The organism is Microbaculum mangrovi (genome assembly GCF_051390635.1).
Classification (GTDB): Bacteria; Pseudomonadota; Alphaproteobacteria; order Rhizobiales; family Tepidamorphaceae; genus Microbaculum.
On sequence record NZ_JBPODT010000006.1, the window covers coordinates 1 to 57,344 of the forward strand.

Here is a 57,344-nt window from a genome sequence, read left to right on the forward strand (position 1 = left end):
GTGGTTCTGCCTCGCACCACCGAGGAGGTAGCGGCGGCGATGAGAATTTGCCACAATCTGCGGGTTCCGGTTATCCCGCGCGGTGCGGAGACATCGTTGGCAGGCGGCGCACTTCCGACGGCCGATAGCGTGGTGCGGGATGTTCGCGAGATTGATACCGCAAACCGATTCATCAGGGTTCAGACCGGCGTCACGAACCTTTCCGTCAGCGCAGAGCTGGAAGTGGAAGGGTTTTTCTATGCACCGAACCCGCGAAACGATACGCGCCTGTGGGGGCGCCATAACGGAGCTTTGGACATGGCAAATCGAATCGAAGTCGGCGGGTTGCAGGTCGATCGCGGGCTCTACGATTTCGTCAACAAGCGCGCGATGCCGGGCACCGGCATCAAGCTCGCAGAGTTCTGGGCCGGCTTCGCCAAGATCGTTCGCGACCTCGCTCCGAAGAACCGGGCGCTGCTCGAAAAGCGCGACGAGATTCAGGAGAAGATCGACGCCTGGCATCGCGAAAATGGCGCGCCGTCCGACATGGCGGCCTACAAGGCTTTCCTCAAGGAGATCGGCTACCTGCTGGACGAAGGTCCGGATTTCAAGGTCACCACCGAAAACGTCGATCCGGAGATCGCCACCGTCGCCGGTCCGCAACTCGTCGTGCCGGTGATGAATGCCCGTTATGCGCTGAATGCCGCCAACGCGCGCTGGGGTTCGCTCTATGATGCACTCTACGGCACCGATGCCATTCCCGAGACCGACGGCGCCGAAAAGGGCAATGGCTACAATCCCAAGCGCGGCGAGAAAGTCATCGCGTGGGCGCGAGCATTCTTAGATGACAGCGTGCCGTTGAAGACAGACAGCTGGTCAAACATGACCAGTTCTCAAATTAAAGATGGTCAGTTTCGACTGATGACGGGCTCCTCGGAGGGTGGGTTGCGCGATCCCTCACAATTCGCGGGGTACCTAGGTGACGTCGACAATCCGTCTTCGTTGCTCTTATCGAGAAACGGCCTTCACATCGAAATCATCCTTGATGATCAACACGTCATCGGAAGCCAAGACGAGGCTGGAATTTCAGACGTTATTCTGGAATCGGCCATTACCACCATCCAGGACTGCGAGGACTCGGTCGCCGCGGTCGACGCCGAGGATAAGGTCGCCGTCTACCGCAACTGGCTCGGCCTGATGAAGGGCGATTTAGAGGAAGAGGTCTCGAAGAGCGGCAAGACGTTCACGCGCAAGCTCAATCCTGACCGCGACTATACGGCACCCGACGGAAGCAAACTGACTCTGCCCGGCCGCTCGCTGATGCTGGTGCGCAATGTCGGCCACCTGATGACCAACCCGGCGATCCTCGACCGCGACGGCAATGAGGTTCCGGAAGGCATCATGGACGCGATGATCACCAGCCTGATCGCGCTGCACGATGTCGGCCCTAATGGCCGCCGCGCCAATTCGCGGACAGGCTCGGTCTATATCGTCAAGCCGAAGATGCACGGGCCGGAGGAGGTGTCGTTCGCTGTCGAGCTTTTCGGCCGCGTCGAACAGGCGCTCGGCATGCAGCCCAACACGCTGAAGATGGGCATCATGGATGAGGAACGCCGCACCACGGTCAACCTCAAGGAATGCATCCGTGCAGCCCGCGAACGCGTCGTCTTCATCAACACCGGCTTCCTCGACCGCACCGGCGACGAGATCCACACCTCGATGGAAGCCGGCCCGATGATCCGCAAGGGCGACATGAAGCAGGCGGCGTGGATTTCCGCCTATGAAGCGTGGAATGTCGACACCGGCCTGGAGTGCGGGCTTGCCGGTCATGCCCAGATCGGCAAGGGCATGTGGGCGATGCCCGACCTGATGGCGGCGATGCTGGTTGAGAAGATCGCTCACCCGAAGGCCGGCGCCAACACCGCCTGGGTGCCGTCGCCGACAGCCGCGACGCTGCATGCGACGCACTACCACAAGGTCGATGTGCACGCCGTGCAGGAAGGTTTCAAAAACCGCCCGAAGGCCAAGCTCGACGACATCCTGTCGATCCCCGTCGCCCTGCGGCCGAACTGGACGCCCGAAGAGATCCAGAAGGAACTCGACAACAACGCCCAGGGCATCCTGGGTTATGTCGTGCGCTGGATCGACCAGGGTGTCGGCTGCTCGAAAGTGCCGGACATCAACGATGTCGGCCTGATGGAGGATCGCGCCACGCTGCGCATCTCCTCGCAGCACATCGCCAATTGGCTGCATCATGGCGTTTGTACGCGCGATCAGGTGATGGAGACGATGAAGCGCATGGCGGCGGTCGTCGACCGGCAGAACGAGGGCGACCCGCTTTATCGGCCGATGGCCCCGGATTTCGAGAATTCGATCGCCTTCCAGGCCGCGTGTGATCTGGTGCTGCAGGGCCGCGCCCAGCCGAACGGCTATACCGAGCCGGTTCTGCACGCCCGCCGGTTGGAGCTGAAGGCCAGTGGGGCAGGCGAGAACGTTCTCGGAACGGGATAAAACAATGAATACCATCACGTTGAATGTCGCCAATCGCATCATCGAATCCGCGCTGGATCGGGGGCGGGAGCTCAACCTGAAGCCGCTCTCGGTCGCGGTGCTCGATGCAGGCGGCCACCTCATCGCATTCCAGAAGCAGGATGGTTCTTCCATGCTCCGCTTCGAGATCGCCTTTGGCAAAGCCTATGGCGCGCTGGCGGTCGGCTCGGGCTCCCGCTGGCTGAACGCGGCCGCCGCCGAGCGTGTTCATTTTGTCCAAGCCCTGTCCGGCGTTTCCGGCGGGAAGATCGTGCCGGTTCCCGGTGGTGTCCTGATACGCGGGGAAGCGGGCGAAACCCTCGGTGCTGTCGGAATCTCCGGCGATACATCGGACAACGACGAAATCTGCGCGGCGCACGCTGTCGAACAGGTAGGCCTGGCCGCGGACAAGGGCTAACCCCATTTCCAAGCAAAAGCGTGAAACGGCTTTTGCGTGCGGAATGTGCTTGGAAGCGGGTTTTGCCGATGAACTTTGCGGCAGGCTGGCCTCAAGTCGGTGAGCGGGCTGCACCTTCGCTCTACTCTTCGCAGGTGAGGAGAGAGACGCATGTTCACCCTCACTATAGACACCGCCGACATGTCATCGACATCGGCAAGGCCCCGCAGAACATGGTCATGGCAATGATCGACGCGGCGCTGGTCCCGGCGGGTATCCGCACGACCGAACTTTGACCCCTACTTCGAAGATAGATGGAGTTAATGATGCAGGCTTCGGGTGCTTTCTGGAACCGTTCGCCAGCGCCGGTCTACTTCACCGGTTCATAGAGCGCATCCAGATTTTGGCTGAAGCGCGCTTGACGAGAGCAAAGTAGTTGTCGCATGAATGGCAATGACACGTTCCTGATCGTGGACCTGTTCGGCACCGGTTAGCTGGTCATGGCGAGCACGACGCCGATCCCGGACAACGGCCAAGCCTGACGCACCGAAGCCCTTACGCTCCAACGATTTCGCTGATCTGCACGATGGGTGCGATGTCCGTATAGTTGGCGACGTCCGCGACGATCTCCGCGCGGTGTGGGCCGAACGCCTCCCGGAATGTCCCCAGGCTCGGTGAGTAGATGTGGCACGCTGCGACGAACTCCGGCGCGCTTCCAGGTTCGCGGCCCGTTAGGCCCTTCTCGATCTCGTAGCGCAGGCAGGCATCGCCCATTCGTTCTCTGATCAGTGGCAGGTGGCTGGCACAGTAGTAATCGTGGTCGAACTTCGAGCCGCCATGGGCCGGATAGTAGACGCTCATCTTGATCATGGTCGGGCTCCTACCTGAACGCCTCTCCGAGCGTTCCGGGGGCATTTATAGGTCACCGACCCATGAATTGCATCTAGATTTTAGCTGAAATGAGTTTGACGAGAGCAAGGTAGTTTCGACCTGCGTCTCGAGGGTGCGGTGGCGATAGAGGAAGGCCCTGAACGGCGGACGGCGTTTACGGCTAGGCCATCGGCTTGGTGTTGGCCGGGCGCCGCGCTTGGCCATCTCTACGCGCAAGGCATGCCGTGGGGAGTTTAATGAACGGGTGGCTTAACCATCGGGCATATGGCAGCTTCAGCGCGGAGCCGGATTAACCAATTTGGTAGACCGGCTAGGGTTTCACTGGTACTTTGGGTTCGAGTTGCCAAGCAACGCGTATGATTTATGACCCTTCCGTATCGGGATGGACCTGGTTGGGATGGACTGACGGCTGGAAAAAAGACCGAAAAATGCTTGAGAAGACGGAAAGCGATAGGATTGCCGGTGTCCCGAACGTTGTAGGGAAAATACTCTCATTCATTGATGAGCGTCGCTATGAGCCGAACGAACGATTGCCGTCGGAACGTGACTTTGCCGACAGGTTCAATGTCAGTCGCGGGGCGGTTCGCGAGGCTTTGGCCGCTCTCGAGTCGATGCGTGTGATTGAGCGAAGGCCTAACTCTGGGATCTATCTTAGAAATTCTGAGGAAAGTAGCATCGAGGCCCTCGTTCTTCGTGCGTCTTCTGGCCTGCCGTTTCAGCCTGAAGAGACTAAGGACGTGTTTGAAGTGCGAAGTATTCTGGAGCTGCAGGGCGTACGGATTTCCTGCGATAGAAGGCGGGATCAGGACGTAGATCGGCTGAGGGAAATCCTCTACAAAACGAAGCTTGCAATTGATAGCAAAAAGACAATTGAGGCTGAGGATGAAGCGTTCCATCTTGGAATCGTCGCTTCAACACAGAATAGAGTACTGCTTCGCACGGTGAAATTATTTTATGAATTCTCAAAACAGCGTCGCATAATATACTTTTCAGATTACTCACGGGGCACGCAAGCTTACGACGATCATTGTGAGATACTTGAAGCCATTGAGGCTCGTCGAACCGATTTGGCAGTGGGAATGATGGACCGACACTTGTCCCGAGCCCTGGCCACATGGCAGACTCTCCACGCGGCGCCGGAACAAACTACCAAATAGTGCAATCGACCCCAAGGTGCCGAAGCGTAATGAACCGAGGGACGATACCTCGATGCCGACCAGACCGACTGACTCAGTGCGCCTTCGAGCGCGTGAATCTGATTAGGCGATCGGCTGCGAAAATGCGCCGGCCAGTGACCCTAGGTACTGGAACATTCAAGAGTTTGATACAGCTGCTCTTTGTGAGATTCGCAGGGTCACAATCGTGCCTTCTGAGATCCCTAGGACAACACTCATCTTCGCAATGAAATCAGCACGACAAATCCTGCTCGACGCGGGGTCACTGGCCGGCGCATTTTCACACTCGGAGATCTCCCCCGGCGCGCCAGAGACCAGAGTGACGACCCCCGGCGGTCACGCCGGCATCGACGAAGGCGCCAAGGAGCTCGGCAGGCGCCGCCGGCGGCGGTGCCGGCGCCTTCGATGATCGAGCAGCCGGCGGCGAGCGCCGCGGAGAGCTTGCGCACTGTTTGATTGACGGGAAGTTCCAGGGCGTGAACGCGGCCACCGGACCGACCGGCAGCTTTGAGCGTCATCTGCATGGCTCTTCGCGCGCGCGCCGGAATCACCTGGCCGCAAGTGCGGCGCGCCTCCTCAGCGAACCAATCGATGATGTCGGCGCCGCCATCACTTCGCCCTTGGCCTCTGCCAAAGGTTTGCCTTGCTCGCGCGTCAGGAGCCAGGCGATGCGATCTCCGCGCTCTCGCAGCAAGCCGGCGGCCTTGCACATCAGCTTAGACCGATCAAACGCCGAGGTTGAGCTTCAGAGTTTGAAGCCGCGATCGGCGGCGGCCAGCGCGGCGTCGAGATCCGGCGCGCGGTATGTGCAACCGAGCCGATCGTCTCCTCGGTCGCCGGATCAATAACCGGAATAGTCCGGCATTCGCGACCCTCACGCCATTCGCCATCAATAAAGAGCTTCGTATCGGGATATACCAGCGCCGCATTGGGCATCTTTGATTGCTTTCGTTGTAAGGATGCCCGCGCCGCCGAAGCAGACACGGGCTGTCCTGGGGGACAAACTTGAAAGGCGACTAGAATCCCCGTCCGCGTCTGGTGGAGCGATTGTCACGTGCGTGTCTTGCGTTCCCTTATCTGTTTTGACGGCCTGCAGAACCGGGTGCGCCGGTGACGATGCTGCTCGACAGCCTTGTGCCTCACGCTGCTCGTTCGCGAAGTTGATAGATCGCGATGTGCTGGCAGTGGGCGATCAACTTCCGGCCGTTCGCAACAACAACGGCATCTACTTCCACGAAACGGTTGCCCTTCTTTTCGTAGTTCGCGGTAACGCGTGCCCGCGCGACCAACTCTTCATCGCAAGCAGCTGTGGACAGCATCTGCATGCGGCTGCCGAGATGAATCCACGGCCCCAGTAAAGCGTTCTCCATCAAGACCCGGTTCATAACCCGCTGCACCATACCGGGATGCACCAACCCTTCGCGAGCATAGATTGGATCGGTTTCGCGTACTTCCGCCCGATAGTCCGCTCCAGATTGGCCCGGCCAGGAGCGCGGCGCCGTTCCGAGCCATTTGCCGACCTGGTAAGACCTGAGATCGACCGGCCCCCGCACCGCAACCGGCGCAGTCTCGGGATAATCGCCAACGGAGATCGGGGGTGGCGCGTCCGGCAGCGAGGCACTGCCGGCAGCTCGAACGTCGCTGCCGTTGAGCGCAATCGCTAGGCCTTCGTCTGAAGGCTCGGACGTAACCACCACGGTTTCGCCATCGTAAACCGGCTTCGCGAAGCGCACCTCCATCAGGCCGCGCTCGAGGAAGGCTCGTCCCCACTTCGCCACCGGAACGTGGACCATATACGCAAAGACATCGACGCCTGGCACCAGGCCGCCGCTGAAGCCATATTTTTGCGCCACCGCATCATCGTGCATCCTGTTTTCGGAGTGCGTGGCGCTGTTGAACGCCTGGACGCGATAGGGCGGCTCAGCCATTTGACTTCCTAGGGTTCGGACCCATAAAAGTGTTGGCGTCTTTCTTGGTATGTGATTCACGGCTCCTGAAAGGGAGACGTGATGAATCGCGACCAATTTTGGCTGACGGAAGAGCAGTTTCGCCGCATTGAACCTCATCTGCCGACCGACACGCGCGGCAAGGAGCGGGTCGACGACCGTCGCGTGATCAGCGGCATCGTTCATGTGCTGAAGTCTGGCGGGCGCTGGGTCGATGCGCCGCCGGACTACGGGCCGCGCAAGACGCTCTACAACCGGTATGTCCGCTGGGCGGCGAAAGGGGTGTGGAACGATCTCTTTCACGCGCTCGCCAGCGCCGGCGGCCCGCACGAGCAGGTGCTGATCGACTCTTCCGCCGTGAAGGCGCATCGCTCGGCTTCGGGTGGTAAAGGGGGGAACAAAATCAGGCCATCGGTCGCTCGCGCGGCGGCCGCACGACCAAAATCCATGCCCTGACCGACCGCTATTGCCGCCCCATCGCCTTCATGCTCACCGGCGGCCAGGTCGCTGACTGCACGGCGGGAGGCGAGCTTCTGAAACGTCTGCCGGACACCCGCATCCTGCACGCCGACAAGGGCTACGATTCAGATGCGATCCGCCGCCAGGTCGAGGCCAGCGGCACGATGCCGAACATTCCGCCAAAGGCCAACCGGCGCTGGAAGAACTGCTTCTCCCCCGCGCTCTACCGCGACCGCAATGCCATCGAACGCATGTTCTGCCGGCTCAAGGATTTCCGCAGGGTCGCCACACGATACGACCGCCTTGCGATCAACTTCCTCGCCGCAGTCTGTATCGCCGCCACCGTCAGCTATTGGTTATGAGTCCGGACCCTAACATAGCATTGCTGACGGACATCAATACGGCGCTAAAAGCGTCTGATTGCCGGATGATCCCGGATGAGATCGAGAGTCGTTTTTGATCCATTGCTTCATGTCGGTCCCAAACTGCTTCAGGCAAATTTCCGGCAATTTGATGGCACCATCAGTCTCGCCCAGCAGCGAATAGGTGCAAGCGACATTGTAGCGGACAAGGTTGTCATCGAGGTGGCGCGGCCTTCACCTTTATCAGTTTCGCATACACGTTGTGAAATCGCGCCGAACAGTAACCCCAAGCACCAGCATGCTCAAGTGTCTGATTCAGCTGCTCTTTCCCAGATTTTCGAAGGGTTGCGATTTGCGCCTTCTTAGATCCTTGGACAATTCTAATTTTCGCAATGAAATCAGGTCGATAAATCCTGCTCGACGCGGGGTTACTGTTCGGTGCGATTTCACACTCAATCACCACGACCGAGCATTCGATGCCAAAGCGGGCAGCCGAAATCCTCGAATTCCGTAAGGTCGCTCAGCAGTCCTGGCGATCACACCGACATCTACTGTTCGCTTTCAGTTTCTGACAATCGAGCAGGCCATCCTGTCGTGTCCGTTCGACACGGGCATTGCCCTCGTGCCGCTGCATCCGCCCGACAAAGCGGCATGCTTCGGTGCTGATTCAAACGCAGTCTGTAATGCTATTTTAACCATAATCAGCGAGATTGGGATTCGCGCCAGGTAACGAGTACGCAAATCAGGCAACACGGCGGGCGGCATCCCGCTCCTGGCCGCCCGCGCGTTGCCCCTGAATCGATGCTTTATGAAAACTTCTTCGAATCCGTGGGATACCGACAGCGCCCATATCGAGGCGCTGATCAAGGTCGTCGAAAAAGACGGGCTGTCCCACAGTATGGCGATGGGAGAATTGCTGAGGGCGCTGCACAGTCTCTCCCAGACCCTCAGCGATCACCAAACCGCTCCAAAGCGAACTGCCCCGCCAGACGACGCATCGGCATAGACCGGCCTTGTTCGCACGAGCAAATTCGCTTTCGTGCTGGTCGTCAGGAAGACACGGGACAGCATCAGAATCTTCCTGGAAGCCCGCCGACCAGGTCAAGCAGCAGGGTTTCGTGACATCCTGTTCTCGCCGCGACGCTATGCCGGCGGCACCAAGTTGGTGCTATTTCCGGCCAGCCTGCTTGACGGCAACGCCATGTAGGTTCACCGGTCATCGCCTGTCGCACGATCAGTCGTCATGGTCATGAGTTCTCATCGGCGGGCGCAGGAAAACCAGGATGATCCGTTCATCACATCGCGTCGTCGACGAGACCGACGCTCGGCTGCTCGTCCTCGCCATCATCTTCACCGCCCGCAATCCCCATCGGAATATCCCCTGCCAGCAGCTTCTCCTTCGACAGCAACCCGGCGTCTTCGAGCGCCTCGAAATCCGGCAGGTCGCGCAGCGTGTCGAGGCCGAACTCCAACAGGAATTCTTTGGTCGTCACGTAGGTGTAGGGCGCGCCGGGCGTCGGGCTGCGCGGGCCGGACGCAATCAGCTTCGCGCCGCGCAGATGACCAATAAAATCACGACTGATCTCCTTGCCGAAGAAAGACGACAACTCGGCGCGGGTGATCGGCTGGAAATACGCCACGCACATCAGCACCAGCACCTCGGATTGCGTGAGATCCATCGCCTTCTCACTGCCGCCCATAGCGGCGCGGATGGCGTCGGCATAGGTCGGCCGGGTCAAATGTTTCCAGCCGCCGGCGACGGCGACCAGGTCGTAAGGCCGCCCGCGCAGCTCCTCGCGAATGTCGTCGATCAAGAGATCGAGGTTGCAATCCGCGCCAACCACCCGCGCGAGGACACTACGTGTCACCGGCTCGCTGGCGGCAAAAATGGTTGCCTCAACGCGCTGCATCCATTCGCGCCAGCGCGCCTCCGGCGGCAGGTGATCCAGCTCCCGGTCAAGCAACGGTCGTTGCCCATCCCCATTGTCTCGCCGAGTTTTGGTCGAACGAGCCGCCATCGTCACAGTCCGTAGGTGCGGAAGGTCGGGCGACCGGACAGCTCACGCACGGCACCCAGGACAAGAAGCCGGTCGAACAGGCGGCGTAGCCCCCGGTCACTCATCTTTTTGTCCATTTTTTTGTCCCCGCGCGAGGCCATGAGCGCGTCTTCGTTCAACAACCGGTCGACGATCGCGTCCGCTCCCTTGGCCCTGAGTTTCGGCGCGACGGCCAGCAGTTTTTCGGCACGGCGGCCGAGCTCAGCAAAAAGATCGATGGCGCGCAGCGCCGCCCGCGCCTGTGCCGCCAGCAGTTTTTTGGCACGCTCCGGCTCTGTCTCAGGGCCCGCTGCCGCCATACCGGTCGCCGCCCGACGTGAATGCCCGGCACGCATGCCAAAAAAAGCAGCTTCGGTGCCCAGCAGCGGTATTGCATGCGGCCACGCCAGCCGCTGCGCCAGCAGACCGTCGGCGAGCCAGGCGCCGAAAGCCGGCCCAAAACCATAGCGTTCGGCGGCCACAAAAGCACCGGTCAGCATCCCGACCGTCTCTGCCCCGCCGCCGATCTGACCGAGTTCCCCCACCAGAGCGCTGACCACCTCTTCATCCGGGGCGTAGCCGAGTTCTTCCAACACCGCGCCGATGCTCCGCTCGGTCAGCAGTTTCTCGGCAGGCGTGTCGACCAACCGGCGCCAGGCGAGCAGCAAAAGCCCGGCCGGGCCAACGGACAAAAAATCGCCGGGGCGTGTCAGCAGCACGGCGTCGCGCAATGCCAAAGAATCCTCGACGCGGCCGGCCTGTCGTGCCGTCACCGCGGCCGCGACAAGCGCCAGGCGCTGCCGCCAGACCCCGGCCCACCGTTCCTGCCGGCGGACTACCGCATCGAGGGCGCCGATAGCAGCACCGGCAGCAAGCGCGACCTCCTCAACTTCCTTTCCCGCAACGCTTTGCGCATCCGGGATTGCCCGGCGCAGCCAGGCCGGGACCAGGGCCCACGGAGCGACGGCCACCGCGTCAAGAAGCTTGCCGGGGTGGCGCGAGAGGAGTTTGGGCCGCAGAATCATCGAAAAGCAGGATGAATCACGGCGGCGCTTTTGACAACGATAATATGCCTAAAGCGCCCTGCCTGTCGGCAAACAATAATGAATGATAATCTTGCATTATCGCTCGTTTTGTGAGACCCCTTAAAAAATGGCCTTGTGGCTCGCTTTTCACCGGCGGACAGTCTCCTTTAGGCGTCAGATCGACGAGAATTCGCGTTCATTGAGCGGACCGGGTTTGCGCTTAATCCCCGGACAGCGGCAGCGGGCAGCCTCTCTCGTCGAGCAGAATGCCGATATCGACGTCAATCGGGCTTGCGGACGAAATCTCGTGCATCCTTGTACGGCCGGATGAATCGAAATTCGTGAGACTACGCCCCGCAGCACGCAGTCTCAGCATTTCTGAATCGCCTGCTCGTCGCTCGATAGTTTGGGCGACAACCATGCCCCGGGTGACGCCGGATTCCCGGCAAGCGCAGCATCGATCAGCCGAGCCCGGACACGCTCTCGCTTTCGCGGGGGCAGCTCTTCCGCTGCGGTCCAGTTCGGATCAGCCAGAATTTGACGTGCCAGGCGCTCGTACTCGGCCGCCGAGCGCTTCAGCAGCTGGACGTGCGGCCGTCGGCTTGGCCTTGAGAGGCGGATCGGTCGTGGCGCGGCCCGCCGGGCGAGATGAGCGGCGACAGGCGGCATTGCACCGTCCACGCGCGGATCGGTACCGAAAACGTCGTCCAGAGCCAGCAGCGTCAGGAAGCGCCAGCGCACCGGCAACTGGCCGAGCGGAGTTTTGGCGCCGACGGCATGCCTGGCTTCATAGGGACAGCGCCAGCCGGCTTCGTTGAACCACAGCGCCAGCACCGGCCGCGCTGCTGCCGGATGGTCGAGCGGCGCCCAGAGCACTGAGAGCGCCTTCTCGAGCCTGTCGCCCTCGGGATTTTCACCGTTGACGCTTGCCGTGATCCGCTGCTGGGTGGCCAGCGCCGTCGCCAGGAGGGCGGGATCCTGTGGCTGACCGCCCTCCCTCCCCTATCGGTGAGAAGCCGCGCGCAATGGCTGCAGACAGGCCGCGCGCTTCCGTCGTGCAGGTGGAAAGCCACGGAAAGACGCCAGTGGCACGATACGCAGTGATCGTGCAGCAACTCGCCATGAGTTGGGCAGATACAGCGTTCGGCGAGCATCCAGCCGGCTCGAAGATGCGCGTCGTGGCCCGCAGCGCGATCGGCAGCGAAGCAAGCGAGACAGACTGGGATAGACCCGGACATCGCCGACGGCGTCCATTCCGGTCCCCTGCTTACGTACCAGGCTCGAGCGCGTCGCGGGTAGCGCCAGCTCAGGGACAGGCGATGCAACCGATCGGGGTCGACACTGCAGATCTGTGCCCAAACCCTCGTCTGCCCGGCCGCCGGAGCCCCGTCGTCTATCGGCAGGGGTGACGACAGGCCACTGAAATAGCCGGCTAGTTGCTGCGCCGTAAGGCCGTAGCGGCATGCCACCCGCGCCATCCAGGAGGACAGCAATTCGTCGCGAAAGGGCCGCGGCGCCACGGGCAGACGATCCGGCTCCATCACCCGGCCGCCGGCTGCGGCATCCGCCGGCGTGCCGATTGCGTCATCGACACAAGCGGAAGGACAAGATCATCGCCGAAGCTCATCAGGTCGAGCCGTTCCTTCCCCGACCGGATCGCCTCCTCGGCTGCCGTCTCGATCAGCTGGAAAATCCTGAACGTGACGCCGCTGGTGAGCGTGTGGATCCTTTCACGAACCGCGTCCGTTTCGAGATCGGACGGAGCGCGCAGCGGCAGGATGCCAGCGAGGCTTTTCAAGAGCCGCGCAAAGGCGTGATCGTTCTTCCAGAGCTTGAGATGAAACGCCTCGAAGCGCTCGGCAAGCTGCGCGTCGGTGAGCAAGGCCTGGCGCGCCAGGTCGGTACCGGCGCAGACAAGCGGCACTCTGAGGTCGTTTGCGAGAAACCGCAGCGCATTCAGGAAAATCCGTTGCTGCCGATAGGTCCCCGCCAGCATGCCGTTGACCTCGTCGAGCACGATCATTCTGGCGCCGACGGTGCGCAGCAGCGAGCGGCAGATGTCTTTCTCCCGGGCAAGCGCGCCGCCGACGAGCGCTGGAGCCTGCAGGCTGGCCAGCAGTTCCCGATAGAGGTCGCGCTCGACCGGCTCCGAGGGTACTTGGGCCACGACGACCGGCCTGTTGGTCACGCCCGTCGACTGACACAATGTGGGCGGATGCGCCCGCTCGAATTTGCGGACGATCTTGGTCTTGCCCATGCCGGTGTCGCCATAGATCAGCAGGCAGGGCATACGGTCACGTGGGGGATAGGCAAGCAACGCGTTCAGGCGGACAAGTGCGGCTTGCGCCTGGTCGAAGCCGATCCAGCGGTCGGCCTTGATCCAGGCAATGCGCTCTTCGTCGGGCAAAGCGGCATAGCGGCGGTAGCGGTCGTCGAGGTGCTCGAAAGTCCCCTCCCCTCTCACGACCATTCCTCGACGGGAAAGACGGGGACCTTGCTCCAGTCGATCGGCCGCTCATCCTCGATTTGCGCCGGCTCGGCCGCAACCAGCGCGTTTGACGCGGCAGCCTCCAGCGCTCGGTCGCGCCTCTCCGCCAGCTGACGCGCTGCCTTGGTGCGCCTGGTCGCGTCCTCGACTAGTGCGCGCTGGGACTCAATGGTCTCGAAGATCAGCTGCTCGTCGACCAGCGAAAGACCGCGTTCCCGCAGGGCGGTCCGAGCGCGGCGATGTTCGCCAAGTGTGATCGGCGCGCGCCGCAGATCGGCAAAGCGGATCGGCCAGCGCGTACCATCCGGAGCGCGCACGAAAACCCTCGAAAGATCGCGTGGATCGTAGGAAACGCGCAACGCACGATCGAGCCGACCGGCCCATATGCTCAGCACGTCATCCCAGTAGCGGAGACCGAACAGGTGAATGCCGTCACGCCGCACCAGCCGGTCGGCGCTGGGCAGGAAATCGATCGTGAAGCCGGCGAGATCGTGGGGCTGACGCACAGGCCGAACGCGGCGGGCCGCAGCCTCGTGCCATGCCGCAAGCGGCGGAATCCCCAGCGTTCCATGGCGATCGGCGTGGTAGCGCGTGATTTCGAGCGCCATCCACCGCTCCAGTTCATCCAGAGTCATCGTCGCATGGGCGGCGGAATCATAGCTGCCACGCTCGTCGATGTCGCTGAACGTCGTGCCCGGCAGAAGATGGACGGCGCCCATCATGGTGCCGATCAGCCGCTCGATATGGCCGCCATAGTGGGGAGTGGCGATCGGACGATGGATGAGCTCGATGCCATATTCCTCAGCGCCCCGCTGCAGGGCGCGCGACCGGAATTCCTTGGCGTTATCGAGGTGGATGGCATCAGGGAACCCGCAGGCCGGCCACTTCGCATCGATGCCCAGTCCGGCAAGCCACACCTCTTTCGGCTGCACGACATGCTGGATTACGAGTGCGACCGAAACCGTCGACGGCGCCTCGAGCGTCAGGTAGAAGCCCGCGACCATGCGGCTTGCGATGTCGATGGCGAGCGTCAGCAACGGCCGCTGCAGGGGCCGCCGACATCGGCGATCGACGACAATGACATCGACCAGCGTGTGGTCGATCTGGACTACGTTGAACGCGCACTCGGCGGCATATTCTCCCGGAACTGGGTGGAAGCGATCACGCGCTGCCTTCGAGCCTTCCCGTGCCTTGGTCAGTTCGGCGGGGTCTATGACCTCGATCCGCGCCTTCAGCGCATGCCAGGACGGTACGCGCACGCCACGCGAGCGGCAGAGCCCGCGGATCTCCTTGTGCAGTCGATTGATGCTCGGCTTCTGGCGTGTCTTGTAAAAGTCCCGGAGCGCTTCGGCGATTACCGCTTCGGTCTCATCCGGCAACCGGCGGCTGCCCTGTCTCGTGCCGCCCGGGCGCGGCAGCAGCGAACTCGTGACCGGATGCTCCCGATAAGCCCTGATCAGTTCGTAAAGCCGGGTTCGCTTGAGGCCGAGTTCACGGCAAGCCCGGAAGAAATCGGACCGGCCGGGGCAGTCGAGCGAGACCAGTCTGCGGATCACGGCCTCCCTTGCAACCGCCTCATTCCAGGCGGCATCATCAACCGTCTCCTTGTCGGGCCCATGAACCACAGCCACCCTCGCTGTAAAGTTCGTCCGCTCGAATGTTACGAAAAATCCGCTGATTCGGCTAGAATCCGCCAATGAACTCCGAAGATGATTCGCGCCAGATCAGTAACTTGCCGTCCGTTGACCAAACGCGAGCGACAGCCCGAATCGTCGAGCAGAAGCCCGAAAATCGCCTCGCGCGACCCTCCGCACCGCCCCACAGCACGGGGGCGCAGGACGATGCTTTAGGTCTGCGGTCGTCGGCCGGGCTGGAGGCGAAAGCTGCGGACGATTTGCCCGACATCATCGATGTCGTCATGGAGATGGGTCGCGCCCCGGAAGAACTGTCAGCCGAAGCCCCCTCCCCTCTTCCGGCCGTCGCCAATCCGCGCCTGCCGGCGCATCTCGACGCGTTGGCCGATCGCGCGCGCGATTATGTCGAGGCGGCGAGCTCGGCCAACACCCGCCGCGCCTACGCTGCGGACTGGAAGCATTTTTGCGCCTGGGCGCGCCGCCAAGGTCTGGACGTGTTCCCGCCCGATCCGCAGTTGGTCGGCCTCTACATCACCGCCTGCGCCTCAGGAAAGGCGACCGGCGACAAGAAGCCGAACTCCGTATCCACGATCGAGCGGCGCCTCTCCTCGCTGACGTGGAACTATGCACAGCGTGGCCAGCCGCTGGACAGGAAAGACCGGCACATCGCCACCGTCATGGCCGGCATTCGCAACAGCCACGCAAAACCGCCAGTACAGAAGGAAGCCATCCTGCCCGAGAATCTCATGGCCATGCTGGAAACCCTCGATCGGGGTACCCTGCGCGGCTTGCGCGACCGTGCCATGCTGCTTCTCGGCTTTGCCGGCGGGCTGCGTCGTTCCGAAATCGTCGGCCTGGACGTCGGCCGCGACCAAACCGAGGACGGCCGCGGCTGGATCGAGGTCTTCGAAAAAGGCCTGCTCGTCACGTTGCGCGGCAAGACCGGCTGGCGGGAGGTCGAGATCGGCCGGGGCTCGTCCGACACGACCTGCCCGGTCGTGGCGCTGGAGACCTGGCTCAAGCTCGCGCGCATTGCCCACGGGCCGCTGTTCCGAAGGGTGACGGGGCAAGGCAAAAAGGTGGGCAGCGAGCGGCTCAACGACCAGGAGGTGGCACGCCTGGTCAAGCGGGCAGCGCTGGCGGCCGGCGTACGCGGCGATCTTTCCGAGGGCGAACGAGAACAAAAGTTCGCGGGGCATTCGCTGCGCGCCGGGCTTGCCTCGTCGGCCGAGGTCGACGAGCGCTACGTGCAAAAGCAGCTCGGCCACGCCTCCGCCGAGATGACCCGTAGATATCAGCGGCGCCGCGATCGGTTTCGAGTCAATCTCACCAAGGCAAGCGGGCTGTAGGGACAAAAAACCCCCTCCCCTGCCCTTCTCGCACATCTGGTGGGCGAATTCGGCGTGGCGCGCCAGCGGTTCAATAACTAGATAACGCGAGCGCCTTTCACTCTGACGTGGCATTCTCATGAAAAAGATCGGTTTTCTGTCGTTCGGACACTGGACGCCCTCGCCCCAGTCGCAGACACGGTCTGCATCCGATGCACTCCTGCAGTCCATCGATCTGGCCGTTGCTACCGAAGAGCTGGGCGCGGATGGGGCATATTTCCGCGTGCATCACTTCGCCCGCCAGCTTGGCTCGCCGTTCCCGCTGCTGGCGGCGATTGGCGCCAAGACCAGCCGCATCGAGATCGGCACGGCGGTCATCGACATGCGCTACGAGAACCCGCTCTACATGGCCGAAGACGCCGGCGCCGCCGACCTGATCGCCGGAGGGCGTTTGCAACTGGGCATCAGCCGCGGCTCGCCAGAGCAGGTGATCGATGGCTGGCGCTACTTCGGCCACGTTCCGCAAGAGGGCGAGAGCGATGCCGACATGGCCCGGCAGCACACCGACGTGTTCCTCGACGTGCTGCGCGGCAAAGGCTTTGCACAACCCAACCCGCGCCCGATGTTTCCGAACCCGCCTGGCCTGCTGCGTGTCGAACCACATTCGGAGGGCTTGCGTGATCGCATCTGGTGGGGCGCCGCCACCAACGCAACTGCGGAATGGGCAGCAAAACTGGGAATGAACCTGCAGAGCTCCACACTCAAGTTCGACGAGAGCGGAAAACCCTTTCATCTCCAGCAGGCCGATCAGATTCGCGCCTTCCGCGAGGCGTGGAAGGCGGCCGGTCACACGCGCGAGCCGCGGGTCTCCGTCAGCCGCAGCATCTTCGCGTTGGTGGACGATCGCGACCGGGCGTATTTCGGCGGCAACGAGAGCGAAGATCATTTCGGTTACATCGAGCCTGAAAAGCTCGCCGTGTTCGGCCGCTCCTATGCCGCCGAGCCGGACGTCCTTATCGAGCAGTTGAAGGGCGACGAGGCCATCGCCGAGGCTGACACGCTGCTGCTCACCGTCCCCAACCAGCTCGGTGTCGACTACAATGCGCATGTCATCGAGGCGATCCTGACCCACGTCGCCCCGGCCTTGGGTTGGCGCTGACGCCTCCGTCCGAAAGCTCCCTCTGTCCTTCCGCAATTGCTTCATCGCCAGGACAACTGGTCCTTCGGCAGCCGGCCGCTCGGGTCGAATACAGTCACCTTGTGCGGAAGATCCGGACCCCAGTCCCAAAGCACTAGGTTGCGATCTTCTGTCTCGGCACCCGGAGCAAAACTCGGAACCAGAATACCGGCAATGCCTTGAAGCCGCAGTTGGTCATAGATGGACCAGGATGCAGGGCGCTCGCCGTCGCTGAGGACCGTTGCCCAAGCGCAGGCCATGTCCTCGAGCGCGACGGAAAATTCTCCCCTCCCCTGCTCGGTCGTCAGGTCTGCGATGCCCTCGCAATCGACCTCATAGGAGCACAGCACACAGGGGTCGATCCGATGCGCAAAGCCTTGATTGGCTTCTTTGACCGCCGTCATGATGGTGAGCCCCAGATATAGCGCTGGCACACCTTTGGGATTGAAGCGCGCACCCCTGATCGCGGCTCCCTCACCGGAAGTCGGCTTGAAGGCCCAACGCGGATCATGTGCCCTATAGCAGGTTCTGACGAACCTCACGCAAAGCCGCCGAGGGCCATATGATCCAGATAATCGCGAACGGCAGCGGCTTTGCCTTCCTTCACGAGGGCTTCGGCGGTGCGACCACCGAATGCCGGCAGCGGCTGGGCTCGGTACCAGGCCATCGCCTGTTCCTTTCCGCCCGCCCATTCCGTCACGCGACTGATGATCTCGAGCATTTCACGTAGACGCCCCTGGGTCTTTATCGTGCGGCTGCGCTCCAACCGATAGAGGGTTTCGCGGGCAAGGCCGGCCGTCTCGGCCAATTGGCCCTTGGACATTCCAAAGCCGTCCGCCACTTGGTTGATGGCAATTTTCCCGGCCCGGTCCATATAGGACAAAACCAAAGGTTCATTCTGCACGGGTATCTTGAGGGCCTGGCCCATAGGATTCCATCCTGTCATACACATAGTCGCATTTACTGTGCAAAAGATATGACACTCCTCGGCTATTTTCAAGTTCGGAAGCCGATGCGTCTCCAACCGATCGGTTATCTGTATCTTCTACGTTTGTAATTTCGTCTCCGATACGGTTCTCAGGCGCTCCAAATGGCCAAAACACCGCACAACCACTCCTCCCGTCGACCACAGAGCCGGCAAATCGGCTATGCGCGCGTCTCGACAGACGAGCAGGCTACAGAAGCCCAGGAGATGGAGTTGCGGTCCGCCGGATGTGAGACAATCGTCCGGGAGCACGGCTCCGGGGCCTCAAGAGCCCGCCCTGCCCTTGCCAAGATTGTCCGCGAGATCGACGCTGGCGACACGCTTGTCGTCGTTCGGCTCGACCGCCTGGCGCGCTCGGTAAGCCATCTGCTCGATGTCATCGAGGACCTGACGGCAAAAGGTGCGCATTTCCGGTCGCTCAGCGACCCGATCGACACCACGACGCCGCAAGGCATGTTTTCCCTGCAGGTTCTTGGCGCCGTGGCCCAGCTGGAGCGGGCTCTCAACTCCGAACGGACCAAGGCAGGCATCAAAGCCGCCAGAGCAAAAGGCCGGATGCCGGGCAATCCAGGGATCCGCGAACGTCGGCCGGACGCGCTGGCCAAGATGACGGCCGCGCAAAAGGCAGCCTATGGAGCGCGTCTCCAGTCATCCGCGAACCAGTGGCTTCCCATTGTGCGGCGCATGCGACCCGACCACACATGGGACGATATCTCCCGCGTTCTCAGGCAACGTGGTCTCGATTGGACTCCTGAGCGTTTACGGCGCGCGGTGAAATGGATTGTCAGCGAGGGAATGGCCGACAAGTCGCTTCTGAGGAAGTCGCCGCCTCGGCCAGCTGAGGATCGTCTGATGACCCTCGTGGCGGGCATCCATTCCTCCAATCCGGAGCTGACCTTGCGCGAAATCGCCAACCAGCTCGAGCGACTTCGTGAGCGTACGCCCCGTGGCGGTACGAAATGGGCGCCCTCGTCCGTCAAGAACCTCATCGACCGGGCAAAGCGTAGCGGCTTGCTCGAGGCGGCCTGAATACGCAACCGAGGACTGATTTTGTGGCGCCTACGCCGTATAATTCGCGGAGCTCGTTCGTAGCCAGAACAACCCAAACAGTCCGCAAACTCCGGAGCGCGCAGCAGTGGAAGCCATGACCGTCAACAGCCGCGACGATTTCGCCCAATGGGCCATCGAGCGAACCAAGTCGATCCTGACCGAGCAGGGTTCGGAGCTCGCTTCTGCGGCGCGGTGCGGAGACGATGCCCGGATGGGCGAAGCTGCAAATGCCCTTGGCCAATCGATCATCGATGCACTGCTCGAAACTTTTGACGGTCTGATCGACGACGACAGAGACTGACCGAGTTGCCGCCCGCGGAATTCAAATCTATCAATCATCACGATCTGGGCTTGTTCAGCGACCGCAGAAGGGCTTCCGAGACTTCGAGCCGCCCTTCCCCGCTTTCACCGCCGCTTCGCGGTTCGTGGCCGGTTTTCTCCGCCGATTTGTCGGCGTCCAGCTTGGCGCGCAGCAGTGCCATGATCATTGGCCAGGTCGAGAATTTGCCGTCCCTTGCCTTGTCGGTCAGGCTGCGCAGATAGCCGCCGGCGCTGTTGATCTGGTCTGATCGCTGGTAGATCGCGGCAAGGGTGATCGCCGCGTGCTGTTCGCCCATGACCTCGCAGGCGTCCCGCCACGCGCTGGGACTGATTGCCAGCATCGGCCGGGCCAGTTCCGCCGCGGCCAGAAAGTCGCGCCAGTGACGGATTTCCCCGCCTTGCGTCAATTCTCGCAGGTTGGGGCAGGCGTCCAGCACAATGCCCAAAGGCAATTCTCGCTTCGGCAAGCTCCGTACGTTGTCGGTTTCCGCGGCGCTGCCGCCCGCTTCATTCTTATTTCGAGAGCGGTCTTCAGATTCAAATATGGAGTCTGGGTTTGAATTCTGTATGTGGCGACCAGAATGGGACTCATTGGCGTCCGGATTCTGTGTTTTTGCAAATGATTCCAATACCTCGAGGATCTCCGTGTAGAGGCCGTGAAGATCGCAGCAGATATCCTCGATGAGTTGCCTCGGCGCTGAGCGCGGCAAGCGGCAGACGATGGCCTGATAGGTCTGGTAGACCCTGCCCCAATTGCCCGGAACGTTCTCCTCGATGCCAGTCTCGATGAGCTTGACGATATCGCGGCGCAGGAGCGTGAGACGCTCCTTGGCGATCCGAAGGGCGTTCTTCTCGGCCCGGACGGTGTCCGCCAGCTCCTTGAATTCCCCGGCCCGGGCAACGATCGGCGCCAGGTCGAACCCGTAGGCCTGTTCGACTTGACCTCCCCTGCCCTTGCGGGCGAAGCGCTTGCCGTTCGGACTATCTCTGCGGATGATCAGCCCGCAGTCGACCAGGACGGCCAGGTGGCGCCGTAGCGTCGTCGCCGGCATTCCGTTCGCACGGGCCATGAGTTGCTCGTTGGACGGCCAGACGATCAGTTCGCCGTCGCCTGTGAGCTCCGTTTCCGGATGAAACGAGAGCAGCGCGTTGAGAATGGCGAGTGCGCGGTCCGTAGCGCCGATCAGCTCGCGCGCTTCCCGGATCGTCTGGAACACTTTCCATTTCTGGACCTGGGCGCCAGCCGGTGCCGATTTTGCCACAGCCTGGCTTGCCATCATGCCAAGTGACATCGTTCGCCGCCCAAAGGGCGTCGTTGGGGTATGCGTCTGCATTGTCCTTCACCTATTGCTAGGCAAAAGAAACCTGCTCGCCGAATCGGCGCTCAAACCGACCTGAATGGTCTTGACTATGATTCGCGGAAGTGGGATTCTCTCAGTCGCCAAACTTAAAGAGAAGGTCTTCCGGAATTGCCGTTTCGGGGGCCTTTTTCTTTTGCGCTCAATCTCCGTTCGTGGTTGCTCGTTTTTCCCGACGGAAAGCCTCATACAACTCGCTGAGATTTTCCGAGAGGTAGTCACCGAACGCTGCTGCGTCGGTTCCCTTCGCCTTGAGGGCGATGGTGAATTTCTTGCCACTGGCCACCATCTCCGCGGCGATACGCCCATCAGACGGCGCCCAGTTGCGTTTGGATGGCGCCTGCGCGGCACGGCGGCGCGGCTTGGATGCCTTCAGCTTCGTGACGACCGCATCGAACCGCGCTTCGCTTGGCATCCCATGCCAATCGGAACTCAATGCCAGAGCCAGGGCAGTGTCGAGATTGCCCGGCTTGTCGAGGAGGAGCTTGAGCTCATACCAGCGATCACGACCGACAGCCTTCGCGCGGCCGATCGCCTCGAGAAGTTCCTTGGGCATCGAGGCGACAGAGAGCATCTTTGAAAGCGTCGGCCGATCGACACCGATTGCGGCGAGGGCTGTGGCGTTGTCCTCGTCGAATTTCCGCTCAACGATGTCGGCGGCAAACAGTGCTTTCTCGATGAAGGACGTGTTCGCTCGCGCGTTGTTTTCCTGTCCCTGGGCGATCACATGATCGCGCTCGGAGATATCCTTGATGACAGCGCGAAGCTTGAGACCAAGCTCTTTTGCGGCGCGCCAGCGGAGGCGACCGAAGACCAGCATGTAGCGGCCGGGCCGCTGCGGGTGAGGGCGAAGGAGCGCCGGGGAGTTCTGGCCGGAACCACGGATCGACTCCAACACCTGAGCGTAGTCGGCCTCGTAATCTTCCTGATCGACGTTGAGCCGGTCGTTGGCGAAAGATTGGTCCACCAGGTCGGGGTTAACCTCGATTATCGTCTCGCCCTCGAGCAGCTTGCCTGCCTGAGCCGCCATTTCGTCGATCGAGCTTATGAGCGAGCGTGATGCCCCCTTGAAGGTGTAGTCTTGCGCGACCGGGCGCTCGGCGGGAGCGTCGCCGTTGTCCATGATGCTGGCAAAGGGATTTTTCCGCGCCATTTGACTAGCACCCCCTTAAGCGGCTTATGCGCTTGAAACCGTGGGTTTTTTTGGTGGTTTTGACGGCAGTCAACATCACAACCGCCCCCATGCCTGGTGGATCAGTCCCTGAATCTCGAAGTTCACGGCATCCATGCTGTCGATCGCCCGATCATAGGTATCGCGATTGAAGTTCGATCGCTCGACCTCATAGAGCGTCTGCTTGGTGAGGCCGGCGTCAGAAATCGCCGTGGATTTGAGCATTGGGCTTTTCAGAATTTCCTCGGCAAGCATCGACTGCATGAAGCCGACCATCTGTGCCTGGGGAATGTCCGTGGGCTCGTATCGGGTGATGAGATAGCGCAGCCAGTCCAGCTGGACCTTCGCGCCAGCATTCTTGATGGACTTCATGATATTGCCCAGCATCAGCAGAAACTGACTCATAGACATCAGATCCAGCATCTGCGGGTGGACGGTAATCAGAACCGAGGTGGCGGCCGACAGTGCCGACAGCGTCAGATAGCCGAGCTGTGGAGGGCAATCGACGACCACGACGTCGTAGCGCTCACTGACCGAATCCAACGCCCGGGCGACCCTCGTGAAGAACCGCTTTCCTTCCTGAGACGGAGACTGCATGGCAAGCGGAGTCTCGTACTCATATTCCTGCAGCTCCAGGTTCGCCGGGATGATATCGAGCAAGGGGAAGTTCGTCTTGCGGATGACATCTTCGGCCGGGGCGGGGTTGTCGTACCGGATCGCGTCGTAGAGCGAGGGGTTCTTGTCGAGCTCCGGCTGGAAGCCATGGAGGGCTGAAAGCGAAGCCTGCGGATCGAGATCCACCGTCAGGACCCGGTGACCGGTGAGCGCCAAATGCTGCGCGAGGTGCGCCGTGGTGGTGGTCTTTCCCGATCCACCCTTGAAGTTGACGACCGCAATGACCTGCAGCTTCTCGCCAGGTTTGCGGTAGGGCACATACTTCTTGGAATCCGATCGCCCGTGCTTGTCGAGATAGTCCCGAAGCTCGGTCATCTGCTCGGCCGCGTAAAAGCGCCGTCCGCCGGCACCGACGAAAGGCTCAGGACCTTTCTTTTCAAGATGGAGGCGCTTCAGATTGTTCGGACTGATACCAAGATAGTGGGCGACCTCGGCCATCGAGAACCGCCGAAGGGTCTTCTGCCCCTCGGTCGGAAACTTCTCGACGCGCAATTGGTCGAGCTTGCGCGAGATCTCGGCCCCCTGGGCAAGGATCTTGTCGTCAAACTCAAAACTTGGGAGAAATGCCATCTCCGCTTTGTCCCCCAAACGAGAAAATAGCGCCATATTCGACCTTTCGGCCAATCTGGCGCCAGTATGAGCGATTCCCGTTCTCTGGCAAGGGATTTTAGGTTAACGAAACCTTAACGACATGCCCAGGTCCACGCCAACAAGATCACTCAGCGGAGCCTCACAGTCCGGAATCGCGGCGTCGGCGCGTACATTTTCCATCGATTTTTCAATCGCTTAGTTTCTCCGCGGTTGGTCAATCCGCGAGAACCTTCAATGCCACATGCCGCTGGCTCGGTCCATGCAGCACCCTGAGAAGTTTCACAGTGGTGGATGGCGTCAAACCGAGTGAGTGGGCGTGACCGCCGCTCCTTTGGGGCGACTCACCTTCACCCATGAACAGATGACTCTTAGCCGGCTATGCAGCGCCCAGCGTGGTGGCTCAAAATTGCCCAACGCGTGTTTGTCAGGCTGCCACAAGTCCATGGGCCGACGGGAAACGGAAGCAACTAGACAACCCTCCGGTCGATCGTCTTTCCCGTCAGAGAGGCAATTATCACCGACGTGAATCCCTCACGCCCAAACGATTCAGCCAATGAATTGGACGTGGGTACCGGAAGTCGATGACAATCAGACATGGTCGAGCCGAAGCTTCAAGTTGTCCTTCAACGCCGCGATTGCGCTCGCAACGTTGCGCGGTTTTATGTACTCGCGATAGAACCGTCACTGTACGGTGATGCGGCGCTTATGCGCGCGTGGGGGCGGATCGGCTCGCTCGGCCGACAACGCCTTGACCTCTATGCGTCGGCCGCTGAAGCCGGCGAAGCGCTCGAGGCCTGGCTCGCCCGTAGGGTCGGACGGGGCTACACGCCCGTCACTGCCAAGGTCACATTCTAGTCCAGGGGCCCATAATCACGGCAATTGTTGCCGCGGCTACAACGGGCTTGCACAGCAGCATAGGACCGGCATTGTCGATATTCGGCTGACCGAAGGCAGTGTTCTACTCTCTGAGCGGGGACGGCCGGAGTCATTCCGGTTGTCACTCCTGAAATTCCACTCATCTGAAAGACAGTGAAGGCGGTTCCGGGACATTGGGTTCGACATCGGTGAAGAGATTCGGAAACAGCCGTTCCCTGAAATCGAGGGGGAAGGCAATACGTACCGGTGCCTTCGGAGTTTCAGATTTCAGAAAACCGCGCTCGACAAGATCCGACAGCGTGCTCCGTGCCGTGCGCTCGGATGTTTTCAGCACGAAATTGGCTTCACCACGGGGCAACCTGCCGTGCCGCAACACGGCCGCCACCAGATCAGGTGCTCGTTTATCGTCGACGACATCTTTTATTAGGGCGCGGTAGCGAGCATCGAGCCGCCCGAGGTCGAACATTGCGGTCGAGAACCGCACCTGGTCGAGCGCGACTGTAAGGAACCATTCGACGAAATCCTTGAGTGCCGATTCCGAAAGATTTCCTCGTCCATCACGATCGCCTTGTCTGGGACTGTCGGCGTGATCCATCATGCGCTTGTATTCGCCACGATCTTTCAGGCCACGAGCGAGGCCACGAGATATCGACCACAGGCCGTTGCCTCCAATACCGGCCTTGAGCGCCATGGCGTGAGACATCAAGCGACTGACGCGGCCGTTGCCGTCTGGAAACGGGTGAATGTAGTTGAGGCGGTGATGAGCTGACGCAATCGCGATGATCCGCAGGCTGGCCTGCTTTTCGGCCATGGCGAACCGCTTCTGGAAATACTCCATGAAAGCTATCACCCTGTCAGAAGATGGCGGCTGATGGCGCCCGACAGCGACATCATGTTCCGCGGACGTCCGGAACTCGCCGGGTAGGATCTCGGCCTTGGCGCCATCAGGTTTGTCGATGAACCGGAATTCCTCGGGCATCTCGTCGTAGAAGGCGCGATGAACCCACCGAATGAAATCGATCGAAGTCGGGCTCGGCAGCTCGCCGCGCAACCCGAAGCCGTCAATCATCCTCTGAACTTCGACATGGGCCTTCGCCTCGAGGGCGAGGGGACGACGTTCGGGATCTATCTCGGCGCCGGCCAGGGCGCTCTCGATATCTCGAGGTCGTGTGTTGTGGCCTTCGATCAAATTCGAATAGTAAGAATTCATGACTCGTACGAGATCGGCCAATTCGTCAGCCGACTCCGGATGCAGGCCTCGGCCGAGTTCATCGGCGGCCTTCTGCAGCTCGATCGCAAGATCGGCCAGAACGGTCGGCACCGCGTCGTCAAAAAACAGCGGCTCGATGCGGGCAGGGGTTTCAAGCATTCTTTTGCCGATCTCAATGGTGCCTCAACGGATTGCAATGTAAGGCATTGGACGCAATAAGTCAGCACAATTGCCGATATTAGTTGCCGATCTCCCTGCCGATATCGGCCGCCGATCAGGACGCGAAGCCGAATAAGCCTCAAAACAGCCGGGCAGGGTAGGGGGCGACGGCGCCATCGCGGATGACTCTTTTGCCGCCGGCAAGCACAACACGAAGTAGAGGCGGAAAGGCCCTCCCGCGACCGGCCTGGATCAGATCAACTGTTGACGCACTGCAAGCGCGACGGCGTGGGTGACGTTGGTGGCATCGAGCTTCCGCCGAGCATTTTGCAGGTGATACTCGACCGTCCGGACTTTCGTCCCGACGATTTGCGCGATTTCGGACATGCGCTTGCCTTTTGCCATCCAGCTCAGGCAGAGCCTCTCTCTAGGGCTTAACTTGACGGTGACAGCAGGCATTGGCTCGAGCATCCAGCGCCGCGCATAGACATCCACGTGCGATGCAATCGAAGCGGCAAGGAAGGGGCATTCTACCAGGCAATTGTCACACCGGTTCGACGACGCAAGCGTGAATAACACAGTCCGGCCGAACCCGGCCGACACGGGCACAGATATCCCCGATGCGATACCATGATCCCCGGCTTCTCCGAGGAAGCGCACCTGATCCGGCGATAATGCCCGTGCAATGTCGCGTTCGGACCACGCAAAGCAGCGTTCAGAACGGCGGGCTTCCTGCACGACGGGATCGATGCTCGCGTATTTCTTGTTGATATAGTGGCCTTGCCATGCGCGCGGGTACGTCGAAAACGTGTCGATCTCCGGCCCACAAACCGAGAGATAGGCGAACCAGTCAAACCCCAATTGGCCGGCGAACTCCTTCACCGCGGCTTTGACAGGCGCCATCCCATGGGCCGTTTCTAGTGCGTCTCGCAACTGGTCGAAGGCTTTGCTCGGCAACGATCCTCTCCGGGTGTTTTTGTCCTCAATTCGGGTAGTCGCAATTTCGCGTTGCATCGCAATTCAGCCATAAATGCGGCAACGGCCCCTCGGCACTCCCCCCTGTCTATCACGGCGACGACTGTCGATCCCCTGTGACTTTTCACAGCTGGTGGTGCGCGGCCGTACGGGATTCAAGAGACCGCAATTCAATGGGTTAAGGATTGGGTCATGCGCGTCGTCGCCATTTGCCGTACGAGGGCTACAAGTAGTGAGCAACGTCTGCTCGAGCGCATGCACGAACTGCGCGCAAGGGTCTTCAAACACAGGTTAGACTGGGACGTCCACGTAGAGCACAACCAGGAAAAGGACGAGTACGACCGGCTCGATCCGACCTATCTCGTGCTCGTCGGCAACGATGGTCACGTGATCGGTTGCGCCCGCCTCCTTTCGTCCACCGGACCGACGATGCTCGGTCAGATATTTCCGTTTCTGGCGGGCGCTGCTCGCATGCCCCAATCGAGCCGCGTCGTCGAGAGCTCGCGCTTTTGCATCGACACCGAACGCAGCGAAATCGTCTCCGCGAGCGGACTGCGCGACGCCACGCATACCTTGTTCGCCGGCATCATTGAATGGTCGATGGCCAATGGGTACGACCGGATCGTCACGGTGACGGACGTTCGGTTTGAGCGCATTCTCAGCCGAGCGAAGTGGCCACTGGAGCGGCTCGGGTCTCCACATCCTATTGGCAATACCATTGCTGTCGCGGGCCTCTTATCTGCCGACGAACCCAGTCTCGAGCTGGTGCGGCCGTCGAGCTACGTCTCCCTCTTCCCGGCCGCTGTGGAAGCCGCGGCCTGACCAAAGCAGCCGGGCAGGAGGGCGGTTCATGAGCGAGTCGAAACGACGGCTGATCCTCGGTCTGCAGGACGCACTTGGCGCCACGGTCACGACAGCGCTCCATGACCCCGACGTTGTGGAGGTCATGCTCAACCCCGACGGCAATCTATTTATCGAGCGGGTAGGGCAGGGGATAGCGGCGGCGGGGCGGATGGCCTCCCATGACGCCGAGACCGTCATCGGCAAAGTCGCCCACGCCCTCAAGACCGAAGTCGACCAGGACCGACCGATTATTTCCGGGGAATTGCCCCTTGGCGGACATCGCTTTGAGGGGATTTTGCCACCGGCCGCGCCTGCGCCGATGTTCACGATCCGCAAGCGCGCGTCGATGCTGATCCGCCTCGATCAGTATGTCGCCGACGGCATCATGACGCCCGAGCAGGTTGATGTGATCCGCGATTCGATCGTGAACCGGCTCAATATCGTAGTGTCGGGAGGCACTGGAACGGGCAAGACCACGCTCACCAATGCAATCCTGGCGGAGCTGGTCGAGACGACGCCGGAGCACCGGCTGGTGATCCTGGAAGACACTGCCGAGATCCAGTGCGCGGCGGAAAATCATGTGATCCTGCACACCACAGACACGGTCGATATGGGCCGTCTATTGAAGTCGACGATGCGGCTGCGTCCGGATCGCATCATCGTGGGCGAGGTTCGCGACGGCGCTGCCCTCACTCTCTTGAAGGCATGGAACACCGGCCATCCGGGCGGCATCGCGACGGTTCACTCGAACTCGGCCGGCGCCGCTCTTACCCGTCTTGAACAGCTCGTTGCCGAAGTCAGCTCCCAGCCTATGCCGGAAGTCATCGGAGAGGCGGTCGACCTGATCGTCTCGATCGAGCGCGCGCCCGGCGGGCGAACCGTTCGCGAGATCCTGAAGGTCGAAGGCTTTCGCGACGGGCGATACCTCACCTCGCCGGTCGGCGCGTCGAAATCCGAATCCATCCAGGGAAGAAATCTTCATGTCGTCTAAGAAGGCTTTCACGCTCCTGCTCGGCCTCGCGGCCGCATCGCTCGTCATGATCGAACCGGCGCTCGCCAGCGGCGGGGGAGGGGGCCTGCCCTGGGAAGGGCCTCTGGAACAGATTCAGGAATCCATCACCGGCCCGGTCGCTGGCGCTATCGCGCTCGCCGCGGTCGCCATTGCCGGCGGCATGTTGATCTTCGGCGGCGAGTTGAACGATTTTGCGCGGAGGCTCTGCTACATCGTACTCGTCGCCGGCATCCTGCTCGGTGCAACGCAAATCGTCGGCCTGTTCGGCTCCAGCGGTTCGTCCATCGGCGTCCCGCTGGAGGCGCACGAACAAGAGCCGGTGGTTGCCCCGCATGGCTGAAAGGGAAAGCCGGCTGGCGACGGCGCGGATACACCGTGCCCTTTCGCGTCCGACGCTGCTCTTTGGGGCTGACCGTGAGCTCGTGCTTCTGACCGGGCTCGCCGCGGTCATTCTCGTCTTCGTCATCCTGACGACCGTATCGGCGCTGCTCGGCACGGTCATCTGGATCGTGGTTGTCGGGCTACTGCGCATGATGGCGAAAGCCGATCCCCTGATGCGCCGCGTCTACCTGCGCCACATCAGATACCGCCCCTACTACCGGCCGACCTCCACGCCCTGGCGGACGTTCTGACTTATGGTTGCACTCAAGCGATTTCGTCATTCCGGCCCGTCCTTCTCCGACCTGCTGCCCTATGCGGCCCTGATCGATAACGGCACGCTCTTGCTCAAGGACGGGAGCCTGATGGCCGGCTGGTATTTCGCCGGTCCGGATAACGAAAGCTCGACCGATTTCGAGCGCAACGAGGTCAGCCGCCAGATCAATGCCATTCTCGCCCGGCTCGGATCGGGCTGGATGATCCAGGTCGAGGCCGTGCGCGTGCCGGCGACGGCCTATCCGGCCCGGGACAACTGCCATTTCCCCGACAAGGTAAGTGCGCTGATCGATGAGGAACGGCGCAAGCGTTTTGAGGCGGCGGACGGGCACTATGAGAGCCAGCACGCCATCATCCTGACCTATCGCGAACCGGAGAAGCGCAAGTCCGGCCTCGTCAAATATGTCTATTCCGACGATGAGTCCCGCGCGACCACCTTTGCCGATCGCGCGCTCGATCACTTCCGGCGTTCGATCCGCGAGTTCGAGCAATATATGGGAAACGTCGTCTCGATCCGCCGCATGGTTACACAGGAGACCGAGGAACGCGGCGGAACCCGTACCGCCAAATATGACGATCTGCTGCAGTTCGCCCGCTTCTGCATTGTCGGCGAAAACCATCCGGTCCGCCTGCCCGACATTCCGATGTATCTCGATTTCGTCGTCACGGCCGAATTCCATCACGGTCTCTCGCCGCTGGTCGACAACCGCTATCTGGCGGTCGTGGCGATAGACGGCTTTCCGGCCGAGAGCTGGCCAGGGATTCTCAATTCTCTGGACCTGATGCCGCTCACCTATCGCTGGTCGAGCCGCTTCGTCTTTCTCGATCCGATCGAGGCCCGCCAAAGGCTCGAGCGCACGCGCAAGAAGTGGCTGCAGAAGGTCCGGCCATTCATGGACCAGCTTTTCCAGACCAATTCGGGGGCGATCGATCAGGACGCTGCGCTGATGGTGGCGGAGACGGAAGACGCCATTGCCGAGGCAAATTCGCAGCTTGTCGCCTATGGCTACTATACGCCGGTCATTATCATGTTCGACGACGACGAGGCGCGCCTTCGCGAAAAGACCGAAGGCGTGCGCCGGCTGATCCAGGCCGAAGGCTTTGCCGCTCGCATCGAAACGCTGAACGTCACCGAGGCGTTCCTTGGGAGTCTGCCCGGCAACTGGTACGCCAACATCCGCGAACCGCTGATCAATACCCGCAACCTTGCCGATCTGGTGCCGCTCAACTCGGTCTGGTCGGGCTCACCGGTTGCGCCGTGCCCGTTCTATCCCGACGGCTCGCCGCCGCTGATGCAGGTCGCAAGCGGATCATCGCCGTTCCGCCTGAACCTCCATTCCGGCGACGTGGGTCATACCCTGATCTTCGGTCCGACCGGATCGGGCAAGTCGACCCTTCTGGCGCTGATCGCGGCACAGTTTCGCCGTTACCGGCAAGCACAGCTCTTCGCTTTCGACAAGGGCAAGTCGATGTACCCGCTGACGGTGGCTGTTGGCGGCGATCACTACGATGTTGGAGCAGGGGAGGCGCTGACCTTCTGCCCGCTTTCCCAACTGGACGACGATGGCGACAAGGCCTGGGCGGCCGGATGGCTGGAAACCCTTGTCGAGCTGCAGGGTGTGAAAGTCACCCCCGATCATCGCAACGCGATCGCCAGACAGATCGCGCTCATGGCCGCCTCGACGCGCCGGTCGCTCTCCGATTTCGTGTCGGGTGTGCAGATGCGGGAGATCAAGGACGCGCTGCGTCATTACACAGTCGACGGTCCCATGGGGCATCTGCTCGATGCCGAGGAGGATGGCCTGACCCTCTCGGATTTCCAGACGTTCGAGATCGAGGAATTGATGAACCTCGGCGACCGCAATCTCGTGCCGGTCCTGCTCTACCTGTTCCGTCGCATCGAAAAGCGCCTGACCGGCGCCCCCAGCCTCATCATCCTCGATGAGGCCTGGCTGATGCTCGGCCATCCAGCGTTCCGCGAGAAGATCCGCGAATGGCTGAAGGTGCTGCGCAAGGCCAATTGCGCCGTCGTTCTGGCAACGCAGTCGATTTCTGACGCGGAAAAGTCCGGCATCATCGACGTGCTCAAGGAAAGCTGCCCGACCAAGATTTGCCTGCCCAATGGCGCGGCACGCGAAAGCGGCACACGCGAGTTCTATGAGCGTATTGGCTTCAATGAGCGGCAAATCGAGATCGTCGCAACCGCTCTTCCGAAGCGCGAATACTACGTCGCTTCGCCTGACGGGCGGCGTCTGTTCGACATGGCCCTCGGGCCAATCACCCTGTCTTTCGTCGGCGCGTCCGGAAAGGACGACATCAAGCGCATCGATGAGCTGCGCGTCCACCACGGCGACGAATGGCCCGTCCACTGGCTCAAGCAAAGAGGTATCGAAAATGCCGAAGCTCTTCTTGCCTAGTTCTCTCGCAAGCGTCCTGATCGCTGTCAGCCTTGCCGCGCCAGCCCAAGCCAGCGGGGCGCTCACCGGCGCGACCGAGTTTACGCAGATCCTCAACAATGGGGAACTGATCGCGCTCGGCGGACAGAACGCCGAGCAGATCGCAAATCAGGTGACGCAGATCTCCAACCAGGTGGAGCAGATCGCAAACCAGATTCGCATCTACGAGAACATGCTGCAGAACACCATGCAGCTTCCCGATCATGTGTGGGGGCAGGCTCAACAGGACCTCGCCAACCTGCAAGGCATCGTGCAGCAGGGGCAGGGCATGGCGTTCTCGATGGGCAACCTTGACGATGTGCTCAAGCAGCGCTTCCAGAGCTATACCGATTTCCAGAACGGTCTTCCGAACGGGCAGGATTTCTCGTCGAGCTATCAGTCCTGGTCGGACACCAACCGTGACACCATCGGTGGAACACTGGCGGCGGCTGGCCTCACGGCCGATCAGTTTGCGACCGAAGAATCCACCATGGCGCAACTGCGCTCCCAATCGGAGTCCGCCGATGGCCAGATGAAGGCGTTGCAGGTCGGGCATCAGATCGCGACGCAGCAGGTCGAGCAGATGCAGAAGCTTCGCGGCCTCGTCTCCCAGCAGATGACCATGATGGGCACCTGGTATCAGTCGGAGCAGGCTGAAAAGGATCTCGCTCAGGCTCGCCGCGACGCATTTTTCGGCTCTACCGCTCCGTCCACCTCCGGCGGCCAACAAATGCAGCCTCGGTGGTGACCCCATGGCAACGCTCAAACTCCCCGTCGTCGTCGCGATCGCGATCGTTGCCGCCCTTGCGGGCGGCGCGGCATCCTATGTGTTCATCCCGAACGCCGATCCGGAAATGAAGGCGCTCCTCGAGCGCCAGGTCGAACTTGCCGAGCAGGAAGCGGCGGCACGCGAGGAAGCCGCCGAGCGGGCAAAGGACTTTTTCAACGCAAATCCCGACGACTACCCCACGTCGGGAGGCCAGCAGATGGCGCCCCGCTGGGGCGACAACTGAGTCATGCGCGCTTCGATGCTTTTGAGATTGGCTGGGCTGATGATCGCCGGGCTTGCCATGGTCGATCCGGCCTTTGCGCAGGACGGTTCGATCCTGACCGATCTCGAAAACCAGGTCGCCAGCGCATCGCAGGGCTGGCAGGACACCGTCATCGATGCGGCAACCTCGCTGTTCTGGATACTGGCCGGCATAGAAGTGGGTATCGCGGCGATCTGGCTCGCGATCCAGGCGCCATCGCTCGACACATGGTTTGCAGAGCTTGTGCGGAGAATTCTCTTCATCGGCTTCTTCCTCTTTGTTCTGCAGCAGGGTCCGGCCTTGGCCAAGTCGGTTGTCGATAGCCTGTTCCAGATCGGCGCGGATGGCGGTTCGGCTTCGCCGGCCGACGTCTTCAATGCCGGCGTCAAAGTGGCATCCGAACTCTCGGAAAACGCCCGGTTCGGCCTTTGGGAGGACAATGCCCTCGCCATGGCCTCGGTCTTCGCGATGATCGTCGTTGTCATCAGCTTTGCCCTCGTAGCGGCGATCTTCGTGGCCGTGCTGGTCGAAATGTATGTCGGTCTGCTCGCCGGCATGATCATGCTTGGCCTTGGTGGCTCGTCCTTTACCAAGGATTTCGCAGTCCGCTACCTCGTTTACGCCTTCTCAGTCGGCATGAAGCTGATGGGCCTCGTGATGATCGCGCGCATCGGCTCCGAGGTGCTAATCGGCCTTTCGAACGATACGGCTTCCGACGATCAATTCCTCACTACCCTGACGATCGCGGGCATTTCGGTCGTCGTCTTCATGATCTCCATGTACGTGCCGAACATCATTCAGGGCGTCGTCCAGGGCGTTTCCGTCGGCAACGGCATGGAAGCCATCCGCAGCGGTGTCCAGGTTGCCGGGTTCGCGGCGGTCGGTGCTGGCATGGCGGCCGGCGGCGCCGGCGTCGTCAAAGGTGGGATGGCTGCCGCCTCGGCGGCATCGCAAGCCGGCGCATCGCGTGGCGCGGCTGCAATGGCCGGGTTGAAAGCCGCGGGTGGCGCGGTCGGCTCCGCGGCGACCGACAAGTTGATGGGCATCCCCGGCGCCAAGATGGGTTCGACCCTCGGCCTTGCCAACGACAAGCTGCGCCAAGGCACCAATCCGGGCACCAGTTCCAGAAGTTCAAACAAAAAGATGGACGCCGACTCGTGAGGTCGGCCGGCCGTATCAGGCGAGGCTAGATGGCGAAGCGAAAATACCCCGACAATCCGTATCTGGCCGCCCGCTATGAGTGGAACGAGCGCTACGGCAGCTACATGCGCGCGGCCTCGGCCTGGCGCACCGTCGGCCTGCTTTCGATGAGCATGGCGGTGATCGGGTTCGGCTATGCCCTCTATCAGTCGACACAAGTCAAGCTCGTTCCCTATGTGGTCGAGGTCGACAAGCTCGGCGCGGCTGTCCTGGCCGGCTTCCCCGCGCAGATCGAATATGCCGACGAGCGCGTTGTGCGCTCGATGCTCGGCGCCTGGGTGTCGAACTTCCGGTCGATCACCCCGGATGCGACCGTGCAGAAGGGATATATCGACCGCACCTACGCGATGCTGAAGCAGCAGGACCCGGCGACCGAGAAGGTCAACAACTGGTTCCGCAACAATTCGCCTTTCGATCGCGCCCGCACCATGACGGTCTCGATCGAGGTCAACAACGTCGTCGCCCTCTCGAACCAGAGCTACCAGGTCGACTGGAGCGAGATCGAGCGCGACCGCGCGGGCAAGGAACTACGCACCCGCCGCTTTCGCGGCATCGCCACCGTGACTCTTTCGCCGCCCCAGGACGAGGCGGTCATTCGTCTGAACCCGATCGGCCTCTACCTCGAGGATTTCGATTGGACAGCCCAGCTTTGAGAAACGCTCGCGGAGTAAGAGTAATGTTGAACCTCAAGAAAATGCACGCGGGCGTGTGTGCGGCAACCCTGTTGCTGGGCACGTTCGCCCTCAATGTCGCCGTTGCGGCCGATCAGCAGGGCCTCAGCGGCAACGAAGCGCGGGGAACCGGACTTTCCACTCAGTGGCAGGGCACGGCCGCGGTGATGACGCGGGGGCCGGACGGCAAGGTCATTTACCTCTACGGCCAAACGCAGCCGTCCGTCGTTTGCTCGCCCCTCCAGCTCTGCGAAATCGAGCTGCAGGCCGGAGAAGCCGTGCGTGACGTGCTGGTGGGCGACACGGTTCGCTGGAAGGTCGAGCCGGCAACCTCCGGCTCGGCCGAAGGCCAGAAAATCCACCTGATCGTCAAGCCTTCGGAACCCGGGCTCGAGACGTCCATGGTGGTGACGACATCGCGGCGCACCTACCACATCCGGCTCAGGTCGCATCATCGCGACTACATGGCCCGCGTTGCCTTCGAATATCCCGAGGACGTGCAGGCCAAGTTCGATGCCCTCAACGCGCGCGTCGAGGCGAGCATCATTCCCGGCGCCGGCGTCCCGGCCGATAACCTGAGCTTCAATTTCACTATCAGCGGACAGGCCCGCTGGCGCCCGACCCGCGTCTACACCGATGGCGCCAAGACCTACATTCAGTTCCCCGGCCAGATGATGAGCGGCGATGCGCCGGTGCTGTTCGTCGTCTCGGGCGGCGAAAACCGTATCGTCAATTACCGGCTCAACGGCACGATGATGATCGTGGACTATGTGTTCGATCGCGCCGTGCTGCTTTCCGGCGTCGGCTCCCGCCAGCAGAAGATCACCATTTCGAGGAGGGGCTGATCATGCGCGCCATCCACCGACTTTCCCGTGTTCTGGCACTCGTTCTTCTCACCGGCGCAACAACCGGATGCACCACCACGGGGGGAGGATACTTCACGCCGACCGTCAGTGCCGATGCCGCCGATCTATCGCCGGCCGCGGCTGCGGCCGTCGCCGGCGACATGGTCTCCAAGCTCGCCGAGCATGTTGGCCCGGGCACCGGGACGATCGTCATCAAGCCCGACGATTCCGCATTCGGCCTCGCGCTCGAAGAGTCGCTGCGCGGCTGGGGCTATGCCGTTGCTTCGAACCAGGAGGCCTCCGGCGACACGATGATCCCGCTCGCCTATGTCATCGACACGTTCGAGGGCGCCGTCATGACCCGGATTTCGACGCCTTCGGTGGAGCTGACCCGCTCCTATGCGATGTCGGCGACCGGCGCGACACCGACAAGCCCGCTGTCTGTCATGCAGCGTACGACCTGAGGGGGGAGCCATGAGTTCGCTCGATCTCTCTCCCGGCGCCGAAGGCGGCGACGAGAAGCCCAAAATCCGGCGCTTGAACAAGCTGCCGGTCTTTCTCTTCATCGGCCTGGTCGTCCTTTTCTTCGGCGTTATCATTTGGGGCCTCTCGATCCGCGGCCTCAACCGGAGTGGGGGCCCGCTCGATACCTCGACCGGCGCGCCGGCGACCGATTTCGCCGACCAGCTCAAGCGCGGCGTTTCGGATGGCGTGATCGAGGAGCCGCGCCCCGCGCAGCAGATCCAGGTGGTGCAGCCGGTCGAACTGGCGGAAGACGAGCCGCAATCCACCAATCCTTTCCAGCGCCAGCCGACAACACCGCAACAGCAACAGGCGACGCCGGTCGAAAGTGAAGCCGACTGGCGAGAGCGGCTGCAAAGGGAACAGGACGAGCAGATGTTTCGCTTGCTGCATCAGCAGCGTATGGCCCGGCTCCAGGCCGACGATGCCGCCTATGACAGCCCAATCGCGATCGATATCGGTAACGTAGGGCAAGCCGCACAAACGGGAACGCCACAATCGACAACGGGGCAGGGGGCGCTTGGCGATCGCGCCGGCATGGCCGATCTCTATGCGGCTGCGCTGCGCGCTGGCGGCGCCGGGCAACAGGCCGATCCGAACAATCAGGCCGGAAAGGCAGACTTCTTCAATCAGAACATTGCCGATCTCGGCTACCTGCCGAACCGCGTCGTACCGCAGCAGTCGCCCTTTGAGCTCAAACGCGGCTCGGTGATCCCGGCAACGCTCGTGACCGGCATCAACTCCGACCTTCCCGGCCGTATCACCGCCCAGGTCAGCCAGAACGTCTATGACAGTGCGACCGGCCACCGGCTGTTGGTGCCACAAGGGGCCAAGCTCTTCGGCCGGTACGACTCCAATGTCTCGTTCGGGCAAAGTCGCGTGCTGGTGATCTGGACCGATCTCATTTTCCCGAATGGATCGACACTGCAGATCGGTGGCATGGCCGGCGTCGACGCGCAAGGCTATGGCGGCTTCCGCGACCAGGTCGACAACAAATACCTGCAGACCTTTGGCTCGGCGATCCTCATCGCATTGATCGGGACGGGCATCGACATGGCCGTGCCGGAAAGCTCGACCCTTGCGACGCAGGACACCGCCTCGGATGCGGCACGAAGGAATTTCGCGGAAAGCTTCGGGCGGGTAGCGGATCAAACCATTTCCCGGAATCTCAATGTCCAGCCGACCCTCACCATCCGCCCGGGCTATGGGTTCAACATAATTGTGGAGCAGGACATCATTTTCCCGGGAGCCTATCGCTGATGGCGAAGCTGTTTTCGCTCGCCCGCAATGCCGCCGCGGCTATCGCGGTTGGAGTGTTTCTGACCGGTTGCCTCGTGCTGGAAACCATCGACGCCACCATCGTGCTCGAGGGGTACGAGTACGACATGCGTGTCGAAACCCGCCTCGCTGATCCCCGTGTCGTTAAGGCGCTTGCCGACGGCCACGTGCTCACAGAACAGGAAGAGGACCGGATGCGGGCGGAAGAGCGCAAGGCGGCTCGAATGCCCGGCTTTGAGAGCTTCACCTACGCCGGGGAAGGGCGCTTCGATCTCATCGTCAATCTCACCGGTGAGTTGGATGCAAACGGGTCCGCAATCGGCGTCCCCAACACGCGGGCGAAGTCGCAAGCCGACAATTTCTTGAGCATTCGGCGCATGGACGACGCAACCATTGAAGTCAGTACCCCGGAGATCCCGGACCGGGCCCGCGCCGAGCTCGATCAGATCGCCATTGTGCCCAACGGAACGCTGAATGTGACCGTGTCCGGCACGGTCATTGAGACCAATGCCGACGAAACGCCCGGGCTCTTCGGTGGAGCGTATCGCTGGAACATCTCGTCATGGGATGACCGCGTGTTTCTCAAGTTCAACCCCGCTGTTGACTGACACGGGAGGAAAGTCCTTTCAACATCCCGATGCTCTAACATCCATGGAGAGCGTGCTTGGGCCCGCGAAGGCGGGCCGCTACCGTGACCGGTTAAAATTTCTGCGCACCGTCATCGCGAGCGAATATTTCAACGACGCGAGCGCATGGCTCGATGACCCCGCGTGCCGCGAAGGAGGATGAATGCCCCGCTACTATTTCCACATCTTTAGCGACGACGTGGAATATCCCGACCGAAAAGGTGAGCCCCACGATGACGACGCTCGAGCGATCGCCATGGCACGCCAGATCGTGTCAGAAATCGCCGAAGAACCGGAGCATCGCGAGATCGAGGTAAAAGTGGTTGGCCGAAATGGACGGGCGGTCGCAACGGTCGATATAAAGGGCCTAAAATAGCGACGCAGCAAGTTGTCAAAGTGCCTTTAGGCGTCGACCTATGAACCTTTCGCCGCCCGTTCCGGTCATAAATCTCGACGTCCACCGCGATTGCTTCGCCGAATAACCGTTCCTGACTTGGTTTCTCTGTCGCCGCCTGAAATTGCCTTCGTCGTCGCGGCGGACGATCCTCGAGTGATGCGACCATAGCAATTTCTGCTCACACCTTGCCCCCAAAAACACGCGGGTAGGCAGCATTCCACCGGACCATTGACTCCGAATGCAGCACTCACTATCTATCTCACGTGAACAACGTGAGGAACGTGATTCTATGAAGATCGACATGCTGGCCATTGGTGGCAGCGACGTCCTCGCCGGGGCGCTGAACGGCAGGTCGGCGCTGAACGAGCTTTTGAATACGTCGGCCGCCGAACCAGCAAACCCGGAGCCGGTCTTTCTCGATTTCACCGGCATCGAGGTCGCGACGGCTAGCTTTCTGCGCGAGAGCGTTCTTGCCTTCCGCGATATTGTCAGGGGGCGACGCTCGAAATTCTATCCGGTGGTCGCCAATGCCAATGATACAGTGCGTGAAGAGCTGCTGGAGTTGCTGATGCCCCGCGGAGATGTATTGATGTTGTGCGCGCTGGATGAGGCGGACGCAGTAACAATGGCCGCCCCGCTCGGTGAACTTGATCCGAAGCAAAGGCTCACTTTCGACCTTGTTCACGAGCACGGCGAGACTGACGCCGGCGCATTGATGCGCGAGTACGGCAAGAGCGAGGGGGTAAAACACACGACGGCTTGGAATAACCGGCTGGCTTCCCTCGCATCTCTTGGCCTCGTCATCGAAACGAGCCAGGGCCGCGCCAAGCGCTATCGGCCGCTGTTTGAAGGAGTGTAGAGACCATGGGGGCTGAATTCATCGAAAAGGCGGCGCCGAGCTTCAAGAAGGCGTGGGACCGCGCACGGGTAAAGCTCGCGACGGCCGACCTGTTCACACGCGTCCCCGATAGCGCCGCAAGGACGGCGGAAGCCGACATCATCGGCAACGCCAGGCTCAGCACCGGGGACCAGCTTACCGTCGAAAACAAGAACGGGACGCTGATCGCCCGACGAGGCATGAGCGATGTCGCGCGCTTCACCAATCCCGCGCCGGAACTCGTACTGGCCGTGGCCGCCTCCTGCGGCATAGCCAAGGGCACGGTGCTGGATGTTCATCCCATCGCAGGGGTCGCGGAGATCTCACTATGCTGACCCGTTCCGATCCCGCTAAAGTCAAGCCGCAGGCACCCCGCCATCGGCGCAATCCGCGTCGCGAGCGCCGCCTCTGGCACGATCCCGAAGTGGCGAGCGCAGCCCTCGGCTGCGCCACCTGCCCGGAGAAGGAGATTTGCGGCGGGCTGCGGCTGAACACGCCCTTCATGGACTGCCTGCAGTTCTGCTGCGGCAATCCGGAAGGTTGCGACCGCGTCTGCCGCAACCATCCTGACTTCGCCGATCGCTACCGTGAAATCGGCGGCTTCAACCTCTATAGCGTGCCACGCGCCCCTTTGCTCAATGCGGTTGGCCTGCCCCGCCTTGTCCCAGTCATCTATCACCCCACCGCGCGCAGCATGCCGCCCACTGCCGCGACCGTAGCGCTTCCGCTTTACCGTATGTTCGACCGGCGTACCGGCCTACCGCGCTTTGTGAGCCGCGACGCGCTCGGCGAGGCATTCGGCATTGGCCATCAGGCGTCGGTGATGCTGACCGGTACTGACATCGACCGCCCGCTCGAGCGCTGGTGGGGGCTCGGCGAAGCCGGCCGCCGGCCGATCATCCAAGCCCTCATCGCCGCCGGCGTCGGCATGGTGACGACGCCGAACTACAGCCTGTTCATCGACCGGCCGCGGTGGGACGACTTGCACGCGATGAAGCGCATCGCGATCGTCCATGAAGAGTTCTTGCGCGAGGGCCTGCCGGCCGCGCTCCATGTCAACGGGCGCACTGAAGCAGACTTTGCCCACTGGATCGCCTTCCTCGCCGCCCGGCCTGAGGTCACCCATATCGCCTATGAGTTCACCACGGGCACCGGCTGGTCCGGGCGGCGCGAGCAGCACGCGGCTTGGCTGGCAGGATTGGCCCGGGCCGTCGGCCGCCCGCTGCACATCATCGTACGCGGAGGCACCGACGTCCTGCCGGTGATTGCCCGCGCATTTTCGGGGATCACCGTTCTCGACACGTCAGTGTTCATGAAGACGATGATGCGCCAGCAGGCCTATCCCAAGGGCAACGCTGCCCTTGGCTGGCGAGGCGCGCCGACAGCACAGGGGGCCCATGTCGACCATCTGCTTGAAGCGAACTGGCAGGCGACCGACGCGTGGATTGGCGATCTGATCGCCTCCTCACGTTCGGCTGAATCGGCGCCGATGGCCGGATGACGGAAACCGAGCCCGCGATATTGGATTTCAGGATGCTCGACGGGCTGGCCTTCGCGGCCGCGCGGGGCCGCTTGAACGAGGCCGCCATTCCCGCGCTCACCGCGTCCGAGATCGGCCCGCTCTTCGAACTCTCGAACCTTGCCGACGACGGCTTACTTCCCGCACCGCACGTTGCCCTCTGGCTGACCACAAATCTTTTTGGTCCGATGCTGGACGCCATCAGGCACGGCACGCGAGAGTGGGTCTGCCCGCAAACGCGGCGCGCGGGCTTCCTAAGCACCGCCACGCCGCACGACATCAACGCATGGACGACCTTCGGTCTAGCCGCCCAGCAAGCTGCAACGGCGGAAGGATTTCCCAAGGCCATTGCCGCCCAGCTCACTGCCGCCATGGGCGAGCTTCACAGCAACATCTACGAGCATGCGCAAGAGCCGCAGAGCGGCATCGTCGCGTTCCGCGCCTCAAAGGGAAAATTTGAGTTCATATCATCCGATCGCGGCATCGGAGTTCTGAATAGCCTGCGCAGCAACGCGGCCTATGCTAGGCTCAATGATCACGGCGAAGCGCTGCGCTTGACGCTCACCGACGGCATCTCGCGGTACGAACACCAGGCGGAACGCGGCCACGGTTTTCGGCCGCTATTCATCGGCCTTGCCAACCTGAACGGCGCGCTGCGCTTCCGCTCCGGCGACCATGCCCTACTGATCGACGGCAAACAGCCCACACTTATGACGGCTCGCCCGGCACAGAAGCCCCAATTGAGAGGATTCTTTGTGTCGGTAAGTTGCGCGGTGAACGGCCATCCTCGACACGGCGCCTGATCATCACCAGGCATGCTGCTGGGAATTTCGGTGGAACACAGCGTGAAAACGGATTGGCAAGGCTGTCCCGAGCAATTCGACAATTGTTTTAGATAGGCCGTCACTCTAGACTGAGGTGATAGGTTCCTATCATAGCGCGGTGAACGGGATGACGGGTCGCATAAAGGCACGTACTAGCAAGCCCATCATCAAAGAGAAGCGACAAATGCTGCTTCATCTGGACAGCGACGTGATCAAGGATCTGAAAAAAGCTGCTGTTGATCGCGAATCGACGGCATCGGCGATCGCAAATGAAGCGATCGAGACTTGGCTCAAGAAGAACGAGCTTCGCGGAGGGTGACCGATCGGTCTAAGCCGGCGGTCAAATCGGGGTTGGGGTAGGCATGACAATTCCAAATGTATTTGAGCTTTGCAGGCCTCGCGAGGACGTGGAAAAGGGAACAATTGCTGACAGCGACTATGCGGCCAATCTCGCGAATGTCCTGACCGGTCGCGCCTCGCGCGACTACACCGACGCTCCAACGTTCTTCACGAACACTTATCCCACCGAGGGGCTGAAAGAGCTTCTTGTCAACGTCTGTGGCCGACTGTCTGGCCGCGGGGAAAGCGTGTCAGCTGTTTTCCGCCTCGATACCTCGTTCGGCGGCGGTAAGACGCACGGCCTGATTGCCCTTGTACACGCAGCAGCAGGGATGCAGGGTGTCTCGAATACCGCGGAATTCCTCGATCCAACCCTCGTGCCAACCCAGGCCGTCCGCGTTGCAGCCTTCGATGGCGAGAATGCCGATCCGGCGAACGGTCGGCCGATGGGCGAGGGAATCCGCGCCCACACGCCTTGGGGCGAGATCGCCTACCAGCTGGCTGGGAAGGCTGGATACGAGATCGTGCGCCGATCAGACGAGCAGCGAATTGCTCCGGGTGCCGACACCATAAAGGAACTATTCGGTTCCGATCCAGTGCTCGTCGTTCTCGATGAGCTGGGCGAGTACCTTCGGCGAGTTCAAGGCATGGGTGGGCGCGATCAACTGACCGCCTTCCTCAAGGCGCTGCTGACCGCGATCGAGAGCACCCCGCACGCGGCAATCGTGTATACCCTTGCGGTTCGATCCGACGGCAAGGGCGTGGACGCCTTCGCCGACGAGAACGAATTCCTCGCCAGCGCCATGTCGGAACTCGAAAGCGTCTCCGGCCGGAAGGCGACCAACCTCAATCCGACACGGGATGATGAAACCGCAAAGGTCATCCGACGCCGCTTGTTTGCGTCGATTGACGATTCCCGCGCGACGGAAGTGATCAACGGTTATCGCGAACTTTGGAGCATCCATCGCGACATTTTATCGGAAGAAGCCAGGCGCTCGACCACCAGCGCAGAATTCGCGCAGACCTATCCCTTTCACCCGGACGTTCTGGATACGCTCACCGGGAAAACGGCCACGCTCGGCGGCTTTCAACGCGTGCGTGGAATGCTGCGCATTCTGGCAAAGACCGTTGCGACCGTCTGGGCAAGCCGTCCTTCCGATGCGTCCGCGATCCACCTGCATCACGTCGATCTGGGATCGGATGTCATTCGCCGGGAATTCACGACGCGGCTGCAGCAAGGCGCCTTTGTGCCGGCGATTCTCAATGACATTGCTGGGCCGCCCGAGAAACTGGCTTTGGCCCAAGAGCTGGACGCGAAAAACTTCAAGGGCCTGCTGCCTTATGGCACCTACGTCGCCCGCACAATCTTCATCCACACCCTCGCGTTCAACAACGACCTTAAGGGCGTCGCAGCCGACCACTTGCGCTATTCGATCCTCAGCCCTGCAGCGGACCTTTCCTTCATCGACGATGCGAGGACGAAATTTCGCGCGGAATCCGCCTATCTCGATGATCGGCCGAACGCACCGCTGCGCTTCAACGCCGAAGCCAACCTAACGCAGGTCATCGGTCGGGAGGAGAAGAACATCGATCCCGGTGAGGCGCGCACCCAGCTTGTGGACAGGGCAAAGGCGATCTTCGGCGGCCAATCCTTCGACCTCGTGCCTTTCCCCGGCGGGCCATGGGATGTCCCGGACGACGTATCGGACGGCAAGCCGCGGCTTGTGCTGCTTTCTCACGACGCGCTGGAAATCGGCGCCGATCTTCGCGAGATGCCCGAGATCGTGGGACGCATGTTTGAGCGCAAGGGCGCCGACGGCAACGGCCTGCGGTCCCTGCGGAACAATCTGGTTTTTGTCGTCGCGGACGAAACCAAAGTGAACGAGATGAAGCGCGCGATCGTGCGCCGCCTGGCCCTTCAGGAGCTTAAGCGGCCCGAGCGCGTCAAGGAACTTGCCGAGCACCAGCAAGCTAAGGTCTTCGAACTCGAGAAGAAGTCCGAGACAGAGGCGGCTATAGCGATCCAGCAGTGCTATCGCCACATCCTCTACCCCTCGCGCAATGCGCTGAGCGGCACGGGCTCGGTGCAGCTAGCGCATTCGGTCATCGATATTCAGAATGCCTCCGAGCGCCCAGGATCAGGCCAGCTTCAGGTCGTTCGCCAGTTGCAAAGTCAGAACAAGGTTCGAGACGCTTCCGACTCGCCCGATTCCCCCTCCTACATCCGCGACCGCACACCCTTGAAGAAAGGGCAGATGACGACGCGCGATCTTCGCGACGAATTCCGCCGCGACCCCTCACTCTCGATCCTCCTGTCGGATGACGTGTTCCGCAAGGCGGTCCGAAAGGGCATCGAGGAAGGCGTCTATGTCTACAAGCGCGGCGATCTCCTGGCCGGGCAAGGCGATCCGATGCCGTCGATCAACATCGATGAAGAAACGACGATCTTCACGATGGACTTCGCCAAGACCAAGGGCGTGTGGCCTCGGCCGGCGCCCGCGTCGGCGGCCCAACCCGCATCGGCCGGAACTGGCGCTTCGATTTCGGGCGAGCCGCTCCCGCCGATCGGCGGAGCACCGGGCGAAGGCTCGGCGGTCGGCTTCGGCGAACGACCACAAGGTGGCCCGGATGGAGCTGCCGTCGCAAATGCCAAAGTGTTCACCGCCGAGGGCGTCTTGAAGGAAGCACTACGGAAGGTGATCGAACAAGCCAAGACCGCGAAGCTCGAAAAGGTAGATCGCGTGGTGATCCGCCTGTTCGAATATGGTGACGCCTTCAAGCTGATCCCGATCGCAAACACCGTCGCTGGAACAAAACGGTCGGTGAAGCTCACGGGCAGCTTCATCACAACGCAAGACAGCGAGATGCAGTTCGAATTCAGCGGCGTGGCGCAAGATGCGTCGACGATGAAGGACTACCTCGAACCTCAGTTCAGGGCGGCGAAGGAGACCGATCTGCAAACCAGTATTTCGTTTGATTTCGAAAACGGGCTCGCGCTGGATGGGGATGCCGCGGACAAATTCATCGAAAAGCTGACGCGCTTTGCGAGCGCGGCTGCGTATGTCGAAGCAACGGCGGAGGTGAAGTCATGAATGTGCCGCGCCGCAAGGACGAATTCATAATGGTGTCGAAAACCCAGCCCGTTTACGAACTGCGCGCCCGTCGCCATGGCCCTGGCGATACCGAGGTTGAAGTCTGGCAACTGCCATCGATTGTGACTCCACAGATCACCGCTCCGATCCGCCTTGCGGGCCTTCGCGGACGTAATCTCGAACTGGCTGAACACCGGGTACTCAAGCGCCTGAAGGAAAGCGGCATCCGCCTTGATCTCCTGCCGATCGAGGGCATGGGATCGGCTTTGTCGGAAGAAACCGCGCTGCGCCTCGCGCTGCTGTTCCGGACGCTCGCCCCAATGCGTAACCGCGACAACATGCGCCTCGTCGCCGAGGGCATCGAGGTAATGGGCAAGGAAGAAGCTGGCTATTGGCTCGGCATGTCGGTTCACCGCAAGAATCCGCGCCGCGTGCTGACTGCGCTCCGCATCCTGCTCACTGACCCAGCGAAATGATGGAAGATGAGCGTATGTCGGATGTGCGGCTGATTGAACGTTGGTTGCCGATCGCTGAAATAGGCATTGAGAGTCTTCGGGAACGCACGCCAATGACGCCGTTCCCTGCTCCCAACCGCTTGCACGTCTGGTGGGCGAGGCGCCCTTTGGTTGCGTCCCGGGCTGCCGTGTTGGCTTCGTTGTTGCCAGCCAATGCCGACCACGATGCCTTTCTCCATGTTCTGGGCATTCACGGTGATCCAATGGCGTCGCGCCGACGGATCGACCGGGCAAAGCGGATTGGCGAACGATTTGAAGGCGAGGCCTACACTTACAAGCGCGCTTTCTCATATTCACCTTCTCCATCGGAAATGGCTGCAATCCGAAGGCAGATTGGAAGCAACATATCTGTCCTCGATCCGACGGCGGGCGGCGGAAGTATTCCGTTCGAGAGCAGTCGGATGGGCTTTAAGTCGTATGCCAACGATCTCAACCCAGTAGCAGCTACGATTCTGAAGGCGACAGTAGAAACTCCGCAGCGTTTCGGCGTGAAACTTCTGGACGAGTTTGATGAAATCTCAAAGAAATTCGTCGCGCGACGCGAGGTCCTCCTTCGTTCGGCATACCCGCCTGAGCCGGAGAAGAACTGCGTTGCGACCAATTATATTTGGGCACGCACGATCTCCTGCCCGTACTGCGCGGGAACGATACCGCTCTCTCCGAACTGGCGCTTGAATGGGGCCGGCCTTGGGGTTCGATTGAAGCCCCATTTGGGCATTGGACCAGGGACCACTGGTCGCTTCTGCTCATTCGAGATCGTGACTAACATTTCAGAGCATTCGGCTGGAACCGTTTCCGATGGCGACGCCACTTGTCCCTTTCCAGATTGCGCCCGCGTTATCGATGGCGACGAGGTCAAGCGCCAGGCACAAGCCGAAGGAATGGGCGATCAACTGTTCACCGTCGTATTCAAGCGGCGCATCGAAACTAGGCTCAAGTCTGGGAAGCTTGGCAAGCCGAGATGGGAAAGGGGTTATCGAGCTCCTCGCACGGAAGACAGCATCGAGGCGGATATTGCCGCCCAAATAGATAGGAAGCTTCCAGAATGGGAGGCGCTTGATGTCATCCCAAGCGAAGCATTCCCTTCGGACACAAATGACGATCGACCACGTCAGTATGGTATGCCGCTTTGGCGGGATATGTTCTCGCCACGCCAGCTTCTTGGTCATGGACTGGCATCCGAGATTTTTCGTGACATGGTTGAGGAAGACAGACTCGCCGGTCGTCTGACTGATGTTCGCCGGGCCGCCTACATCTATCTCAGCTTCAGCCTCGATAAACTCCGCGACTACAACTCTCGAATGACACGGTGGCACGGCAATCGCGAAATCATGGTCAACACCTTTGATCGCCATGATTTTGCGTTCAAATGGTCGTATGCCGAAATGGTCATTACCACGGATAGTGTTGGTTATGATTGGGCTATCGAACAGACCGCGAAATGTATCAAGGAGCTTGTAGAGCTATCGACACCTACAGGGTCCAAAGATGGACCACTCTTTGGAGGAGAAAAGGTAGCGCCGGCCGAAGTTGTAATCTCGTCAAAGTCCGGCTCTTCTCTTGATCACATTGCCGACGGCTCAGTCGATGCTGTCGTGATGGACCCACCCTATGGCGCGAACGTTATGTATGCGGAGCTGTCCGACTTCTTCTATGTGTGGCTGAAGCGCACCGCGGGGCTAGTTGCGCCCGAGCTTTTCACAAGACGCCTTACCGACAAGCAATCCGAAGCAGTCGCCAACAAGGCCCATTTCAAAGGCCAGAAGGGCGCCGACGCGCTCGCGAACCGCGACTATCAGGAAAAGATGGCCGCGATCTTCGCGGAAAGCCGGCGAGTGCTGAAACCGAACGGCATCATGACCGTGATGTTCACGCACAAGGACACAAGTGCGTGGGATGCGTTGACGAAGGGATTGATCGAAGCGGGCTTCATTATCACCGCCTCCTGGCCGGTGAATACCGAGGCCGAAGGCTCTCTCCATATCAAGGACAAGGCCGCCGCCAACTCCACAATCTTCCTCGTCTGCCGCCCGCGCCCGGCAGATCAGGGCGACGAGACGACCTATTGGGAAGATGTCGAGCCGCTGGTGGCCAAGGCCGTCCGCACCCGGGTTGAAGAATTCCAGAAGGCCGGGATTACCGGCGTCGATCTCTATCTCGCGTCCTTCGGGCCCGCGCTGGAAGAATTCTCGCGCCATTGGCCGCTGAAGCGCGGGACACCGCGACCCGAACCGCTGGCGAAGAGACGCCGCAAGCAGGCCGAACTATTCGAGGAAGAGTTCGATCCCTACGCGGTGACGCCGGAAGACGCGCTCGATGCCGCACGTCGCGAGGTCAAGACGTGGCGGTTGAACCAGCTCACCCATACCAAGGGACGTGGCGATCTCGATGCGACCACCTCGTGGTTTGTGCTGGCCTGGGACGCGTTTAAGGCGCCGGTGTTTAGCTACGATGAAGGCCTGCGGCTCGCCCGTGCAGTGGGCGCCGATCTCGATGGCCAACTGATTGGCAAGGTCTGCGAAAAGAAGGGCTCGGATATCAAGCTCTGGGATAGCGCCACGCGCGCTGCCAAAAATGCACTCGGCCCCGCCGACGGATCGCGCGCCATGATCGACGCGATCCACCATGCCGCCCATCGTGGCAGGACGCGAACCCTAGAAGCGGCTTTCGATCTTCTCAAGGATGCGGGGATCGATGGCGATTCCCAATTTCTGGCCGCTCTCGAAGCCGTGCTGGAAGTTCTGCCACCCTCGCGTAACTTTGTCGGCTTCGATGTTGCCACCGGCGATGCAAAATCGGCGGCCGATGATTTCGACGCCCTTGAGAAGCTGCGTCGTCTCGCCTTCTCCGACAAGGTTGATGAGCCCCAACAGCTATCGCTCTTCACAGAGGAGGCTGCTTGACGCTTCTGCGCGACACCGCATGGCGCCTCAAATATACACCGGACGATGGTGACCTCGTCCGGCTATTCTATGTGCCTGCGTTGCGCTCGGCCACTCGATACGATCGCCTTACAGGCTATTTCTCGGCACGCGCCTTGGCGCTTGCTGCCCGGGGCGTCGAAGGGCTAATCGTCAATAATGGGCGGATGCGCCTGATCGTCGGCTGCACTCTCGGCGAAGAAGAGGTTGCGGCCATCGAGCGCGGCGAATCTCTCCGCGACGCCGTTGAACGGACGCTAATCAAGATGCCGATCTTGACGGCCGATCCGCGGACGATCGATGCCCTCGAACTTGTCGCCTGGATGGTGGCCAACAGCTTTCTCGATGTGAAGCTTGCCGTGCCCTGCGACCTCGACCGCCGGCCGATCCGCGACGACAGCATCTTTCACGAAAAGACCGGCATCATCGAGGACAAGACCGGCGATCGGATGGCCTTCAACGGTAGCATCAACGAAACCGAATTCGGTTGGACGCGGAACTGGGAAAGCTTCAACGCCTTCACGTCGTGGAATGACGGCCCGCGCGTTGACGAAGAAGAAGCAAGCTTCGCGAAGCTCTGGGCTGACCGCGCCCGCCGGGCGATCACGCTTGATGTGCCAACGGCGCTGCGCGAGCAACTGCTGACCTTCCTGCCCGACCCCGAAAAATTGCCTAAGCGCCTCGCTGAACACGACGACCAATCGACGGGACCATCGGCACCCAGACCGACTCAAGGACCGGCCCATGATGATGAGCCAATCACTATTGGGCCGGGGCCAAGTGTTTCGATCGATGAAGAACGCCAGGCCGTTTGGGAAAAGATCGCCAACGCTGCCGTTCAAGCCATCGGCGGCGATCGCGTGGGCGAAGCGACTTCCGCGGTCGTGCCTTGGCCGCATCAAATCCGCGCCTATCATCGCCTCTATGACAACTGGCCGCCGAAGCTTCTGATTGCCGATGAAGTTGGTCTCGGGAAGACGGTTCAGGCCGGGCTGCTGCTTCGCCAAGCTTGGTTGGCGGGCAGGATCAAGCGCGCGCTGGTCCTCGCGCCCAAGAACGTCTGCAAGCAATGGCAGATCGAACTACGCGAAAAGTTCAACCTGAATTGGCCGATCTACGATGGCCAGAAATTGACGTGGTATCGGTCGCCGGCGCGGGATCATGATTTCGAAAAGCCGGTGTCTCGCGAGGCGTGGCATCGTGAGCCATTCGTGATCATGTCGAGCCATCTCGCGAGGCGCCAGGATCGACAACGCGAAATTCTGGAAGCGGCCGATCCGTGGGATCTCGTTGTCCTTGATGAAGCGCATCACGCCCGAACGAAGGGCGCTGGAACGCCGCAAGCCAAAGGCCCGAACCGGCTTCTCCAATTGATGCGGTCGTTGCGGCGTCGAACGGACGGGCTAATCCTCCTTACCGCAACACCCTTGCAGGTCCACGCCACGGAACTCTGGGATTTGCTCGACCTGTTAGGCCTGCCGCCTGAATGGACACCGGATGCCTTCGTCCGCTTCTTCTCAGAAGTCGCGAAGGAACCTGTAACCAACGAAAGCCTCGATTGGCTTTCGGCGCTCTTCCGGGCGAACGAGGCCCATTTTGGAGAAGTCTCGCGGGCGGATGCGGAACGGCAGACCCGGCTGAGCGGACTGAAGACCCGGAAAGTCCTCCAAGCGCTGCGCGATCTGGTTTCGATACCGCGCCGGCAGCTTTCGCCGGAAGAACGCCGCACGGCGATTGCGATCATCAAGCGATCGACACCGGTCGGCGCGCTCGTTTCGCGCCACACACGCGAATTGCTGCGCAAATACTTCAAGGCCGGCAAGATGTCGGCTGCCATCGCAACGCGGCAAGTCGAAGACCGCTTCATTCCGCTGTCGGTAGAGGAAGGCGACCTCTACCAGCAGGTCGAAACCTACATTTCCGAGACATACAATGCCGCGGCGCCTGATGCCCGCAACGCCGTGGGATTCGTGATGACGATCTATCGCCGGCGCCTTGCGTCAAGTTTCCATGCCCTTCGGCAGACGATGGAGAAGCGAAAAGGTGGTGTAGGAGGGTTTCTCACCGCAGCCGATGAAGCCAGGATCGATGAGGACGTCGCCGACCAAGTCGAGGCCGGCGAAGAAATAGATATCGAAACTGTGTCAGAGGACGAGCGACGCGCCCTCGCGTTCGAAGAGATCGCGACCATCGAAACTATCGTGGCTGATATCACACTGCTGCCGACCGACACTAAGGCCATCGAGCTTTCGAAGGTTCTGGCCGAGCTCAAGGGCAGCGGCTATCCGCAGGTGATGGTGTTCACCCAGTTCACGGACACGATGGATTATCTTCGGGACCTGCTTGTCGGCGCCGGAAACTCGGTGATGTGCTTTTCCGGTCGCGGCGGTGAAGTGCGCAACACCGATGGCACTTGGAGGTTGATCACGCGCGACGATGTCAAACGGCGCTTCAAGGAAGGCCGTTCCGAAGTCCTGGTGTGCACCGACGCAGCTGCCGAAGGTCTGAATTTCCAGTTCTGTGGTGCTTTGGTGAATTACGATATGCCTTGGAATCCGATGCGCGTTGAACAGCGGATCGGGCGCATTGATCGCCTCGGTCAGCGGTTTTCTGATATTCGGATCATCAACCTGCACTACGAAGATACGGTCGAGGCCGACGTCTATCGCGCGCTGCGCAGTCGCATTTCGATCTTCGAAAAGGTTGTAGGCGGGCTTCAACCAATCCTCACGCGCTTGCCACGGCTCATCGAAGAATCGGTCTTGTCCACCTCGAACGCCCCTGACGCCAAGCGCAATGATGCTCTTCAGGCGCTCGAAAATGCGATATCTGCAGGGGACGATTCTGCCCTCAACCTCGATGAGTTCGCGGATGAAGACCTCGAGGTGCCGGTCCGTCTTGATCCGGCCATAACGCTTTCCAATCTCCGTGCCGTTTTGGACAGGCCGATATTGCTGCCGCTCGGGACAGAAGCTGTTCATCTCGACGAGAAGGATTACCGCCTCGTCGATGGATTTTTACCGCATGCGGTGCGTATCACCGTAGACCGCGAATTCTACGAGATGCACGCCGATAGCGTGGAGTTCTGGACCCCTGGCAGTCCAACATTTCCGGATTTGGATATCTATCGGCGCTGACTCACCTAAATGCGGTCATCTACGGATGGTCCTACATTAGCGGCGCATCTTGACTGACTGCGAAATCCGCGAGAGCTCGGCTGGCTACCCGCCAGCATCGCCTAAACACCACGGCTCGCGCCGGCCGCTCCAGATTCTGGCGAGGCCTTCACTGACGAGAATGTCGCCGACGTCCCTGCCGTTGACGCTCACGCTCGCAAGCGTGCGGCCATAGCGGTCCGTGCCTTGGCGCAGGACCTCGACGCGCTGACCCTGCAACAACTCCGCCAGTCGATGTTTTGAACGCTGCGCCAGATCGCTTTCATAGGCACACTGCCCCTCAATCTCCGGCGCATCGATGTTGAAGATGCGGATCGCCTCGGACTCCTGCGTCATCCCGAGCCGCAGGGAGTCCCCGTCCCAGACACGGATTTCGGCCGGTTCGCACGACAGTACGCAAAGCATGATGGTGACGACGACGTGGATACTCATTGCTCTTTATTGTTGCTGCTAATTCCGGAGAGATCGATGCGGATACCGGCCTTGTTCGGATCTTCCTCCGAAAAAGGCGGCTCCGATGGGCCGGTGCTCTCTGCCGCAACCCGAGCGCCCTGCTCCGCTGGCTGCGGCTCGGCAAGCTCGGTTTCGCCGGGGTCGGACTCATAGAACACCTGCTTTCCGTCGAACCACCCGGTCTTGTAGGCGAATATCGCCTCCTCAAGGACCTCCTGGGCGGGTGCTCCATACCATTTGGCGACGATGCGATAGACCTTGGCAAAGAGCGCGGTGCCCATGCCAATGTTCTTGCAGGAATCGAGTAGGTCCGGGCTGAGCTCGGAGATGTCCTGAATGCCGAGGCCGGCCGGGTACTGAGTCACTCCTACCCTGACAATCGACTGACCCAAATTCTGCTGGATGAGTTGCATCGCCTCGTACTCGGTCGATGGTTTCGGTACAAGGATGATGCGCTCCCCTGCCCTAACGGTGACGGTCAGATGGTCGGCACCGCCGGCCTCCTCGATGAATTTTTGCACGATCTCGACCTTGAGGCTGGGATCGGCACATTGCTGGATCAGTTCGGCATCGATCATGGTTCCCTATCCTATTCGTTGAACGCCATCACCAGCGGCAGGCCGAACAGCGAAGCCCACGCCTGCGCGCTCGACCGCTGGATGGCGACGATATTGGTGTCGCCGGTCCACCAGGCGTTGCCGGTTGCGACAAGCGCGTCCGGCGCGAAAAGCATCGACTGGATGACGGGCCAGATGATGAGCTGTTCGTAGCAGATCAGCGGCGCAACCCTCAGCCCGGCGAACTCGAAGACCGGATTGGCGAACAACCGCGCGTGCGCCCCGCCGGTCGTCCAGGGTTGCCACATGGAGACCGGGACCGGCATGCGCTCGCGGTAAAGGATATCCGCGCCCTTCCCCGAAACCCCGATCATCACATTGTCGTAGCCGACGGGATCGACGATCGCCGCACCGCCATTGACCAGGATGTCGAGGCTGGAAAGCTCGCGGGTCCAAAGCCGCTCTGTGGTGGCGCTCCACAAGCCCATGGCGCTTTCCGGCAGGATCACGACACGCGCGCCGTCGCTGGCGGCGGCCTCGACCAGCTGTATCGTCGAGACCTGCTGACGGTAGTCGGCATACTGGCCCGAAGCTTCGAACCTGAACCTGGTGTCGATGCCCCGCCAGCCTTCCGGCTCGGCCGGAAGCGTCCAATTAAAGGCGGACCAGGCGAAGGCGAGGGCTGCAACGCCGGCCGCAATCGGCCATAGGCGGGTCGTCATCGTGATCAACAGGGCGGCGGTTGCGGCAAGGCCGAACCAGGCCCAGCCCGGGAAGAGAATTCCAGCTGCGGTGATCGGATGTGCCCAACCGACGGTCCCGAACGGCGGCACGCTCATAAGGACGGCCGCTATCGCGTAGCGAAGTGGCTGGCGCCAGCCGCCACGCGACGTCCAGAGTGCAGTGTGGACGGCAACGAACATGAGCGAGGCGGCAAGCCAGAGGCCAAGGCCGATGGTGAGCTGCGCCCCGAAAAAGATCGAAGCGCCCTCCGGCAGGCCGCGCGATGCGCCGAGAAAATGCGCCAGCGCGACCAGGGCCGCGACCGTGCGCGACGGAGCGAGGGCCCAAAGCGCAGGGAAGGCTATGCCGAGGGCGAAGGTGAGCGGATGCCCACTCCACCCTATCGCTCCGGTGGCAGCGCCGCCGGCGGCGAATAGAATGGCCTGCAGAAGGCTACGGCGTGAAGGTGAGGATTTCCCGTGCGAGGCCGAGGATGCCGTCGGCAGGAAGCGGCCCAAAATATCTTGAATCATAGGAACCACCGAAATCGGAATGAAGAAACACTTCGCCCTTGGGCACGATGCCGCCCATCCAGGGCTTCATCGGCCGCCCCTCGGTGTCCTGTGCGTGAACGGTCGAAGCTGCCAAGGGCACATCATCTATGATGACCTGGCCCTCGACGCGGATGGACTGTCCGGCCAATGCGACCACGGTCTTGATGAGCGGCGCTGTTCCGGCCGGGCAACGACCTCTGGGCAGATAAAAGCGCTCGCGGGCGAGATCGACGGCAGGACCGGAAGGCGGGCAGATGAACACTCTGTCGCCGACCGCAACCGGGCGGTCCAGCGTTTCTATCTGCCAAAGGCCAAGCGGATAGGAGGGCGTGAAGTTCACGCGATAGCCGCCCCATGCAAAGGCTGCCGCCATCGAACCGAGAAGCACGGCGCCGGCGCCGATGATCGCAAGCGCCCTGCAATGTCTCGTCATCGGCTCATGCCCTGATCGCGGACCTGGCTCTGAGCCCGCGTCTCCTTCTGCGCCCGCTCATAGGCCGCAACGCGCTGGGCGGCACTGAAGCTCGGCCAGGCTGCCACCAGTTTCGAGCGGTCGCCCTCGGCGACTTGTGCCGCGGCTGCATCATAGGCCGGCCCTTTGGCCTCTTTCGAGCCAAGGAATGCCCGTTCCCCAAACCGCTGGTCGAGCGCCTTGTTGAGCTGGTCGATCTCTGCTTTCGCCATTTTGTCAGCAAGGGCAAAACCGAGCGCGGCCGAAAGGTCGTTGCGATCGATCGCATCGCGGATGCGGTCAAGCACGCCCTGCGCCGATCCGGACAATGCAGGAATGTCGACCCGGCTGCGATCGCGCTCGCGTGACAATTCGACGGTGCGAAGATCTCCGATCTCGGCGCGCAGCCGCACATATCGGGCAATATTGTCCTTGAGTGCCGGAACGTTGTTCAAGGCCCGCTGCCGCTCGGCCTTCGCGTCCGATGAGGCAAACATGCCGGTCTTGCCGCGCATCGCGCCGAAGGCTTCCGGATCGCGACCGAGCTGGTCGACGATGCGGCTTTGCGCTGCCTGCCTTTCCGCTACATTGGCGCTCATGATTGTGGAAAGGTTCATCGCATCGATCGCGCCATCGGGCTTCTCATAGACTTGAGTGACGCGGTCTCGAAGCTGGGTCCAGGCATGGGTGAGTGTGGCGTCTGATTGCAATTTGGCCTCCACGAGCTGCGGGATGGATTGCGCCCAGGTCGCGAGGCCGCGAACCCAGGGCTGGGAAACGGGAGAGGCAGTCGCGGCAGCCGCTGCCTGACGATCGGCGGCACGGCCGAACCGCCCGATGAAGCTTGCGAGCCTGGCGGCGGCCGTCTCGAGCCGATCGCGCTGCTCCCTGATCCAACGGAGCTGGTTTTCGACAAGGGCTTTCGCCACGCGCGCGCCGTGGAGGCCGCGGCTGTTGGCGTAGGAAAGCGCCTGCTCGTAGAGCTTCGATCCGGTGAAATCGAGCGTCGTGTCCTTGGCCCCGCGCTTCGACAGGTTCTGAATGAGCCCGCCCGCCTTCTCGAACGAGCGTCGTCCGAAATAGAGTTTTGCGTCATGCCGGTGCCGGGTCATCGCCACATAGGTCAGATGCCTGTCGAGCGAGAGGGTCGCCAGCACCTTCACCCGATCGATGGTGGCGCCTTGGGACTTATGGATGGTGGTCGCATAGCCATGATCCACATTGCGATAGAACCGCTGGTCGATCTCGACGCGCCGTCTGTCGTCTCCGATCTCGGTCACGATACGGCCCGTCTCGGCCTCGACAATGCGGCCGATCATGCCGTTCTTGACGCCAAGCGAACCCTCGTTCTTCAGGAACACGATCTGGTCGCCGACCGCGAAGTTCCGCATGCCGTCTTCCGTGCGGAAGGCATGGCCGTCTTCGATCAATCCGCGCTCGAGGAGCGCGCCACGCGCCAGCTCGTTCAGTGTCCGCACATCGTGGCGAAGATGCGCAAGGATCAGGCTCGACCGGTTCGGGTCGTAGTCGGCAATCCAGTCGCGAATGAGCGCGCTGACCGCCTGGTCCTTCAACTCCATTCCGACCAGGCGTCCCTTCCCCTTATAGGCGGAGATCGCCGCCCCGATCTTGCCTCGGGCAAGATCCATCGAGGCATCGCGCATCCACTGCTCACGCTGGCGGTAGATCGTGCCGAGCTCGGCATAACCGACGCGATCGGCAAGCGAGCGGAACGCAGCGCCCGCCTCGATCGGCTGTAATTGGTCGGCATCGCCGACAAGAACGAGCTTGGCGCCTGCATGGGCAACAGCAGAAACGAAGTCGGCCATCTGGCGCGACGACACCATGCCCGCCTCGTCCATGACGAACACGCATCTGTTGTCCAGGTGAAGGCGGCCCCCCTCCCATTGGAGCTGCCAGGACGCGAGCGTTCGCGACGCAATGCCCGCCTCCTTCTCCAGCCCCTCGGCGGCCTTGCCCGCGAGCGCACCGCCGACAACACGATAGCCGGAAGCCTCCCATGCTTCGCGCGCGGCCTTCATCATCGTCGTCTTGCCGGCGCCGGCGCGGCCGACGATGATGGCGAGGCGCTCGTTACCAGTGATGCGTTCCAGGCCGAAGCTCTGCTCGTCGGAAATCTGCGCATGGCCGGCAACGACTTCGGCGCGCGCGCTGATTGAGACGCCGAACCGGCCGTTCGTCGCAAGATGCTCGGCCTGGTTCCCCATCTCGGCCTCAATGCGGATCATGTCGCGCGTCGCAAAACGCTCCGGCAATCGCTCGCCGGTCTCGGGATCGACGCCCTCGACTTCAATCCTCACGGCCTCCGGACTTCCCATGACGCGCGCCAGCAAGTTGGCGAACTGGCCGGGATCATCGACATAGCGGTGCAGATATTTGGCGACATCGCGCTCGTCGAAGACGCTCTTCTCGCGCGCGATCGCCTCCAGCACGATCTCCGGCCGGCGCTCTATCCGGCGCGCATTCTCGCGCCGCGTTTCCTCGTGCAATGCGAGCCGTTCAAGCCTGGCCGCGCGCCCTTCAGCCTCCGCTTGCCGCTGAATGTTTTTGCTGGCAACACCGATATGCGAAGTCGGTTCAAGGTCGATGCCACGCTCGGCATAGGAGCGGCCATCGACGCGAATGTCATGGCCGTTCAATTCCAGATGCTTGTTCTGCGCGGCGTACCAGGCCTCGCGCATAGCGAGGAAGTCCGCCTTGTCACCGGCCCAGAGCTTGTAAACGATCTGGCCGGATTTCGACCTGACCGGCCGTCCGTCCTCTGCGATGACAAGCACCTTCTTGCCGCCGAAACCGTCTTCCGTCAGCGGGCGCAATGTCGTCATCAGATGCACATGCGGATTGCCCGGCGCGTCATGGTAAACCCAGTCCGCAACCAGCCCTCGCGTGCTCACATGTTCCGCGACGAACTCGCACATCATTGCGATATTCTGCTCGGCGGTCAGCTCGCGCGGCAGCGCCAGTATGAACTCCTTGGCGAGCTGAGCGTCCTTGCGGGTCTCGAACGCCTC

General features: G+C 61.4%; 53 protein-coding genes and 3 pseudogenes (1 of these 56 running past the window's edge). 34 read left to right on the forward strand and 22 right to left on the reverse strand.

Features of this window, described 5'->3' with window-relative positions:
• The 3 genes and pseudogenes from ACSF9G_RS22605 to ACSF9G_RS22615 form a co-directional block, all read left to right on the forward strand.
• Nucleotides 1-243: pseudogene (locus ACSF9G_RS22605) on the forward strand (FAD-binding oxidoreductase); the annotation flags it as partial.
• Nucleotides 244-297: 54 nt separating this feature from the next.
• Nucleotides 298-2,490, forward strand: coding sequence for a malate synthase G (locus ACSF9G_RS22610; RefSeq protein WP_093037335.1), 2,193 nt, complete (start codon nt 298-300; stop codon nt 2,488-2,490).
• Between the two features lie 4 nt (nt 2,491-2,494).
• A complete protein-coding gene (locus ACSF9G_RS22615; RefSeq protein ID WP_093037026.1) occupies nt 2,495-2,926 on the forward strand; it encodes a GlcG/HbpS family heme-binding protein in 432 nt (143 codons plus the stop codon).
• A gap of 534 nt (nt 2,927-3,460) precedes the next feature.
• On the opposite strand, the gene ACSF9G_RS22620 is transcribed toward ACSF9G_RS22615, so the two are convergent.
• Nucleotides 3,461-3,775, reverse strand: coding sequence for an EthD family reductase (locus tag ACSF9G_RS22620; protein ID WP_093037020.1), 315 nt, complete (start codon nt 3,773-3,775; stop codon nt 3,461-3,463).
• 413 nt (nt 3,776-4,188) lie between these two features.
• Between ACSF9G_RS22620 and ACSF9G_RS22625 the strand changes: the two genes are divergently transcribed.
• Nucleotides 4,189-4,953: a FadR/GntR family transcriptional regulator gene (locus ACSF9G_RS22625; RefSeq protein ID WP_371822012.1), complete on the forward strand. Its 765-nt coding sequence runs from the start codon at nt 4,189-4,191 to the stop codon at nt 4,951-4,953.
• Between the two features lie 233 nt (nt 4,954-5,186).
• Here ACSF9G_RS22625 and ACSF9G_RS22630 read toward each other — a convergent pair.
• The 3 genes and pseudogenes from ACSF9G_RS22630 to ACSF9G_RS22640 all read right to left on the reverse strand — a co-directional run bounded on the left by ACSF9G_RS22630 (nt 5,187) and on the right by ACSF9G_RS22640 (nt 6,899).
• Nucleotides 5,187-5,683: pseudogene (locus ACSF9G_RS22630) on the reverse strand (aldehyde dehydrogenase family protein).
• On the reverse strand, nt 5,683-5,955 hold the full coding sequence (locus tag ACSF9G_RS22635) for a hypothetical protein (RefSeq protein ID WP_245414195.1): 273 nt from the start codon (nt 5,953-5,955) through the stop codon (nt 5,683-5,685). Before ACSF9G_RS22635 ends, ACSF9G_RS22630 begins: the two are co-directional and overlap by 1 nt.
• Nucleotides 5,956-6,110: 155 nt before the next feature.
• Nucleotides 6,111-6,899, reverse strand: a complete 789-nt coding sequence (locus tag ACSF9G_RS22640) for a MaoC family dehydratase (protein WP_093037332.1) — start codon at nt 6,897-6,899, stop codon at nt 6,111-6,113.
• Between the two features lie 81 nt (nt 6,900-6,980).
• Between ACSF9G_RS22640 and ACSF9G_RS22645 the strand changes: the two genes are divergently transcribed.
• Nucleotides 6,981-7,738, forward strand: a protein-coding gene (locus ACSF9G_RS22645) for an IS5 family transposase (RefSeq protein ID WP_436644417.1) whose coding sequence is annotated in 2 segments (ribosomal slippage) — nt 6,981-7,320 and nt 7,320-7,738 — 759 coding nt in all. Because the reading frame shifts where the segments join, the coding sequence is not laid out codon by codon here.
• 75 nt (nt 7,739-7,813) lie between these two features.
• Complete coding sequence (locus tag ACSF9G_RS22650) at nt 7,814-8,104, forward strand: hypothetical protein (protein ID WP_139274564.1); 291 nt, start codon at nt 7,814-7,816, stop codon at nt 8,102-8,104.
• A gap of 929 nt (nt 8,105-9,033) precedes the next feature.
• Here ACSF9G_RS22650 and scpB read toward each other — a convergent pair.
• The 6 genes and pseudogenes from scpB to ACSF9G_RS22680 all read right to left on the reverse strand — a co-directional run bounded on the left by scpB (nt 9,034) and on the right by ACSF9G_RS22680 (nt 14,984).
• Nucleotides 9,034-9,756, reverse strand: coding sequence for an SMC-Scp complex subunit ScpB (scpB, locus tag ACSF9G_RS22655; protein WP_093037012.1), 723 nt, complete (start codon nt 9,754-9,756; stop codon nt 9,034-9,036).
• 2 nt (nt 9,757-9,758) lie between these two features.
• Nucleotides 9,759-10,799 carry a DUF1403 family protein gene (locus ACSF9G_RS22660; RefSeq protein ID WP_154386543.1) on the reverse strand — a complete coding sequence of 347 codons (1,041 nt, stop codon included), beginning with the start codon at nt 10,797-10,799 and terminating at the stop codon, nt 9,759-9,761.
• A 369-nt stretch (nt 10,800-11,168) separates the two neighbouring features.
• Nucleotides 11,169-11,675: a hypothetical protein gene (locus ACSF9G_RS22665; protein ID WP_246670852.1), complete on the reverse strand. Its 507-nt coding sequence runs from the start codon at nt 11,673-11,675 to the stop codon at nt 11,169-11,171.
• Nucleotides 11,676-11,920: 245 nt separating this feature from the next.
• Nucleotides 11,921-12,340 (reverse strand): annotated as a pseudogene (locus ACSF9G_RS22670) (TniQ family protein); the annotation flags it as partial.
• Nucleotides 12,340-13,206 carry a TniB family NTP-binding protein gene (locus tag ACSF9G_RS22675; protein WP_246670856.1) on the reverse strand — a complete coding sequence of 289 codons (867 nt, stop codon included), beginning with the start codon at nt 13,204-13,206 and terminating at the stop codon, nt 12,340-12,342. The pseudogene ACSF9G_RS22670 and the gene ACSF9G_RS22675, both read right to left, overlap by 1 nt.
• Nucleotides 13,207-13,259: 53 nt before the next feature.
• Nucleotides 13,260-14,984, reverse strand: a complete 1,725-nt coding sequence (locus tag ACSF9G_RS22680; protein WP_436644418.1) for a TnsB C-terminal domain-containing protein — start codon at nt 14,982-14,984, stop codon at nt 13,260-13,262.
• Nucleotides 14,985-15,205: 221 nt separating this feature from the next.
• Here ACSF9G_RS22680 and ACSF9G_RS22685 point away from each other — a divergent pair, with 221 nt between their 5' ends.
• Together ACSF9G_RS22685 and ACSF9G_RS22690 are read left to right on the forward strand one after the other, a co-directional pair.
• Entirely contained in the window at nt 15,206-16,270 is a 1,065-nt protein-coding gene (locus tag ACSF9G_RS22685) for a site-specific integrase (protein ID WP_154386606.1), read from the forward strand.
• A gap of 118 nt (nt 16,271-16,388) precedes the next feature.
• The gene (locus ACSF9G_RS22690; RefSeq protein ID WP_154386547.1) at nt 16,389-17,408 is read left to right on the forward strand and encodes an LLM class flavin-dependent oxidoreductase; all 1,020 of its coding nucleotides are present in this window, start codon (nt 16,389-16,391) and stop codon (nt 17,406-17,408) included.
• Between the two features lie 41 nt (nt 17,409-17,449).
• Here the strand turns inward: ACSF9G_RS22690 and ACSF9G_RS22695 are convergent, their stop codons facing one another.
• Both ACSF9G_RS22695 and ACSF9G_RS22700 read right to left on the reverse strand, forming a co-directional pair.
• On the reverse strand, nt 17,450-17,968 hold the full coding sequence (locus tag ACSF9G_RS22695) for an RES family NAD+ phosphorylase (RefSeq protein ID WP_185910482.1): 519 nt from the start codon (nt 17,966-17,968) through the stop codon (nt 17,450-17,452).
• Entirely contained in the window at nt 17,965-18,354 is a 390-nt protein-coding gene (locus ACSF9G_RS22700) for an MbcA/ParS/Xre antitoxin family protein (protein WP_154386548.1), read from the reverse strand. The genes ACSF9G_RS22695 and ACSF9G_RS22700 overlap by 4 nt, the downstream gene beginning before the upstream one ends.
• Before the next feature lie 162 nt (nt 18,355-18,516).
• Here ACSF9G_RS22700 and ACSF9G_RS22705 point away from each other — a divergent pair, with 162 nt between their 5' ends.
• Nucleotides 18,517-19,440: a recombinase family protein gene (locus ACSF9G_RS22705; protein WP_154386549.1), complete on the forward strand. Its 924-nt coding sequence runs from the start codon at nt 18,517-18,519 to the stop codon at nt 19,438-19,440.
• A 115-nt stretch (nt 19,441-19,555) separates the two neighbouring features.
• The gene (locus tag ACSF9G_RS22710; RefSeq protein WP_154386550.1) at nt 19,556-19,762 is read left to right on the forward strand and encodes a hypothetical protein; all 207 of its coding nucleotides are present in this window, start codon (nt 19,556-19,558) and stop codon (nt 19,760-19,762) included.
• A 37-nt stretch (nt 19,763-19,799) separates the two neighbouring features.
• On the opposite strand, the gene repC is transcribed toward ACSF9G_RS22710, so the two are convergent.
• From repC to repA, 3 genes are all read right to left on the reverse strand, one after another.
• On the reverse strand, nt 19,800-21,116 hold the full coding sequence (gene repC, locus ACSF9G_RS22715) for a plasmid replication protein RepC (RefSeq protein ID WP_154386551.1): 1,317 nt from the start codon (nt 21,114-21,116) through the stop codon (nt 19,800-19,802).
• Between the two features lie 166 nt (nt 21,117-21,282).
• Complete coding sequence (gene repB, locus ACSF9G_RS22720; RefSeq protein WP_154386552.1) at nt 21,283-22,293, reverse strand: plasmid partitioning protein RepB; 1,011 nt, start codon at nt 22,291-22,293, stop codon at nt 21,283-21,285.
• Nucleotides 22,294-22,368: 75 nt separating this feature from the next.
• A complete protein-coding gene (repA, locus tag ACSF9G_RS22725; RefSeq protein WP_436644419.1) occupies nt 22,369-23,592 on the reverse strand; it encodes a plasmid partitioning protein RepA in 1,224 nt (407 codons plus the stop codon).
• 579 nt (nt 23,593-24,171) lie between these two features.
• Here repA and ACSF9G_RS22730 point away from each other — a divergent pair.
• Entirely contained in the window at nt 24,172-24,432 is a 261-nt protein-coding gene (locus ACSF9G_RS22730) for a WGR domain-containing protein (RefSeq protein WP_154386554.1), read from the forward strand.
• A gap of 160 nt (nt 24,433-24,592) precedes the next feature.
• On the opposite strand, the gene ACSF9G_RS22735 is transcribed toward ACSF9G_RS22730, so the two are convergent.
• Together ACSF9G_RS22735 and ACSF9G_RS22740 are read right to left on the reverse strand one after the other, a co-directional pair.
• A complete protein-coding gene (locus ACSF9G_RS22735; protein ID WP_154386555.1) occupies nt 24,593-25,822 on the reverse strand; it encodes a Fic family protein in 1,230 nt (409 codons plus the stop codon).
• Between the two features lie 252 nt (nt 25,823-26,074).
• Entirely contained in the window at nt 26,075-26,779 is a 705-nt protein-coding gene (locus tag ACSF9G_RS22740) for an autoinducer binding domain-containing protein (RefSeq protein WP_185910480.1), read from the reverse strand.
• Between the two features lie 210 nt (nt 26,780-26,989).
• Here ACSF9G_RS22740 and traI point away from each other — a divergent pair, with 210 nt between their 5' ends.
• The 23 genes from traI (at nt 26,990) to ACSF9G_RS22855 (ending at nt 51,535) form a co-directional block, all read left to right on the forward strand.
• Complete coding sequence (gene traI / locus ACSF9G_RS22745; RefSeq protein WP_154386557.1) at nt 26,990-27,619, forward strand: acyl-homoserine-lactone synthase; 630 nt, start codon at nt 26,990-26,992, stop codon at nt 27,617-27,619.
• A 28-nt stretch (nt 27,620-27,647) separates the two neighbouring features.
• Nucleotides 27,648-28,631 (forward strand): P-type conjugative transfer ATPase TrbB, encoded by a 984-nt coding sequence (gene trbB, locus ACSF9G_RS22750; protein WP_154386558.1) that lies wholly within the window; start codon nt 27,648-27,650, stop codon nt 28,629-28,631.
• Nucleotides 28,621-28,992: a TrbC/VirB2 family protein gene (locus ACSF9G_RS22755; RefSeq protein WP_154386559.1), complete on the forward strand. Its 372-nt coding sequence runs from the start codon at nt 28,621-28,623 to the stop codon at nt 28,990-28,992. Before trbB ends, ACSF9G_RS22755 begins: the two co-directional genes overlap by 11 nt.
• A complete protein-coding gene (locus tag ACSF9G_RS22760; protein ID WP_154386560.1) occupies nt 28,985-29,284 on the forward strand; it encodes a conjugal transfer protein TrbD in 300 nt (99 codons plus the stop codon). Before ACSF9G_RS22755 ends, ACSF9G_RS22760 begins: the two co-directional genes overlap by 8 nt.
• 3 nt (nt 29,285-29,287) lie before the next feature.
• Complete coding sequence (locus tag ACSF9G_RS22765) at nt 29,288-31,723, forward strand: conjugal transfer protein TrbE (protein ID WP_154386561.1); 2,436 nt, start codon at nt 29,288-29,290, stop codon at nt 31,721-31,723.
• Nucleotides 31,701-32,489, forward strand: a complete 789-nt coding sequence (gene trbJ / locus ACSF9G_RS22770; protein WP_154386562.1) for a P-type conjugative transfer protein TrbJ — start codon at nt 31,701-31,703, stop codon at nt 32,487-32,489. The genes ACSF9G_RS22765 and trbJ overlap by 23 nt, the downstream gene beginning before the upstream one ends.
• A gap of 4 nt (nt 32,490-32,493) precedes the next feature.
• Nucleotides 32,494-32,754 carry a DUF2749 domain-containing protein gene (locus ACSF9G_RS22775; protein WP_154386563.1) on the forward strand — a complete coding sequence of 87 codons (261 nt, stop codon included), beginning with the start codon at nt 32,494-32,496 and terminating at the stop codon, nt 32,752-32,754.
• 3 nt (nt 32,755-32,757) lie between these two features.
• Entirely contained in the window at nt 32,758-33,933 is a 1,176-nt protein-coding gene (trbL, locus tag ACSF9G_RS22780) for a P-type conjugative transfer protein TrbL (RefSeq protein WP_154386564.1), read from the forward strand.
• A 29-nt stretch (nt 33,934-33,962) separates the two neighbouring features.
• Nucleotides 33,963-34,625 (forward strand): conjugal transfer protein TrbF, encoded by a 663-nt coding sequence (trbF, locus tag ACSF9G_RS22785; protein ID WP_154386565.1) that lies wholly within the window; start codon nt 33,963-33,965, stop codon nt 34,623-34,625.
• Between the two features lie 41 nt (nt 34,626-34,666).
• Nucleotides 34,667-35,488, forward strand: coding sequence for a P-type conjugative transfer protein TrbG (gene trbG / locus ACSF9G_RS22790; protein ID WP_436644422.1), 822 nt, complete (start codon nt 34,667-34,669; stop codon nt 35,486-35,488).
• Nucleotides 35,489-35,490: 2 nt separating this feature from the next.
• Entirely contained in the window at nt 35,491-35,952 is a 462-nt protein-coding gene (gene trbH, locus ACSF9G_RS22795) for a conjugal transfer protein TrbH (protein WP_154386567.1), read from the forward strand.
• 10 nt (nt 35,953-35,962) lie between these two features.
• Nucleotides 35,963-37,270: an IncP-type conjugal transfer protein TrbI gene (gene trbI / locus ACSF9G_RS22800; protein ID WP_154386568.1), complete on the forward strand. Its 1,308-nt coding sequence runs from the start codon at nt 35,963-35,965 to the stop codon at nt 37,268-37,270.
• The gene (locus ACSF9G_RS22805) at nt 37,270-37,896 is read left to right on the forward strand and encodes a hypothetical protein (protein ID WP_154386569.1); all 627 of its coding nucleotides are present in this window, start codon (nt 37,270-37,272) and stop codon (nt 37,894-37,896) included. The genes trbI and ACSF9G_RS22805 overlap by 1 nt, the downstream gene beginning before the upstream one ends.
• Nucleotides 37,897-38,077: 181 nt before the next feature.
• Complete coding sequence (locus ACSF9G_RS22810) at nt 38,078-38,290, forward strand: DUF6894 family protein (RefSeq protein WP_154386570.1); 213 nt, start codon at nt 38,078-38,080, stop codon at nt 38,288-38,290.
• A 310-nt stretch (nt 38,291-38,600) separates the two neighbouring features.
• Complete coding sequence (locus tag ACSF9G_RS22815; protein WP_246670854.1) at nt 38,601-39,170, forward strand: STAS-like domain-containing protein; 570 nt, start codon at nt 38,601-38,603, stop codon at nt 39,168-39,170.
• Between the two features lie 5 nt (nt 39,171-39,175).
• Nucleotides 39,176-39,523 (forward strand): hypothetical protein, encoded by a 348-nt coding sequence (locus tag ACSF9G_RS22820; protein WP_154386571.1) that lies wholly within the window; start codon nt 39,176-39,178, stop codon nt 39,521-39,523.
• The gene (locus tag ACSF9G_RS22825; protein ID WP_154386572.1) at nt 39,517-40,689 is read left to right on the forward strand and encodes a DUF4417 domain-containing protein; all 1,173 of its coding nucleotides are present in this window, start codon (nt 39,517-39,519) and stop codon (nt 40,687-40,689) included. Before ACSF9G_RS22820 ends, ACSF9G_RS22825 begins: the two co-directional genes overlap by 7 nt.
• Nucleotides 40,686-41,510 (forward strand): hypothetical protein, encoded by an 825-nt coding sequence (locus ACSF9G_RS22830; protein WP_154386573.1) that lies wholly within the window; start codon nt 40,686-40,688, stop codon nt 41,508-41,510. Before ACSF9G_RS22825 ends, ACSF9G_RS22830 begins: the two co-directional genes overlap by 4 nt.
• Nucleotides 41,511-41,715: 205 nt before the next feature.
• Nucleotides 41,716-41,850 (forward strand): hypothetical protein, encoded by a 135-nt coding sequence (locus ACSF9G_RS22835; protein WP_256438744.1) that lies wholly within the window; start codon nt 41,716-41,718, stop codon nt 41,848-41,850.
• Nucleotides 41,851-41,938: 88 nt separating this feature from the next.
• Nucleotides 41,939-44,962 carry an ATP-binding protein gene (locus ACSF9G_RS22840; RefSeq protein WP_246765470.1) on the forward strand — a complete coding sequence of 1,008 codons (3,024 nt, stop codon included), beginning with the start codon at nt 41,939-41,941 and terminating at the stop codon, nt 44,960-44,962.
• Complete coding sequence (locus ACSF9G_RS22845) at nt 44,959-45,438, forward strand: DUF7680 family protein (protein ID WP_154386576.1); 480 nt, start codon at nt 44,959-44,961, stop codon at nt 45,436-45,438. Before ACSF9G_RS22840 ends, ACSF9G_RS22845 begins: the two co-directional genes overlap by 4 nt.
• Complete coding sequence (locus tag ACSF9G_RS22850) at nt 45,435-48,380, forward strand: DUF1156 domain-containing protein (protein ID WP_246670855.1); 2,946 nt, start codon at nt 45,435-45,437, stop codon at nt 48,378-48,380. The genes ACSF9G_RS22845 and ACSF9G_RS22850 overlap by 4 nt, the downstream gene beginning before the upstream one ends.
• Entirely contained in the window at nt 48,377-51,535 is a 3,159-nt protein-coding gene (locus ACSF9G_RS22855) for a DEAD/DEAH box helicase (protein WP_154386577.1), read from the forward strand. Before ACSF9G_RS22850 ends, ACSF9G_RS22855 begins: the two co-directional genes overlap by 4 nt.
• An 84-nt stretch (nt 51,536-51,619) precedes the next feature.
• Here ACSF9G_RS22855 and ACSF9G_RS22860 read toward each other — a convergent pair whose 3' ends face one another.
• The 5 genes in view from ACSF9G_RS22860 to traA are tightly spaced (at most 41 nt apart) and all read right to left on the reverse strand, a layout consistent with a single transcriptional unit that may run on beyond the window.
• Nucleotides 51,620-52,006, reverse strand: a complete 387-nt coding sequence (locus ACSF9G_RS22860; RefSeq protein WP_154386578.1) for a thermonuclease family protein — start codon at nt 52,004-52,006, stop codon at nt 51,620-51,622.
• The gene (locus ACSF9G_RS22865) at nt 52,003-52,605 is read right to left on the reverse strand and encodes a TraH family protein (protein WP_154386579.1); all 603 of its coding nucleotides are present in this window, start codon (nt 52,603-52,605) and stop codon (nt 52,003-52,005) included. Before ACSF9G_RS22865 ends, ACSF9G_RS22860 begins: the two co-directional genes overlap by 4 nt.
• Nucleotides 52,606-52,616: 11 nt before the next feature.
• On the reverse strand, nt 52,617-53,840 hold the full coding sequence (locus tag ACSF9G_RS22870) for a conjugal transfer protein TraB (protein WP_154386580.1): 1,224 nt from the start codon (nt 53,838-53,840) through the stop codon (nt 52,617-52,619).
• Nucleotides 53,761-54,249, reverse strand: a complete 489-nt coding sequence (traF, locus tag ACSF9G_RS22875) for a conjugative transfer signal peptidase TraF (RefSeq protein ID WP_436644420.1) — start codon at nt 54,247-54,249, stop codon at nt 53,761-53,763. The genes ACSF9G_RS22870 and traF overlap by 80 nt, the downstream gene beginning before the upstream one ends.
• Before the next feature lie 41 nt (nt 54,250-54,290).
• On the reverse strand, nt 54,291-57,344 hold the 3' portion of the coding sequence (traA, locus tag ACSF9G_RS22880) for a Ti-type conjugative transfer relaxase TraA (protein ID WP_185910479.1). It continues 249 nt past the right edge of the window; 3,054 of the gene's 3,303 nt are visible here — the last part of the coding sequence; its start codon lies beyond the right edge, outside the window; it ends in the stop codon at nt 54,291-54,293.

Bases quoted from the DNA above. Each gene is read 5' to 3' on its own strand.
- ACSF9G_RS22610 (WP_093037335.1), top strand. From the start codon at position 298: ATGGCAAATCGAATCGAAGTCGGCGGGTTGCAGGTCGATCGCGGGCTC.
- ACSF9G_RS22615 (WP_093037026.1), top strand. From the start codon at position 2,495: ATGAATACCATCACGTTGAATGTCGCCAATCGCATCATCGAATCCGCG.
- ACSF9G_RS22620 (WP_093037020.1), bottom strand. From the start codon at position 3,775: ATGATCAAGATGAGCGTCTACTATCCGGCCCATGGCGGCTCGAAGTTC.
- ACSF9G_RS22640 (WP_093037332.1), bottom strand. From the start codon at position 6,899: ATGGCTGAGCCGCCCTATCGCGTCCAGGCGTTCAACAGCGCCACGCAC.
- ACSF9G_RS22650 (WP_139274564.1), top strand. From the start codon at position 7,814: ATGAGATCGAGAGTCGTTTTTGATCCATTGCTTCATGTCGGTCCCAAA.
- scpB (WP_093037012.1), bottom strand. From the start codon at position 9,756: ATGGCGGCTCGTTCGACCAAAACTCGGCGAGACAATGGGGATGGGCAA.
- ACSF9G_RS22660 (WP_154386543.1), bottom strand. From the start codon at position 10,799: ATGATTCTGCGGCCCAAACTCCTCTCGCGCCACCCCGGCAAGCTTCTT.
- ACSF9G_RS22685 (WP_154386606.1), top strand. From the start codon at position 15,206: ATGGAGATGGGTCGCGCCCCGGAAGAACTGTCAGCCGAAGCCCCCTCC.
- ACSF9G_RS22690 (WP_154386547.1), top strand. From the start codon at position 16,389: ATGAAAAAGATCGGTTTTCTGTCGTTCGGACACTGGACGCCCTCGCCC.
- ACSF9G_RS22700 (WP_154386548.1), bottom strand. From the start codon at position 18,354: ATGGGCCAGGCCCTCAAGATACCCGTGCAGAATGAACCTTTGGTTTTG.
- ACSF9G_RS22705 (WP_154386549.1), top strand. From the start codon at position 18,517: ATGGCCAAAACACCGCACAACCACTCCTCCCGTCGACCACAGAGCCGG.
- ACSF9G_RS22710 (WP_154386550.1), top strand. From the start codon at position 19,556: ATGACCGTCAACAGCCGCGACGATTTCGCCCAATGGGCCATCGAGCGA.
- repC (WP_154386551.1), bottom strand. From the start codon at position 21,116: ATGCAGACGCATACCCCAACGACGCCCTTTGGGCGGCGAACGATGTCA.
- repB (WP_154386552.1), bottom strand. From the start codon at position 22,293: ATGGCGCGGAAAAATCCCTTTGCCAGCATCATGGACAACGGCGACGCT.
- repA (WP_436644419.1), bottom strand. From the start codon at position 23,592: ATGGCGCTATTTTCTCGTTTGGGGGACAAAGCGGAGATGGCATTTCTC.
- ACSF9G_RS22730 (WP_154386554.1), top strand. From the start codon at position 24,172: ATGGTCGAGCCGAAGCTTCAAGTTGTCCTTCAACGCCGCGATTGCGCT.
- ACSF9G_RS22735 (WP_154386555.1), bottom strand. From the start codon at position 25,822: ATGCTTGAAACCCCTGCCCGCATCGAGCCGCTGTTTTTTGACGACGCG.
- traI (WP_154386557.1), top strand. From the start codon at position 26,990: ATGCGCGTCGTCGCCATTTGCCGTACGAGGGCTACAAGTAGTGAGCAA.
- trbB (WP_154386558.1), top strand. From the start codon at position 27,648: ATGAGCGAGTCGAAACGACGGCTGATCCTCGGTCTGCAGGACGCACTT.
- ACSF9G_RS22755 (WP_154386559.1), top strand. From the start codon at position 28,621: ATGTCGTCTAAGAAGGCTTTCACGCTCCTGCTCGGCCTCGCGGCCGCA.
- ACSF9G_RS22760 (WP_154386560.1), top strand. From the start codon at position 28,985: ATGGCTGAAAGGGAAAGCCGGCTGGCGACGGCGCGGATACACCGTGCC.
- ACSF9G_RS22765 (WP_154386561.1), top strand. From the start codon at position 29,288: ATGGTTGCACTCAAGCGATTTCGTCATTCCGGCCCGTCCTTCTCCGAC.
- trbJ (WP_154386562.1), top strand. From the start codon at position 31,701: ATGCCGAAGCTCTTCTTGCCTAGTTCTCTCGCAAGCGTCCTGATCGCT.
- ACSF9G_RS22775 (WP_154386563.1), top strand. From the start codon at position 32,494: ATGGCAACGCTCAAACTCCCCGTCGTCGTCGCGATCGCGATCGTTGCC.
- trbL (WP_154386564.1), top strand. From the start codon at position 32,758: ATGCGCGCTTCGATGCTTTTGAGATTGGCTGGGCTGATGATCGCCGGG.
- trbF (WP_154386565.1), top strand. From the start codon at position 33,963: ATGGCGAAGCGAAAATACCCCGACAATCCGTATCTGGCCGCCCGCTAT.
- trbG (WP_436644422.1), top strand. From the start codon at position 34,667: ATGCACGCGGGCGTGTGTGCGGCAACCCTGTTGCTGGGCACGTTCGCC.
- trbH (WP_154386567.1), top strand. From the start codon at position 35,491: ATGCGCGCCATCCACCGACTTTCCCGTGTTCTGGCACTCGTTCTTCTC.
- trbI (WP_154386568.1), top strand. From the start codon at position 35,963: ATGAGTTCGCTCGATCTCTCTCCCGGCGCCGAAGGCGGCGACGAGAAG.
- ACSF9G_RS22805 (WP_154386569.1), top strand. From the start codon at position 37,270: ATGGCGAAGCTGTTTTCGCTCGCCCGCAATGCCGCCGCGGCTATCGCG.
- ACSF9G_RS22810 (WP_154386570.1), top strand. From the start codon at position 38,078: ATGCCCCGCTACTATTTCCACATCTTTAGCGACGACGTGGAATATCCC.
- ACSF9G_RS22815 (WP_246670854.1), top strand. From the start codon at position 38,601: ATGAAGATCGACATGCTGGCCATTGGTGGCAGCGACGTCCTCGCCGGG.
- ACSF9G_RS22820 (WP_154386571.1), top strand. From the start codon at position 39,176: ATGGGGGCTGAATTCATCGAAAAGGCGGCGCCGAGCTTCAAGAAGGCG.
- ACSF9G_RS22825 (WP_154386572.1), top strand. From the start codon at position 39,517: ATGCTGACCCGTTCCGATCCCGCTAAAGTCAAGCCGCAGGCACCCCGC.
- ACSF9G_RS22830 (WP_154386573.1), top strand. From the start codon at position 40,686: ATGACGGAAACCGAGCCCGCGATATTGGATTTCAGGATGCTCGACGGG.
- ACSF9G_RS22835 (WP_256438744.1), top strand. From the start codon at position 41,716: ATGCTGCTTCATCTGGACAGCGACGTGATCAAGGATCTGAAAAAAGCT.
- ACSF9G_RS22845 (WP_154386576.1), top strand. From the start codon at position 44,959: ATGAATGTGCCGCGCCGCAAGGACGAATTCATAATGGTGTCGAAAACC.
- ACSF9G_RS22850 (WP_246670855.1), top strand. From the start codon at position 45,435: ATGATGGAAGATGAGCGTATGTCGGATGTGCGGCTGATTGAACGTTGG.
- ACSF9G_RS22860 (WP_154386578.1), bottom strand. From the start codon at position 52,006: ATGAGTATCCACGTCGTCGTCACCATCATGCTTTGCGTACTGTCGTGC.
- ACSF9G_RS22865 (WP_154386579.1), bottom strand. From the start codon at position 52,605: ATGATCGATGCCGAACTGATCCAGCAATGTGCCGATCCCAGCCTCAAG.
- ACSF9G_RS22870 (WP_154386580.1), bottom strand. From the start codon at position 53,840: ATGATTCAAGATATTTTGGGCCGCTTCCTGCCGACGGCATCCTCGGCC.